This is a genomic window from Sphingomonas sp. (assembly GCF_013816785.1).
Lineage (GTDB): Bacteria > Pseudomonadota > Alphaproteobacteria > Sphingomonadales > Sphingomonadaceae > Sphingomicrobium.
Genome location: NZ_JACDDV010000004.1, coordinates 1 through 54,308 on the forward strand (window position 1 = coordinate 1; position 54,308 = coordinate 54,308).

Consider the following 54,308-nt stretch of genomic DNA (forward strand, 5'->3'; position numbering starts at 1 on the left):
GCTACATCACGCTCGACAAGCTGGGGACGATGATCCGCGAAGGCCGCGATTTCGAGGTCATCGATGCCAAGTCGGGCGAGGACATCACCCACCAGGTGCTGACCCAGATCATCGTCGACGAGGAAGGACGCGGATCGACCCTGCTGCCAGTCAATTTCCTGCGCCAGCTGATCGGGCTTTACGGCGGGCAGATGGAGGGCGCGGTGCCGCCCTATCTCGAAGCGGCGATGGAGGCTTTCAAGAAGAACCAGGCGGCCGTCGCCGGCGCGTTCGGGCCAAACATGTTCGCCGACCTTGCCAAGCGCAACATGGCCATGTTCGAGGGCGCGACCCAGGCGTTCGGCGGCAAGAAGGTTGCAGAAGGCGCAGCGGCGGACGAGATCGCCAAGCTCAAAGCCGAACTCGCCACGCTCCAGGCCAAGGTCGACAAGCTCGGCCAATGAGTCGGCTCGCATGTTTTTTCGCGTTGGCCGCGGCATCGGCTGGGGCGCCGATCCCGACCATGTCGTTCGATGGGTGGAAGTCGCTGCCCCTGTCGGCGGGATCATGGAGCTATGTGCCGACCGTGAGCGGGTCCGAGGCGCGATTTGGAACGGTGCTGACGATTCGCTGCGACCGAACGACGCGGATGGTGAGCATTGAGCGCCCAGGCGCCGCGCCGGCGCCGCTGACGATCGTCACCAGTTCGACGAGTCGGGCGATCGCAGCGGGCACGAAATTGGCCGCGACCAACCCGCTGCTCGACGCGATCGCCTTCAGCCGGGGGCGGTTCTTATTATCGGGGAGCGCGGGCAGCGTGCTGGCGGTGCCAAGTTGGCCGGAAGCGGCGCGAAGCATCGAAGATTGCCGAATTTGAACCACAATACAAGACTTGATCTTGTCGCCTTCCCACAACATGTTGCGGGTAGCTTCAACGCAGCGAAAGGAGGTGATCCGATGTCTCATGGTTCAGCAAAGGGGTCGGATAAGTTCGCTTGGGAGAGGGCGGCCTAACCAGCCCTGCCACGGTCTCCCGGGCTCGAACGCCCGATCGCTGACCATGTCGAAGGGAGCTGTCGTGTGGTGCGACAGCTCCCTTTAACTTGCCAATTCCGCCATTTTGAGGAACCGTTTCGGCGCTGGACCGTCTTGTTCGGGACAGTTTCAACGGGAGCGTCCAATGGCAAGAACTACAACGCGCAGCGGCGGAACCAAGAAAGCCGGAAGCAGCAAGTCTTCGGGCAAAAGCAATTTAGACAAAATCGCCAAGGCGGCGATGAGTCGCGAGATGCTCGCGGCCGGCCTGACTGCCGCAGCCGCGGCGATCGCCGCCAGCCCCAAGGCGCGCAAGGCGATTCGCGATGCCGGGCTCGATGCCGCCGACACCGCGAGCAGCGCGGCGACAGCGATGATGACCAATGCCTCCAAGCTTGGCTCGCTGATCGCCGAAGCGGTGGCCGAGGCTGCCCAACGAGTGATGTCGGGCAAATGGACCGACGATGTCGAGAGCGCCGCCAGTGACGCCGCGGCGAGCGTGAAAAAGGCGGTCGGCCTCAAGAGTCGCTCAGCGCCTAAGCGCAAGGCGTCGGCGACTCGCAAGACCTCGACCGCCAAGCCGGCGACGGCCAAGTCCGCGGGGCGCAAATCGACGACCACCAAGCGCCGCTCGAGCGCGACCGCGCGCAAGCGGGCGCCGGCCAAGCCCAAGACCACGCCGGCCAGCTGACCGGAGATCAGCGAACTGGGGCTTCGGAGCGCAGGTTCCGGAGCCTCTTTTGCGTTGGAAAAGGGCGAAGCGCCGTGCCATGGCGAGGTCATGAAGCAGGCAGGATTTTCAGTCGTCGTGCTGGCGGCCGGGCAGGGCACGCGGATGCGGTCGGACACTCACAAGGTGCTCCACCCGATCGCCGGGAAGCCGATGCTGCTGCACCTGCTCGACACGGTCGATGCCCTTGGCGCCAATCGACGCGTGGTGGTCGTCGGCAAAGGCCGCGAGCAGCTTGAAGCGGCGCTCGCCGGACACGGCGTGACGACCGCAGTGCAGGCCGAGCAAAAGGGCACCGCCCATGCCGTCCAACAGGCCAGCGAGGCGCTCACCGGAGCCGAGGGGCCGGTGCTAATCCTCTATGGGGACACGCCGTTCGTGACGGGCGAAACGCTACAGCGGATGATCCAGCGACTGGGCGGCAGCGACGACCCCGGAGTGGTGGTTTTGGCCAGTTCGCCCCCCGACGGAAAGACCTACGGCCGCGTAATCCTGGGTGAAGACGACCGCATTTCGAAGATGGTCGAATATAAGGATGCCAACGAGGCCGAGCGGGCGGTCAAGCTGTGCAACAGTGGTATGATGGCGGTAGCCTCGGCCGATCTGTTCCGCTGGCTGGCGCAGGTCGGTAACGACAACGCCGCGCATGAATATTATCTGCCCGACATCGTCATGATCGCGCGGGGCGAGGGGCGGCACCCGGTCGCGATCGAGGGCGAGGCGTTCGAGACCGCGGGTGTCAACAGCCGCGCCGAACTGGCCCACCTCGAACTCGACTGGCAACGGCGGCGGCGCGAGGAAGCGTTGGAGCAAGGGGCAACGCTGATCGATCCCGAAAGCGTGTGGTTTTCGGCCGATACCAAGCTTGGGCGTGACTGTACGATCGAGCCGCATGTTGTTTTCGGTTCAGGAGTCAGCATTGCCGACGGCGCCTTCATCCGCGCCTTCAGTCACATTGAAGGCGCGACTATTTCGAGCGGCTGCGAGGTCGGGCCGTTCGCTCGGCTGCGGCCCGGCGCGGTGCTCGAAGAAGGCGCCAAGGTCGGCAACTTCGTCGAAATGAAAAAGGCGCGGCTGGGTCGCGGCGCCAAAGCCAATCATCTGAGTTACATCGGCGACGCCGACGTCGGCACGAAGGCCAACATCGGCGCCGGCACGATTACTTGTAATTACGACGGCTTCACCAAACATCGGACGGTGATCGGCGCGGGCGCGTTCATTGGGTCAAACACCAGCCTGGTCGCCCCGGTCAGCATCGGCGACGGGGCGATCGTGGGCGCGGGATCGGTGGTGACCAAGAATGTCGCCGCCGACAGCCTGGCCGTCGCTCGCGGCGAGCAGCGCGGCTTCGTTGGCTGGGCCAAGCGGTTCCGCGAGAAGGCGCTCGCCAAGAAGGGCGTGAGCTGAATGTGCGGGATTGTCGGGATTGTCGGGCGGAGCGGGGTCGCGGGACGGCTGTTCGACGGGCTCAAGCGGCTTGAATATCGGGGCTATGACTCGGCCGGAATTTGTACTGTCGGCGCCGACGGGTTCGACCGGCGGCGGGCCGAGGGCAAGCTTGAGAATCTGAAGCGTGAACTCGATGCCGCGCCGCTGGGCGGCGACGTTGGCATCGCGCATACACGCTGGGCGACACATGGCGCGCCGACGGTCGACAATGCCCATCCGCACATCGTCGGGCCGGTGGCGCTGGTCCACAACGGGATCATCGAGAATTTCAAAATCTTGCGCGAGGAATTGCTCGCGCAAGGGCGCGAGTTTCACAGCGAGACCGACAGCGAAGTGGTCGCGCATCTGGTCGCGCGCGAAGTCGAACAAGGCGCGGCGCCGCAGGAGGCGGTCGCGACCGTTCTGCCGCGACTGCACGGCGCTTTCGCTATCGCCTTTCTGTTCGAGAATCACCCCGAGCTGGTGATCGGCGCGCGGATGGGAGCCCCACTGACGGTCGGCTACGGGGCAGGTGAAAATTACCTCGGGTCGGATGCACTCGCGCTGGCGCTGCTGACCCGGAGGATCGCCTATCTCGACGACGGCGATTGGGTCGTGGTCGAGCGCGAGAAGGTGCAAATCTTCGATCGGACCAACCAGACGGTGGAGCGCGAGATCGTCGACTCCGGCGCATCTTCGGCGACGACCGAGAAGGGCAATTACCGCCACTACATGCAGAAAGAAATCTTCGAGCAGCCGATCGTCGTGGCGCAAACCCTGCAAAGCTATGTTCGGCCCTTCGAAGGGCGGGTCGCGCTGCCCGACATCGAGTTCGACCTTGGCAGCGTCAACCGGGTGACGATCGTCGCCTGCGGGACCAGCTATTACGCCGGGATGGTCGCCAAATATTGGTTTGAGCAATTCGCCCGCGTGCCGGTCGACATCGATGTGGCAAGCGAATTCCGTTACCGCGAGCCGGTGCTCGAGCCGGGCGGGCTGGCGTTGTTCATTTCGCAGTCGGGCGAGACCGCCGACACGCTCGCCGCGCTGCGCCACGCGCGCGCCGAGGGACAGGTGATCGCGGTGGTGGTCAATGTCCCGACCAGCTCGATGGCGCGCGAGGCCGACCTGCTGCTGCCGACCCATGCCGGGCCGGAAATCGGAGTCGCCTCGACCAAGGCGTTCACGTGCCAGTTGGCGGTGCTCGCCGCGCTTGCCGCCAATTTGGCGCGGTCCAAGGGAAGGCTCAGCGAGGAAGCGGAACGCGAACTGGTCGCGCATCTGCGAGAAGCGCCCGAGGCGATGAATGACGCGCTAGGCCATGACGATGAAATCGCGGGCATGGCGCACCTCGTCGCCCCAGCGCGCGACGTGCTCTATATGGGTCGCGGCCCGGACTATCCGATGGCTATGGAAGGCGCGCTGAAACTCAAGGAGATCAGCTACATCCATGCCGAAGGTTACGCAGCCGGCGAGATGAAGCACGGCCCGATCGCGTTGATCGACGATCTTGTCCCAGTGATCGTCCTCGCGCCGTCAGGTCCGCTGTTCGAAAAGACCGTCAGCAACATGCAGGAAGTGCGTGCGCGCGGCGGAAGGATTATTCTCATCTCCGACGCCGCAGGGCTGGCGGCGGCGGGCGAGGGGTGCATGGCGACGATCGAAATGCCGAGCGTCCACCCGTTGATCGCGCCGCTGGTTTACGCTGTGCCGGTGCAGCTGCTCGCCTACCATGTTGCGGTGCTCAAGGGGACGGATGTCGATCAGCCGCGCAACCTGGCGAAGAGTGTCACCGTCGAATGATCAGGTTGCGAGGTTGAGGTCGCTGACGCGCTGTTTCAATCGCTCGTAGAGGAAGTCGATGGCCAGACGAACGCGCGGTGCGTGGCGTACGCGCTCGTGGGTCAGCAGCCACAATTTTCGACCATGATCCCGCCTCGGCGGAAGGCAACGGACGAGGTCGGGCTCGCCCTCCGCGACGAGACAGGGAAGCACGCCGATGCCGAGACCCGAGCGGACGCCGCTGAGTAACCCGGTCGAGCTGCCCTGGTGGATCACCACCTGCCCGGTGAGGCCAAGCTCTTCGAGGAACGCCTCATAGGCGCGGCCAAGATTGCCGCCGCCGCCGCCGACCAGGGCATGCGATTTCAGTTCGGACTTGGTCCGGGGCACGCCGTTTCGGTCGGCATAGTCGCGGCTGCAGTAGAGTGTCCAATCGTCGTCGCACAGGCGTCGCCCGACCACCCCCGCCGGCATGGCGTAAGACGTGCTACGAAGGGCAATGTCGGCCTCGCCGGCGCCGAGGTCGCGGATGCCCCGCGCGGTGTCGATCTCGATCCGGACCTTCGGATGGCGACCGTGAAGCTCGGCCAGCATTGGGGTCAGCAAGGCGTGGGCGAAGATCTCCTCGGTGGTCAGCCGGACGGTGCCGCTCACGTTGCGGGCTTCGGCGGCCGCAGCTTCGGCGAAGCCGTCGGCGGCCTTGGACATCGCTTTCGCGCGGTCGATCAGGGTTTCGCCCGCCGCAGTTGGCGCATAGCCGGCCTGGCGGCGATCGAAGAGGGGAAAGCCGACCGCCTGCTCCAGCGCGGCGATGCGGCGCGCAACCGTGGTCTGGCTCACACGCAGCGCGCGCCCGGCCGCCAGGGTGCTTCCGCCCTCGGCGACGGCGAGGAAATAGCGAAGGTCGTTCCAGTCGATCATATCCGCTCCCTGCGCCGCTCGGCAACGGAATGCATTCTGCAATAATGCAGAACCATTTTGCAACATCGTTGCTTATTAAAACTGAATCAGGGGGTTATTTAAGGCGTCACACCGGGTTTGTCCGGATAAAAAAAAGGGATAGCGACCATGACCCGCCTTCTTCCATTTCTGATGCTTTCCGTAATTTCCGTGCCGCTGTCGGCCCAGCCGATCGGCCCGACGACTCGCGTCGTTGTAGCGGGCGATCTCGACCTTTCGACCGCCACCGGCCTTCGCATTCTCGATCAGCGGCTGACCATCGCAATCGTCGACGCTTGCGGCGAGGCGTCCCCGTCCGATCTCGTTGGCCAGAATCAAGTCAGCGCCTGCAAGGTCAACGCTCGCACCCAGGTCCGCACCGAGCGCGACCGCATCGTCGCCCAGCGGACGCAACCAGCCCAAAGCCAGATCGCCGCTCGCTGAGAGCCACGTCAAAAATGCGCCGGCCCGACGAGAAGTTGGGCCGGCGCTCTTGCGCGGGCTTGCCTAGACGCCGACATGACGATCATCGAGTTCGCCGCCACACCGGCCAACAGGGAGTGATGATCATGGCAAAGGCGAAAGCGGCGGACGGTACGAAAAAGAAGAAAAAGCCCGCTTCAGCCAAAACGGCGACGAGAAAGGTCAAATCGGCCAAGCGCGGTAAGAAAGCCGGCGGGGACCACAAGGGATTCGAGAAGCTGGGCAAGCTCGCCGATCATCCGCTAATCGGCGATCTGCTCGCGGTGGGCGCGATGGCTGCGGTGGCGGCGATCGCCGAGAAGGGATTCTCCGGCAGCAGCAAGGGTAAGACCGGCGGATCGGCACAAGCGGTCAAGGCTGCGGGCAGAGCGGCGGCAGCGGCAATCGGCAAGCGCTTGCTGACCGAGGTCGGCGAAATCAGGAAGGCTGCGAAGCCGAGCTAGGCGCCCCGGTAAAGCAAGGTCAGTCGCGCGCGTCCCACGGTGCGCTCGGCATCGATCGACCAGACAGACGTCGGCGCAATCTGCTGATTGCTCGCCGTTTCGATTGCCATCCATGCGCCGGGCGCGGCCCATTGGGCAGCGTCGATAGCCCGCACCACCGCGTCGCCCGACCCTTCGGCGTAGGGCGGGTCGGCGAGAATCAGGTCGAACGGGTCCTCGCGCGGCAGGACAGCGGCCGACGCGGCCCGAACGGTGGCCCGTTCGCCGGCGCCCAGCGAGGCCAAATTAGCGTTAATCGCGTCCAGCGCGGCGCGGTCATTTTCAATCAACACGGCCTGCGCGGCTCCGCGCGACAGGGCCTCGATGCCGAGCGCGCCGCAGCCGGCATAAAGATCGGCGACGCGCAGCCCTTCGAAGCTGCCGAGACGGCTGACCAGCATCGAGAAGAGGGTTTCGCGCGTGCGGTCGGCCGTGGGGCGGGTCTGTTGTCCTTGGGGCGCGACGAGAGACCGCCCGCGCCAGGCGCCGGCGATCACCCTCACTTGAGCGTTCGCTTGAACTGAAACAGTTCCTCGCGCTGAATTTCGGCAACGTCGCCGCTGTCGAGGCCTTCGAGGGTGAACGGGCCATAGCTGGTCCGGATCAGGCGCGACACCTGCAGGCCGAGGTGGGCGAGGACGCGGCGAACCTCGCGGTTCTTGCCCTCGGTCAGCGCCATCTCGATCCAACAGTTGCGCCCCGTGCGCCGCTCGAGGTTGGCGTTGATCGAGCCGTAGCGCATGCCCTCGACGGTGACACCCTCGGCCAGCTCCTCTAGTTGCGCCTGTGTCACGGCGCCGAATGCGCGGGCGCGGTAGGTGCGGACAACGCCGGTGCTGGGCAGTTCGAGCTGGCGCTTCAGCTCTCCATCGTTGGTCAGGAGCAGCAGGCCTTCGGTCATAAAATCGAGCCGGCCGACCGGCATCAGTCGCGGCAGACCGGCGGGCAGCTTGTCGTAGATTGTCGGCCGACCGCCCGGATCGCGAGTCGCGGTCAGAGTGTTCTGCGGCTTATTGAAGCGAAACAGCCGGGCGGCGGTCGGCGGCTTGACCGGCTGACCGTCGACGGTGACGCCCTGGAGCGTTTCGAGCAGCGTAGCTGGGGTAGTCAATGTCCCGCCGTTGAGCGCGATGCGCCCTTCGCCGATCATTTTTTCGATGTCGCGCCGTGAGGCGATTCCGGCGCGCGCGAGTAGCTTGGCGATACGCTGCGGTCCTTCGTCGCGGGACGGGCCGGGTTTGGGGCCGCGGACGATTTGCGACGGGCCGCCGCCACGGTGGGGCCGTCGCGGCACCGGGGCACGCTTCGTTCGTTGCGGGGGCATCGCTTATTTCCTACGGGTTGGGAATGCTGTTCGGGAAGCGCAACCAGATCGTCAAGCGGATACTGATCGTCGAGGACGAGCCGCTGACCGCGTTCGACAATGAAACGATGGTCGGCGACGCCGGTTACGAAGTCGTGGCCACGGTCGATCGGTTCCGCGACGCGGTCGCGGTGCTCGATCGCGAACAGGTCGATCTGATCATGTCCGACGTCCGCCTGACCGGCGACCGCACCGGGGTCGACCTGGCCGAGGTCGCGAGGAAACGCGGCATTCCAGTGCTATTCTCGACCGGCAAGTTGCCGGACAACGCCTCCGACCTGGTCGTCGGCTGCCTGATGAAGCCGTATAACGAGCGGACTCTCAGGGCCGCCCTGAAGGCGGTCGACCAGCATCTGGCCGGCAAGAAGGCCAAGCCGCCGGCGGGGCTTACCCTCTACCAACGGATTACAACCTAAAGCGCCGCTTCCACCTTGCGATGAAAATCGGCGAGTCCGTGCTCGAGCGTGCCAAGGGTGACGCGGTCGATCTGTCCTGACGAAAGACCGCGCATGCACAGCGCCGCGGCTTGGAAATCCTCGTTGCCGAATGTGCCCTCGTCGAGCAGTTCCCAGCTGCGCTGCCAATGATCCTCCGCCTCGTTGTTGGTCGGCGGCTCGGGGATCAGCATGATATCCTCGACCAAAGTCCGCCCGACCGACTGCGGCATGGCGATCAACAAATTGATGTAGTCCGGGCTGACGATCACCACCGAGGCGGGAAACAGCTGATAGGTGTAGGTCACGGCCTTGCGCAATAGAGTCCAGTCGTCGCGATCGATCTCCGACAGGTAGGAAGTCCGGCCGACCGCCGCGCGCTGGTGCACGCCGATGGTGTCGGCGACGGTGATTCCATCGGCGAAGAAGCCGGCGATGGTCGAGGCATGGAGCCGCTGAACATGATAGCTTTCGAGAAAGGCATCGATGATCAGCTTCCAATTGGCAGCGACATCGTGCGTGCGGCGGCGGTAGAGATGAAGGCCGCCGACTCCGAACGCATCGAGGTCGGGTGCTAGGGCGAGCGCGTCGCCGAAATCGGCGCTCTCGTCCTTGGCCCACCAGATCAGGCCGCCAGCCTCGACACAAGAGAATTCGTGAAGGCCGTTCGCGGCCTTGTCGAGGCCCGGAAAGCAGTCGGCGCGTGGAATGCCGGCCAACTCGCCGTCGGGCTTGTAGGCCCAGGCGTGATAGGGGCAGACGATGCGCTTGGCGGGCACCACCTCGTCCGAATCGATCAAACGCGTTCCGCGATGACGGCAGACATTAGCGAAGACGTGCGCCCGCCCGTCGGCGTCGCGGGTCAGGATCAGCGGCGTACCATAGCCGTCGTGAGCGATCGCCTGGTTCGAACCGGGGAGCAGCGCCGAGGGTCCGAGCAAGTGAGGCAGCCGATCGAAGATCGCCCGGCGCTCGGCCGCATAGCGCTCAGGGTCGGTATAGACGGCAGCGGGAATCGTCTCGATCCCCTCGCCAAGTGCGGCATCGCCGCGGGCCAGCGCTTCGGCAAGGGCGCGCTGCCCCAAAGTCGGACGGTGAACTTTGACCATTTGATCCATGTTAAGAGTCTGCGCCAAGCACCGGTCCGTCGCAAGGACGAACTGAAACGCGTCGACGCGGGTACAGAAACGTCTCCCCTTTTATGCCCCGCGTTCGCTGCTAGGCTCGCAACAACGCAAGGCGGGAGATTCGAGTGAGCGACCAAGCGATGGCGGCCAGCCCGCGGACCAACTGGTGGGATGGGGTGCGTCCCTACTTCGAACGGGCGCCGCTCGCCGCGCTGTTCCTCGGCATTTCGTCGGGCTTTCCCTATGCGATGATCGGCGCAACGTTGACCACGCGGCTGGCGCAGGACGGACTCGACAAGAAAAGCATCACGGCGTTTACCCTCGCCTTCCTCGCGTACAACCTCAAATTTCTCTGGGCCTGGGTGGTCGATGGGGTGCGCATCCCATTTCTACACCGGCTAGGTCAGCGCGTTTCCTGGCTGCTGCTGGCGGGCGTGCTGGTTATCGCGGCGGTCGCCAACCTCGCGTTCGTCGATCCGTCGGCGAGTCTGCTGACCACGGCTTATGCGGCAGTGCTGGTCGGGGTCGCGGGCGCCACCTTCGATATCGTCATCGACGCTTACCGGATTGAAATTCTCGAGCCGCGCCAGCTCGGCGTAGGATCGGGCATGGTCCAATATGGCTGGCGCATCGGATCGGTCGCCGCGGGCGGGCTGGCGCTGGTCTTGGCGGCACGCATCGGCTGGGAATTTGCCTATCTCGCCTGCGCCGCCTTTGCATTTCCGGCGATGATCACCGGGTTGGTCTATGGCGAACCCAAGCGTCACCGTGAGCCCAAGGTGCGCCGCGGCATGGGGGAAGCGGTACGCGCGGTTTATGTCCCGTTCGTCGAGTTCTTCCAGCGGCAAGGGGCGTTCCTCGTTCTCCTGTTCATCCTCATTCACAAGATCGGCGATACGCTCGGGCAGCTGACGCTGCGCTTGCTGCTCGACGACATGGGATACAGCAACGACGAGATTGCGATCTACGATGTCGGCTTTGGCTTTTGGGCCTACCTCATCGGCATCTTCATCGGCGGCGTTCTATATTCGCGCCTCGGCATGAAGCGATCCGTGCTGATCAGCTTGATCCTGATGGCGGTCAGCAATTTCAGCTTCGCCGCGCTCGCGGCTGCCGGTCATTCCAATAGCGGCCTGGCCGGCGCGATCGCGTTCGAGAACATCGCCAGCGGGATCGGCGGGGTGACGGTGATCGCCTATTTCTCAGCGCTGTGTGACTTGCGCTTCACGGCGTCGCAATATGCGCTGATCTCGGCTGCGGCGAGCATCGTCGGTCGCTTCCTGACCGGTACCACGGCGGGAGCGCTGGTCGAAGCGATGGGCTATGTGAATTTCTATCTGCTGACGACGGTCGTCGCCTTCCCGGGCATCATCCTGTTCTGGATCATGATGCGAAGCGGGCTGGTCGACTCGTCGATCGGGACGGCGGGTGTCGAGGGCGAAGGCGATGCGCGGGCGAGCCCGGCGGCGGCGGCCTAGTCGGGCTGCCAGCCATTGAGCGAGAGCGCTTCGCCCGCAAGGTAGAGCGAACCGAAGATCAGGACTCGCGACGGCTCGGCGAGGCTGGCGAGGGCATCGGCGATTCCTTGGTGGACGGATGCGTCAAATCCCATTTCGGTTGCCACCGACGAGAGGCCGTACGGATCGCGGCAATCATGACCTTCAATCGGCAAAGTGCGGACGCGCTGGGCAATGTTGACGAACGGACGAAGCGTTCCGGCGGCGTCTTTACCGGCGAGGCTGGCGAATAGGACGGTGAGCGGCAAGCCGTCGCCCCAGGCGCGCTTTGCGTGAGCCGCGATGAGGCGCGCGGCGCTGGGGTTGTGGCCGCCGTCGATCCACAGCTCGCTGCCGCGCGGGAGTATCTCGAGCAGCGGGCCGTCGCGAAGCTGCTGCAGCCGAGCCGGCCATTGCGTCCAGCCCATTGCCGCGCCCAAGGCCGTGGGCGTGATGGCGAGCTGATCCTGATGACGAAGCATGGCCACGGCGAGCGCCGCATTCAAAGCCTGGTGCCTGCCGGGAAGGCGCGGGAGCGGCAGAGGCAACTCACCCCGCCGGTCGAGGTAGTGGAGATGGCCTTGGCGGATGATGGCGTTCCAGTGGAGTCCGCGCGGCTCCCAGATGGCGCCGACCTGATGTGCGATTTCTCCGATGCGGCCGGCGATGGCGGGCGGATAAAGCTGGGTGACGAGGGGCACGCCGCGCTTGGCGATGCCGGCCTTTTCGGACGCTACGTCGACCATCCGCTTGCCGAGAAACGCTTGATGATCGAGGCCGAGGCTGGCGATGCCGGTGACCAGCGGTTTCTCGATGACGTTGGTTGCGTCGAGGCGGCCGCCAAGGCCGACTTCGAGGATGCAGGCGTCGGCGGGCGTGTTGGCGAAGGCGAGCAGGGCTACCGCGGTGTTGACCTCGAACAGGCTCGCACCGAGATCGCCATTGGCGTCGAGCACGCGGCTCATCAGCTCGCCCAATTGCTCGTCGTCGATCAGCTTGCCGGCGATGCGGATGCGCTCGTTGTAGCGGACGAGGTGGGGGCTGGTGAAAGCGTGGACGGTGTGCCCGGCCGCTTCCAAGGCAGCGCGGAGGAAGGCGACAGTCGAGCCCTTGCCGTTAGTCCCGGCGACATGGAGCACGGGCGGCAGCCGATCCTGTGGACGGCCAAGCCGCTCCAGCAGGGCGATCGTTCTGTCGAGGCCAAGCTGATCGCCTCCGGCATATTGGGTTGCCTGCCGGGCGATCAGTGCCGCCACCCGCGGATCCGCCGAGCGGATCACTTCCTTCATCAAGCGGCCTTCTGCTTGTCCTTGTCGGGCGCCAGATAGCCAATCAGCCGTGCCAGCCGGTCCTTCAGCGCGTGGCGGTGGACGACCATGTCGATCATTCCATGCTCAAGCAGATATTCGGCGCGCTGGAAGCCCTCGGGCAGCTTCTCGCGGATGGTCTGCTCGATCACCCGTTGCCCGGCAAAGCCGATCAGCGCGCCGGGCTCCGCCAGCTGGACATCGCCGAGCATGGCATAGCTGGCGGTGACGCCGCCGGTGGTCGGGTCGGTCAGGACGACGATGTAGGGCAGTCCCGCCTCGCGCAGCCGCGCCAGCGCCACGGTGGTGCGCGGCATCTGCATCAGCGACAAGATGCCCTCCTGCATCCGGGCGCCGCCGGCGGCGGTGAACAGGACGTAAGGGCATTTGCGCGCGATTGCCTTATCGACCCCGGCGAGGAAGGCGGCACCTACGGCGACGCCCATCGATCCGCCCATGAAGGCGAAGTCCTGGACCCCGACGACCGCCGTCTTGCCTTCGATCCTGCCGATCGCATTGATCAACGCGTCTCGCTCGCCGGTCGAAGCGCGAGCTGCCTTGATCCGCTCCGAATAGCGTTTGGTGTCGCGGAACTTGAGCGGATCCTCGCGCACCTCGGGGCTCGGCAGGACCTCATATTTCTTGCGGTCGAACAGCGCATCGAACCGCGCCGCCGGCCCGATCCGGTCGTGATGGTCGCATCGCGGACAGACATAGCCATTGTCGGCCCATTCCTTGGTGAACACCATCGAGGCGCATTTGCGGCACTTGTGCCACAGATTGTCCTCGCTCTGTCGCTTGGTCAGTGATTGAATGCCATTGCGAACCCGGCTCAGCCAGTTCATCGAAACCTCGTCTGATTGTCGGCGCGGGGGTTAGGCCCGGCCTGGTTGCCTGTCTACTATAGCGTAGCCGCGATCGCCTTCAGCGCGGCGTCGGGATCGGCGGCTTGGGTCACGGGCCGGCCGATGACCAGGATCGACGCGCCCGAATCCATCGCCTCGCGCGGGGTCATGACGCGCTTTTGATCGGCCAGCTCACCGTTGGCCGGGCGAATGCCGGGGACGACGAAAAAGCCATCCTTCCAGCCATTGCGCGCCGCCGCGACCTCATTGCCGGAACAGACGATGCCGTCTAGCCCAGCCTCGCGCGACAATAGCGCAAGCCGCTCCACCTGATCGTGCGCCTTGCCGTTGATTCCGGTTGCATCGAGGTCGCGATCGTCGAGGCTGGTCAGCATCGTGACGGCGACGACCTTCGTCCCCGCCGGGGCGGCCGCTTTGGCATCCTCCAACATCGCCCGGCCACCCGACGCATGGACGGTCAGTACGGCGGGCGCAATCGGGGCCAGCGCCTGGATCGCCTTGGCAACCGTGTTGGGAATATCGTGGAGCTTCAAATCGAGGAAGATGGGCAGGCCAAGCTCGGCCATTTCGAGCACGCCCGAACGACCGTTGTGGCAGAAGAATTCGAGGCCCAGCTTAAGTCCGCCGGCATGACGGCGGACCGCGGCCGCAATGATTCTAGCACGCGCCAGGTCGGGAGTGTCGATAGCGACATAGATCGGGCTCGTCATGAGGCTGGATCCGGCTCGATATCGGGCGAAGGATTATTGATCGGCACCAAAGCGGGGCGCTCGGCGGTTAGCAAACGGCGCTTCAGCGCCCATAGGCGGCCGCGCAGGATAAGAAAGGTCGGCAGAAACCCAATCAGGAAGATCAGCGCGAGCAAAATCGGGATTTTAATCTCGGCCTGAAGATTGCCCCATAGGTTGACCGTCACATCGCTCCAGTTGCGGGTCGCGAAGATGGCCAGGAAGACCGCGACTACCACCCACAATAGCGTCTTCAGGAAATTCATCGTCACTCCCACCAAGAGCGACGCCTTTAAGCCAGCGGGGCGCGGCTGACCAGCCTTACGCCGTTCGGCGCTCGTTACCTTCGTTCCGTCGCAGCATGATTCCACGGGAGTTGAGCGCGCATCGTAGGCGCGGCAGAGCGGTGCGGGGAGGGGCATATTTCTGTTGGAACATCGCGTTAAGATCGGGCTGGGCGCCGCGGCGCTGGCCTTTACCGCGCTTGCCCTTGGCCGTCCGTCGGGACAGGCGGTCCAGCTTTCAAAGCAAGACCGGCAGGCCGAGGCCAATAGCCGGATGAGCGCGCGCCTCTCTCTGGTGGAGCCCGCCAGCCGGCGAAAGATCGACTATGCCAACCTTGACGCGCGGTTGCGGCGGATGGCGCAGAAGCCGACGATGGTCGGCATGGCGGTCGGCATCGTCGAAAATGGCCGTATCACCTTCTTGAACGGCTATGGCGAAACGGTTGCTGGGTCGGGCGAGGCGGTCACCCCGGAAACGGTGTTCCGCTGGGCGTCCTGCTCCAAGGGAGTGGCCGCGACAATGGTTGCCAAACTGGCCGAGCAGGGCCGGCTGAGTATCGATCAGCCGGTCAATACGCTGGCCCCGTCGCTACGCCTGCCGGGCGGCAATGAACAAATCGCCACTGTCGGCGATGTACTGTCCCACCGCCTTGGCCTCTATCGCAACGCATTCGACAACAAGCTGGAGGAGGGGCAGGACGTTACCCAGCTTCGCCGCTCGCTGGTCACCCTCAACAGCGTTTGCCGGCCAGGCACCTGCTGGGACTATCAGAATGTCGCCTATGACGCGTCGAGCGAGATCGTCGCGATGGCCAGCGGCGTTCGCTACCAGGACGAAGTTCAGCGCGAATTGTTCGGGCCGATCGGCATGACCTCCGCCAGCCTGACCCGCGCTGGACTCGTCAGCGCCCAAAGCTGGGCGCGGCCGCACAGCGTTGGACGGCGGCCGATGGAGGTCAACGATATTTACTATCGGGTGCCCGCAGCGGGCGGTGTCAACAGCAACATCAAGGACATGGCGCTGTGGATGCTGGCACAAATGGGGGAGATGCCGGGCGTGCTCGACTCCAAGCTGCTGGAGACGATTCACGCGCCGCGGGTGGCCACGCCCAACGAGCGCGGACGGCTGCGCAAGTTCGGGGAGCGTTTGAAAGATCCGCAATATGGCTATGGCTGGCGCAGTTATGACTATGCCGGCCACCGCATCGTCGGCCATCGTGGCGGCGTCAACGGCTATCGCTCGCTGATCCTGTTCGATCCGCGGATGAAGAGCGGCGTGGTCGCGCTGTGGAACAGCAATACCTTCCAGCCGGGAGGCCTAGAGTTCGAGGTGATGGATATGCTCTACGGGCTCGAGTTCCGCGACTGGATGGAAATCGACAAGAGTGGCTCGGTTCCCTCGCCGCAACCACAGGAAGTGGCTCAACGCCAGGATCACCGCCGAGCCGCTTGAGGTGCCAGCCTGCGAAATCACGACCAAACCGGCAAAATTGCTTTTCGCCAGCACTTGCCCTATCAGAGCGGCGCTACCAGTTGCACGACGTCGGTTAAAGAGCGGTTCTACCGTCCCTTCCTTCTTCTCCGCCGCTTCTAGCTTTGGCGGCTCGACAGGCGATCCGCCTTCCGGGAAGGACCCGATATGATACAAGGTACTGTGAAATTCTTCAACGAGATGAAGGGTTTCGGCTTCATCACCCCAGACGGCGGCGGCAACGACGCCTTCGTTCACATCAGCGCGGTGGAAGCCGCCGGGATGCGCAGCCTGGTCAGCGACCAGCGCGTTTCCTACGAACTGGCGCCCGATCGGCGCGGCCGCGAAAGCGCGACCAACCTCAAGGCGCTCTAAGCGCCTAACCCCTCCGTTTTAACGGAGGGTCGGCCAGGCCCCGTCCTTCGCGGACGGGGCCGGGTTGTTTCCCGTCCCTCCAGCCAAAGGCGCCCCCATGTCGCAGCAGTCCACCTTCTACCTGACGCGAGCTGCCGAGGAACGGGGCAAGGCCGCCGCTTCGACATTGGCCAACGTCCGCGAAGGTCACCTGCGCGCCGCCGCCGCCTGGGACGCTCTTGCCTCGCGCTCGGTCAAGGCCGATCGGATGCGTGAGGAAGAAGAGCGGCGGAAGGCCGAGGTCAAGGCGAGCGAGGAAACCCGGTCTGGTGAAGACATGGCCCACATGGCCTTCCCGCTTACCCAATAGATCCCGGCGTTCAGGCGCCGCCGCCCCCCAAAAAATAGCGTCCGCCCTTGCGAATAAATCGCAAGAGGAACAGCTGCGTCCGCCGCATGTTTCCCTGCTAAAGGAGAGGATCATGGCCCAAACCGATATGGACGCAGTCGCATTGCTGAAAGCCGACCACCGCGAGGTCGAGCAAATGTTCGAGAAATTTGAAAAGGCGAGCGGCGACGGCGCGAAGGAAAAGATCGCCCTCGGCATCTGCAAGGCACTCACCGTTCATGCCCAGATCGAAGAGGAAATCTTTTACCCGGCTTGCGAGGGCAAGGTCGAAGAGGCGGACCTGAAGGAAGCCTATGTCGAGCATGACGGCGCCAAGGTGCTGATCGCCGAAATCGAAAAGGGCGGCCCCGATGACGAATATTACGACGCCAAGGTCAAGGTGCTAAGCGAACAGATCGAGCATCACGTCAAGGAAGAAGAAGCACGGCTTGAGGGCATTTTCGCCCAAGCGAAAAAGGCCGGCGTCGATATGGACGCGCTCGGCGACCAGCTCTCAGCACGCAAGACGGAGCTGATGGGTGAGATTGATGCGAGCGGCCTGCCGACGCCAGAACTGACCACCCTGGAAACGACGCGGATCTGAAGCGAAAGCGTTTGAACGACGATGCGCTCGCCCTTTGCGGGGCGGGCGCTTTCGTGTCAGCCGGCCGCCAACTCGGCCAGCCTGGTGACGGTGTTGAGGTTGCGCGCGGTGCCGGCTTTTCCGGCGGGAATGATGAGGCGGCTGGTACCCTGGCCGCTGGGGTAGTGGACGTAGATTTCGCGGGCGCCGAGCGCGATCCGCTCGTCGATGAAGTGCCGGTGATCGGTAAGCGCCGATTTCGGCGGCTGGCCATCCAGAAAGATGGCGACGACGCGGTTGCCCGGTTGATCCGCAAACGGATTTTTGGCGGCGACGCGCGCCATTTCGGCGGCGGTTCGGACGAGGACGCCGAGCGGCTTGCCGGCATAGTCCGCCAGACGCTTTTCGACGCGTGCTTTGACCGCGGCCTCGGTCAAGTCGGTGTCAAACAATAAATTGCCGCTGGCGATGTAGGTTCGAGCGTTGGCGAAGCCAAGCTCCTCGGCCATCGCCTTCAATTCGGACATCGACAACTTGCCAGTGCCGCCGACATTGATCGCCCGCAGAAGGGCAATGGTCGCGGTCATGTGCGGCAGGACCGGCGTGCGCGGAAAGTCACAAAAGTTGTACTAACTCCGCGTAGAAGATCACCGAAAGCAAGGAGACGCCGGAACTGGTAAATTGCGCTGCTCATCGGCACATTCATGTGCAGATCAACTTCATGTAGGATAGTTTTTTTTCGAGAGGCACGAGGGCGCGCGCGAGAATAGTAGCAGCGATCACAGCGATGGTCGGCTGGGCCGGGCTGGTGCTGCAATATGTCGTGTTCGCGCGTGCGGTGGGCGTCGGGCTGGCGACTTGGCGGTTCGTCGGCTTCTTCACGATATTGTTGAACATCGCCGTGGCGGCGATAGCCACCGCGACCGCACTGGGTGGGAAAGGTCGGCTGACGAGCCCAAGGGCGCGGCTGATGGGCCTGACCGCGATCGTCACGGTCGGCTTCGTCTATTCGCTGTTGCTTCGCTCTTTGTGGAGCCCGACCGGCTGGCAGAAGGTCGCCGATGCCGCCCTGCACGATGTGACGCCCATCTTGTTCGCGATGCTTTGGGCGATGATGCCGCACGGCGCGCTTCGATGGCGCGATCTCAAATGGGCCCTGCTCCCGCCAGCGCTTTACCTTGCCTATGCGCTCGGGCGCGGGGCGATCGACGGCTAGTACCCCTATTTTTTCCTCGACCCGACGGCGCAAACGTTGGTGGAATTGGCGGGAAGCATCCTGGGGGTGCTGGTAGTGTTCGGGATCGTCGCGGGCGGTGCGATTTCGGTGGATAGGCGGATGGGGCGGCGATCGACAGAGGTTGCGCGATGTGGTTAACGGTGATTTAACCGCTGATCGGACGATCTTGTCACCCATGCACGCGTTTTCGTGACACGAATGTCCCGCCGCCAAATCCGCCAATCGCGGCGGGACCGTGGCGTTACAGGGGCCATTCCCATGGACAATGTAAAGAGCAAGATGCTCGTGGCTGCGCTGCTAGTTTCGGCTGCCGCCTGCAATAAGCAACCGGACGCACCCTCGGCGCCCGCAGCCGAAGCAGGTATCAGCGGAACCTGGAAAGCCGACCTCGGCTCGGTTCAAATCGACCAGAAACCCGATGCCTATCTGGTCAAGGACGGCCAATATTCTTGCGAATCCTGCACCCCGAAAGTGGCCGTCGCGGCGGATGGTGCTTTCCATCCCGTGAGCGGATCGCCCTATTATGACAGCACGGCGGTCAAGGTGGTCGACGATCACACCATCACCCGCACCAACAAGATGGCTGATAAGGTCATCGGCGAAACTACCTTGGCCGTGGCGGCCGACGGTCAGATGTTCACCGGCACCTTCAAGGACACGTCCACGCCCGACGCGCCGCCGGTGACCGGCAAATATACCGAAGCCCGGGTCGCGCCGGCACCGGCCGGTGCGCACGCGATTTCGGGATCATGGAAACCGGCGAAATATGAGAATGTGTCGGACGAGGGCCTGATCGTGACCTTCAACCAGCAGGGCGATACGTTCAGCATGAGCAGCCCGGCCGGCCAAAGCTACACCGCCAAGCTCGACGGCACCGATGCCCCGATCAAGGGGGACACGACCGGGGCAGTCGCGTCGGTCGAACGAGTCTCGGCCAATGTCTATCGCGAGACCGACAAGCGCGACGGCAAGGTGATCGGGGTCGCGACCATGACCGTCGGCGCCGACGGCAAGCTGAACGTCGTCTTCGACAACAAGGAGCGCGGATCGACGACCAAATATACCGCGATCAAACAGTAAGCGGGTGGTGCCGGCCTGCCTTTGAGCGGGCCGGCAGCCCTTTTCGCGAAAACGGCACGGTGGGCACCTCCGGCGGGGCCATCACGAACCTATCCTAAATAGCCTGTCATTCGACACCTTCGCCGGACGCCATAGGTCCACTGTGATTAAACTGCACAATAGCTCTGCGGTCAGGCGGCCGCGCGAGGCTGACGCGCATTTGAATTGCTACTTTCATCTCCCACACACTGACTCGTGATGCGCAGGCGGGAAAAATCTGGTATTGTTACCCCGCCGAATCGATCTAACCGTTGGAGTCGAACATGCGACACATCGGAGGCCGAACGGCAACCCAGTACCGCTTCATCTCGCAATTCCCCGGTGCAGCGAGGATGGCATGCCTGTGCAGCGCCTCGCTTGTCGTGCTTGCGACGTCCATACCGGCAAGCGCAGACGTAGTCTGGGCAACAAAGGACTGCACCGGTGGCACATGTATGGTCACCACGGGCGGCAATCCAACTCCTGCTTTAGCTGCCGGCAGGTTTCGGGTGATTGGTCCGGGAATTCAATGGCAGGCCCTGTACCAGGGCACACCCCAGAGATTCTGGGTCGCCCAAGGCGGAATGAACATGGCAGACGTTCAGCTGACCGCGTTCAACGGCGAACTCGGAGGCAATTTCAACCTTCCACTCGGCCTTTGGTACATCAGTGCGCGTACGGCCAATATGGGCCCGGGCAGTTACACCGTATCCGGCCCAAACGTGAAAGGGGACCCGCACATCACAACGATGAACGGAAGGCACTATGATTTTCAGGGTGCCGGTGAGTTCGTCCTGTTAAAGAACGACGACTCTGGTTTCGAGGTTCAATCGAGGATGACACCGGTATCGACGGTCGGGCCTTTGCCCCCGGATCCCCATACGGGCATTTCCGCTTGTCCAAGCATCAACACGGCCGCCGCCGTTAAAAGCCCAGGGCATCGATTTTCATATCAGCCGGCGAGCGTCGGCAATGCCAGATCGCCGCAGATGCAGTTGCGCATCGACGGCAAACGCGCCTCGGTCCGTCCCCAGGGCATGACTCTCAACGACGGCACGAGAATCAACCTGAGCCGGGTGAGCGGAGAACTTCGCATCACGCTTCGCGATGGATGGGGAGTGCGCATCATCCCGACCTGGTGGAGCGCAACCGGCCTCTGGTATCTGGATTTTGATTTCACGCCGGCGACCAGCGCCATGGGTATTGCAGGCCCTATCGCAAAGGATTCCTGGCTGCCCGCCCTTTCCGACGGGAGCAGTGTCGGGCCGATCCCCGGCGGGCTCCCGCAACGGCATAAGATCCTCTACGAAAAGTTTGCGGATTCCTGGAGGGTCAGCGGCGCGACCTCGCTGTTCCACTACCAAGCGGGAACGTCAGGCGTCAATTTCACCAACGCTGAGTGGCCCAGGCAAGGCGGCAACTGTCGCCTGCCAAATACCAATCCGCTAGCCCAGATGAGTGAAGCGCGGGCGACGAAAATTTGTGGAGGCGTGCACGTCCCCCAATTCAGGAAAGCATGTATCGCTGACGTCATGGCGACCGGCGACAAGGTCTTTGCAGCCGGATACGTCAAACTCCAGGGGCCGATCCGAATGAAGACGCAAATAAGAGATGCTAGAAAATATTAATCCAAGCTGGACCTGTGTGCACCGGGCGGCCCCCAATGCTTGTCCCATTGGCGGTCACCCGGAAAGGCCAGCTTCGTGCCTTTGGAGAGTTCGATACTCAAGATGGGCTGACGAAGCTGTCGAGCACCCGCTTCCGCCCCGCTTTTTCGAACTCGATTTCAAGTTTGTTGCCTTCGATCGCGGCGATTACGCCGTAGCCGAATTTGCCGTGGAACACGCGTTGGCCCAGGGTGAGGTCGTCGCGGCCTTTGTTGCCGAGGCTGACAGCAGAGGTGCGGGCTTCGATGGGGCCCCTCGACGTGCGCGTCTCGACTTCGCTCGACGCCGCTAAGGATGAGCGGAATTTCAGAACACCTCGCTGAAACCCCGGTCCGCGGCTGGCGCTGCGCATGGCCTGGGCAGGACCGAGATGCGCGAACGGGTCGGCGTGTTCGCTCCATTGGGCTCGCCATAGGGATTCGCCGCCGGACATGGTGGTTTCGCTGTCGATGTGAGCGTCGGGCAATTCGGCGACGAAGCGGCTGGGGATGCTGCTGGTCCATTGGCCGTAGATGCGGCGGTTGGCGGCATGGAGGATGGTCGCCCGGGTGCGGGCGCGGGTGATCGCGACGTAGGCCAGGCGGCGCTCCTCCTCGAGGCTAGCGAGGCCGCCTTCGTCGAGCGCCCGCTGCGACGGGAATACGCCTTCTTCCCAGCCGGCGAGGAAGACCAGCGGAAATTCGAGCCCCTTGGCGGCGTGGATGGTCATGATGGTGACCTTAGGCTCCCCGCGCGCCGCGTCATTGTCCATCACCAGGCTGACATGCTCAAGGAAGGCGCCGAGCGTTTCATACTCCTCCATCGCACGGGTCAGCTCGGCGAGGTTTTCGAGGCGGCCGGCGGCTTCGGCGCTGCGCTCCGCCTGGAGGACAGCGGTGTAGCCCGATTCGTCGAGCAGCAGGCGGGCGAGCTCGGGGTGGGAAAGGGTTGCCGCCATCGACCGCCAGCGGGCGATGTCGCCGACGAAACGGCCTAGGCTGCGCCGCGCCTGGGGCGTCAATTCGTCGCTGTCGAGCATCTGCGCGGCGGCGAGCAGCAGCGGCTGCTGCGTGGCGCGGGCGAACTGGTGGATGCCGGCAACCGCCTTGTCGCCGAGGCCGCGTTTGGGGACGTTGACGATGCGGTCGAAGGCGAGGTCGTCGGCCGGCTGAGCGACGAGGCGGAGGTAGGCGAGCGCATCTCGGATTTCCGCGCGTTCATAGAAGCGGAAGCCGCCGACGATCTGATAGGCGAGACCGATGGCGATGAACCGCTCCTCGAACTCGCGCGTCTGGAATTGGGCGCGGACCAGGATGGCGGTGTCGTCGAGGGTGCCCCCCTCTTGACCGTTAGCGCGGCGGACATGCGCCTCGATCTCCTCGCCGACGCGGCGCGCTTCCTCGGGCCCGTCCCACACGCCGATGACCTTGACCCGGTCGCCGTCGTTGCGCTCCGTCCACAGCGTCTTGCCGAGGCGGCCGGCGTTGTGGGCGATGAGCCCGGTGGCGGCGCCGAGGATGTGCGGGGTCGAGCGGTAGTTCTGCTCGAGCCGGATGATCGCAGCGCCGGGGAAATCGACCTCGAAGCGCAGGATGTTGGCGACCTCGGCCCCGCGCCAGGAGTAGATCGACTGGTCGTCGTCGCCGACGCAGCAGATGTTGCGGCGCGGCTCGGCCAGGAGCCGCAGCCACTCGTACTGGCTGGCGTTGGTGTCCTGATATTCGTCGACGAGGATGTAGCGGAAGCGGTCGCGGTAGCTTTCCAGCACGTCGGCATGGGCCTTGAAGATCGTCAGCATGTGCAGCAGCAGGTCGCCGAAGTCGCACGCGTTGAGGGTTATGAGGCGCTGTTGGTAGGCCGCATAGAGCTCCTGCCCGCGGCCGTTGGCGAAGGCCTCGCTCTCGCCAGCGTCGATGTGGGCGGGGCTCCAGCCGCGGTTTTTCCACCGGTCGATGACGCTGGCAAACTGGCGCGCGGGCCAGCGTTTCTCATCGAGGTTGGACGCAACGATCAATTGCTTGAGCAGACGCAGCTGGTCGTCGGTGTCGAGGATGGTGAAATTGGACTGCAAGCCGACTAGCTCGGCGTGGGCGCGGAGCATGCGCGCGGCGACGCTGTGAAAGGTGCCGAGCCACGGCATCGATTCGATCGCTCCGCCGGAGATGCGCGCGATGCGCTCCTTCATCTCGCGCGCGGCCTTGTTGGTGAAGGTGACGGCGAGGATCTGGCTCGGCCACGCCTTGCGCGTCGCAATGAGGTGGGCCAACCGGGCCGTCAGTGCCGCGGTTTTCCCGGTGCCCGCGCCGGCAAGCATCAGCACCGGCCCTTCGGTCGTCAGCACGGCTTCGCGCTGGGGCGGGTTCAGCCCCTGGAGGTACGCAGGTTCGGGGGCGAGGGCAGGGAGTTTAGGCACTTGGCCGAGGTAGGGAAGGGACGCGTTCCAGGCAACCGGAGGAAGTAGGCCGAACGGATGTTGCGCGGCGGACAATGCGATGCGAAACGACCAAAATGCGTGTCCTGCTGATCGCCTCGCTGCTCGTCCTCGCCGGATGCTCTATTAAGGCCGCGTCTGCGGCCGCAGATATGGCGAACAGCTAGAGGCTGAGCGCTCCGCGCTGCCCAAGGAGCCGCCGCTTCCTTCCAAGCGATGAAGATCGACGTCGCGGTTCAGCGCGTTCAAGCGTGCGGCTTCAGGAAGATGCGCGGAAGTCGTAATAAAAATGGTGGTACCGATGTTGCCGTCGATGACATCGCCGTAACGCCGGAGCAAATCGCTTGCGCTGCAAAAGTGGAGATGAACGATCTGCTTTTCTGGGGCAGCTTTAATTGATGGGCTTTGGCTCGCCCCCCTGATGTTTCCGGTCCTACTTGGCAAGCGTTCCGTCGGACCATTTCCGGACTCCCATATAAAAGACGGTGTCCGACCCTTTGTACCCCGGTAATGCCATCCCGATCGGCGATCCGGGAAGACCCGCTGCCCACGCCGAAGCCGGCACGTCCAGGTACACCATGACGTGCGGTCCGGCCGGCCCGATGTCGTCGGCAAGGTAGCCCTGTTTGGACATCATGATTGCGAACGCTCCGGGTTCCGGGGCAGGCACCCGGAGCGCTTTCGCGTTAGCGAGAATTACCGGTAGCGAACGTTTGGCGAGCACCCATTTCGTGCGTTCGAGATAGACCGGCAAAACGCTTCGGGAAGCGGCGGAGTTCAAACAGATCGGTACGCGGATTTTCGAATTCCAGAAATCGGGTTTGTCGAGAGCGTCGTTCCATGATCGCTGCACCATGCACGTCCAACCATTCTTGCCTGCAACGGCGCGATGGTGGCCGCGGGCGTCGAACACCAGAATCTCGGCATCGTCGGAGATGGACGGCGGAGCGGCTGAGCGCGCCAAGGCGATCTCGGCGGCTTCGCTCGGCGGCAAATAGGCGGCGAGAGGCGCCATCGTTTTGTAGGGATTAGGGGATACCGGGCGTGCAGGCGGTGAGTGGTCTTGCTTCTGTGCCAGCGCCGGCGCCGCGGCGAGGATGACCAGTGCGGCGGCGCACCCGCTGCGATATCGTGCGCGGCGATGATGGATAGCGGGTTTCATTTCTCTCCCCTGGAACCGCGAACTTCGATCGAAGGATTGCATAGGAACGGTGCGGGCGGTCGTCAAAGTGCGAGTGACGCCGCGCAGGTCACGGACGCGGTCCTGTGCGGCCGGCCAATGCCCGTGCATCCGGCCAATGCCCGTGTTAGCGGCGCGCAATGGATGGCATGAACCTGCACCTGGTCGATGTGTTCGCGCCGCGGCCGTTAACGGGCAACGGGTTGACGATCGTGCTGAGCGATCGGCCGATCGACGATCGCCTGATGCAACGATTGACGATTGAATTGCGTCAGTTTGAGACGATCTTCCTGCAGCCGGAAGCGCCGCCGACAACGTGGCGGGCGCGGGTGTTCACGATGGAGGAGGAGCTGGATTTCGCCGGTCACCCGGTGATCGGCGCGGCGGCACTGCTTCATCATCGTCATTACCCCGCGGAGCCGCGCGCGACACTCAAGCTGACGCTCAATCGGCAGCAGGTCATTGCCGACAGCGAACGGATCGAGGGCGGGTATCGAGTGACCATGCATCAGGCCGAGCCGCGCTGGATCACCACGGTTGCGGCCGAGGATGAGGCTCCGTTTCTGGACGCCCTCGACTTGTCCGCCGAGAGGCGCGACGCCACGCTACCGATGGAGGTTGTGACCACCGGCCTGCCGTACCTGATCGTGCCGGTCGACGCGGCGGGGCTGTCGGGCGCGCAGGTCCGCGTTGACGATCTTGAGCAGCGGCTGACGCGGATTGGGGCGAAGTTTGCTTACCTGGTCGACGCGCGCGGGCGCGAAGGGCGGACGTGGGACAACCTCGGCCGGGTCGAGGATGTCGCGACCGGTTCGGCGGCCGGACCGGTCGCGGCGTTCCTCGTCCGCCATGGCCGCGCCGCCTTGGGCGAGGAGTTCATGCTGAGCCAGGGGCGATTGGCCGGGCGCCCGAGCGAAATCGTAGTGCGAGTCGGCGGCAGTTCCGGAGCGATGACTGGCATCGCGGTGACAGGGGAAGTACGATTGATTGCGAGCGGGCGTTTCGACCCGTCGATCCTGCGCTAAAGGCGGGGACAGCGGGTTTATCCGCGATATCCCCGTTATCCACAGGCATGGCGCTGCAGATTCCGCTTTGCGCGACTCGGAGAGAGGGTCATAAAGGGAGGGTGATCGGGACGGAAGTCCCAGCCTCCCTCGGGAGGAAGGGGCGGAAAGTCCGATCTCCACCGGCAGGCGATGAGGAGGAACTTCGGTTCCAAGTCGGACCAGTCGGAAGAGGCGCCGGAAGAGCCATTCTTTCCTGCGCGAAACGCGGCACTCTTCGGAGGGCAGGCGACGCGAAGGAGGATGGTCCAAGAAGGGCCGCAGAAGGTCGAGAACGTGCCTTCGGGCACGACCACGATTGGAAGCGACGCCTGAGCTGGTGAGCCAGGATCGAGGAGCGGAAGACCTTCGGGTCGTCAAGCTAGCGAACACCGGCAGATCCTTCGCTCGGCGCAGATGGGGGCTGGCAGCAATGCCGGCCCCCATTTCTGTTGGGCGCACGATCCAGCTTTTCCGGTTCCTTCCAGGCGGGGTTCAGCAGTTAACACCGGAACCTGCCGCTGAGCATGCCAGCTTAGCCTTCTCGCCCATTGCTCAGCGTTTCGAGGCCGCGCCGGCTGGATCCTTCGAGACCGAATCCCCTTGCCGCAGCAATCGCCACCCACACCGCCAACATTCCCAACGCCCAGCCGCCGACCACATCGCTCGGCCAGTGGACGCCGAGAAAGGGGCGGCTGAGCCCGATCAGCAGCGCCATGACGAGAGCCAGCGTAACCGCGAGCCGCCGGTGCCGGCCGTCGACCGCAATCAGCGCGACTAGCAGGAACACTGCCATGCTGTTGGCGGCGTGACCGCTCGGGAAGCTCGAGCTGGACACCGTCACCGGGTGGAGATCGAAAGCCGGGCGGCTGCGGTCGAACAGCAGTTTGAGGCCGTCCGCCGCCAGCCGTTCCGATGCGACGGCCGCGGCCAGAAATGCGGCCTTTCGGCGATGGCCTTGGCGCCAGAGCCACAGGGCCGCCACCGCCGCAAGCCCGAGCGTCGCATAGGCGCTGCCGAGTTGCGTGAACGCGACTGCCGCGCTCGACAGCGGCGGCCAGGTGCCGCGCACGAAGGCAAGGGTGCGGACAGCCTCGTCATCATAGAGGTTGGCCGGTCCGCCGACCCATCCCGCGGTCACGAAGACGAAGATCAGGACGATCGCGATCCGGGGAGACGAAAATCTTGCCATGGCGGCGCCGCGTTAAGCCAAGTTTTACCGCTTTGCGCTACGAAAACCGCATGGACCTGAGCAACAGCCCCCAGAATCGCAAGACCCGGCGCTCGTACGTGCTGATGACGGCCAGCCTCGAATTGTCGGGAATCTCGCTGCCGGTCAAGCTGCGCAACCTCAGCGCCGAAGGGGCATTGGTCGAAGGCGACAAGCTGCCGATCGAGGGATCCGCCCTCCTGTTTCGCAAGGGCGAGCTCAGCGTCACCGGGCGAGTCGCCTGGGCCAAGACTCGCCACGCCGGGATCAGCTTCGATCGCCCGCTCGCCGCCCACCAGGTGATGCGCCACATCCCGGCGCCGCGCGCCCGGGTCAAACCCGATTTCCGCCGCCCGGGGTTCAAGACTAATGCGATGACCGAAGACGAGCGCCGATTCGGCGAACAGTGGCTGAGTACGCACATCATCTCGCCGTTGGGTTTGTAAAGCGCGGCGCGGCATTCAGCTGACCGTGCGCATTCCTTCCCGCTGGGCCTGAAGCCAGGCGACCAACTCGCCGAGCGGCAGGAGGCGGTTAAAGGTAATTCCGACATGGCCGTCGGCCGACCAGCACAGCACGCCGGGCTGCGGCGGCAGGTCGGTCAGCGTGACGACAACCTCAGCGCCGATCGGCAAGACCGTCGCGCACTCCAGCTTTACGCCGCCTTGGGAAATGTCGCACAGCTTGACCCGCAGGCTAGTTGCTCCTTCGCGCAGCGTGACGAAGCCGCCGGCTTCGATTCGCGGCATCCGCGGCCGCGGCCCGTCCATCGAGGCGGACAATATGTCGATCAGGTCGATCGGCTCGTCGAAACTGATGCCGACGGATTGATCGCGGATCCAGCTTACCCGGCCATGGATCGGCTGGCCGCTTTTCAGCTCGATGCTAAGGGGTATGTCGTCGGGCAAGGCGCAATAGGCGTGGATGAGCATTCCGCCGGCAGAGATATTCTTGATCAGGCAAAGTTCGCGACGGTCTCCAACCTTGATCGAGCCGACGCGATAAAGGCTCATGTGCCGCTCGCCGTCGCGCCGCTCGGGACTAGGTAGGGGCCTGGGCGGCGCTTCGGATAGGGAATAGAGCGTCGTTTCGACCAGTTGGCTGCTCACGCGGATCATGCTCCCACCGACTGCGGCCAGTCCGCATTCGCGCGGTCCGCGGTCAATCGCTACCGGTAAAATGATTACCGGCGAGTTGACGACCTGTCCGTTGAGGTGGCGACAAAAGTGCAACCCGACCTCGCTTGCCCGAATTGCGGATGAGGCGTAGCCTTTCGTGCCGGGCGGTTCGCGACGAACAGCCCGCGGAGCAAATCCAATGAAGATGTTTTCGCTGCTGGCGGCCACCATGCTTCTCACCGGCACGCCGTTGCTCGCCGCCCCCCAACAGCTGGAGAGCGAGATTCGGCCCACCCTGCCGACCGATACCAAGACCGCTGCAGACGAGGTCGCGATCGGCACCGACATCGGGGATCGCATGACCGTGTCGGTTCAGATCGCGGGGAGGGGACCCTACCGGTTTCTCGTCGATACGGGCTCCGAACGGACGGTGATTTCGCGCCAGCTCGCGCAGCGTCTGAAGCTTGAGAGCGGCAGGACGACCATGCTTCATAGCGTGATCGGCGCCAACGACGTAGCAACCGTATTCATCCCCAACCTCCAGGTCAGCTCGAACAATATTTCGGTGGTCGACGCGCCTGCGCTTGAGGCAAGCGACATCGGCGCCGACGGGATGCTGGGGATCGACAGCCTCCGTTCGCAGCGGGTGATGTTCAATTTCAAGGCTAAGACCATGTCGATCACCCCGGCGAACCGGCCCCCGGAAGTTACCGATGGCCAGACCATCGTGGTCCGGGCCAGGTCGCGCAATGGTCGCCTGATTTTCACCAACGCCACGGTCGACGGGCAGACCGTGACGGTGATCGTCGACACCGGATCGCAGGTGACGATCGGCAACATGGCTCTGCAGCATAACCTGCAGAAGCGTCGCACCTGGAACACGTCGAGGGAGGTGACGATCGAATCGGTGACGGGTGAAAAGATGACCGCACGCGTTTCCCAGCTGCAATCGCTGGAGATCGGCGGAATCCATCTCAACGAACTGGCGGTCGCCTTTGCCGATGCGCACATCTTCAGGCAACTCGACCTGAGACATCGGCCGGCGCTCCTCCTCGGCATGAACGCGATGCGCGCATTCGACCGCATCTCGATCGACTTCGCGGCGAAGAAGGTGCGGTTCGTGCTGCCCGGGACCAGCATGCGAGACACGTTGCGGCTGGCGGAGCTGAAGAAGCAGCCCGCTTTGCCAACCGTCCCAGAGTCTGCGAGCATTTCTGGCTGGTGAGCCGAGCACTTTTCCGCACTATGCCCCCGGCATGGTGGTGAGCCGTGCTGGATTCGAACCAGCGACCTACTGATTAAAAGTCAGTTGCTCTACCGACTGAGCTAACGGCCCGCAGCCTCGCGGATGGCTTGCCCGTTAGCGGCTGGGCCGGCGCTTGCCAAGGCGATAGCCGAGGTGGCGGGCGGTTAGTGTGCGATCGATCGGCCAGCGCGGGGCAATGCTGGTCAATGGGCCGAGTACGAAGTCGCGCTCTGTCAATCGCGGGTGGGGGATCGTCAGCGGGCGCGAGACGAGCCGGCCGCCATCCCAGGCGATGAGATCAAGGTCCAGCACCCGCTCGCCCCAGCGCCGTCCTGGACGCCGCCCGAACTCGCGCTCGATCGCCTTTAGCGCCGTCAGCATCGCGCCCGGCGCGAGCGGGCTGGCAACCAGCGCCACCGCATTGGCGAAGTCTCTGCCCGCGCCGCCGGTCGCCGGGTTGAGCAGGATTTGCGAGGCGTCGAACAGCTCGAACTCCGCGTCGAGCCACGCAATTGCCGCCGCGACCACACCCGGCGGACGACCGTGGCGACCGTGACGGCGATTCGAGCCGATCGCGATCGCGTAGAGATGCGTTGCCTCGCTCATCGGCGCTCGCCTAGGCTCGGGCAATGAATTGCGCCAGCCCAGCCGACCTGTCCCCGCTGCCGCGCGCCGAGCCGTCGCGGGATTGCCCGCTATGCCCGCGATTGGCTGCGTTCCGGCAGGAGTGCCGCGCCGAGCATGCCGGCTGGTGGAACGCGCCGGTGCCGGCGTTCGGCGACCCAGAGGCGTGGCTGGCGATCATCGGCCTGGCGCCGGGCAAGCACGGTGCCAACCGCACCGGTCGACCGTTCACCGGCGATTATGCGGGCGACCTGCTCTACGCGACGCTGGCCAAATTCGGATTGAGCGATGGCCAGTATCAAGCCGATCGCGATGACGGGCTCAAACTCAAGGGCGCGATCATCCTCAACGCGGTCAAATGCCTGCCGCCCGCCAATAAGCCCGAGCCTATCGAGATCGCCACTTGCCGACCGTTTCTCGAAGAAGCGCTGGCGCAGCTGCCACAGGTCCGCGTCCTCATTGCGCTAGGGCAGATCGCGCACACCAGCGCTGCCCGCGCATTAGGCCTCAAGCCGAGCGCCACCAAATTCGGCCACGGTGCCGAACACCGTGCCTCCGACGGCCGGACCCTGATCGATAGCTACCACTGCAGCCGCTACAACCAAAACACGCGGCGCCTCAACGCGGAGATGTTCGAGGCGGTTTTTGTTCGAGCGATCGAAACCCGTCGGGCGTGTTCGCTGGCAAACTCGGCGTTCTAACGAGGCGGCGTGCGTCTTTATGGCCGCGGCGGAGGATTCGGGTTTATCGTCTGCCGCAAAATTCTCTGAAATTAGATGGAAGTGCTTCTTCACCGATCCTCAACCAGTCGCCCATACAAATCCGGCCTCCGGTCCCTGAAGAACCCGAACGCCGCCCGATGCTTGCGCGCCACCGCGAGGTTGAGTTCTGCGACCAGGACCCCCGTTTCCTCCGCCCCAAACTCGGCCAGCATATCCCCTCGTTCGTCACAAATAAAACTGTGGCCGTAGAAGCGCTGGCCGCCCTCTGAGCCGATGCGGTTGGCGGCGACGACCGGGACGACATTGCTGACCGCATGCCCGATCATCGCTCGCCGCCACAGCCGCGAGGTGTCGAGGTCGGGATCGTGCGGCTCGGTGCCGATCGCGGTCGGGTAGAGCAGGATTTGCGCGCCCATCAGCATCATCGCCCGCGCGGCCTCGGGATACCATTGGTCCCAGCAAATGCCGACGCCGAGCGTGGTGGTGCCATCGTTTTTGGGCCCGGGCCACACCTTGAAGCCGGTATTGCCGGGGCGGAAATAGAATTTTTCCTCATAGCCCGGGCCGTCGGGGATGTGGCTCTTGCGATACACGCCGGCGACCTCGCCGTCGGGATTGATCATGGCAAGTGAGTTGTAGTGGTGCTGGCCATCGAGCTCGAAAAAGCTCGTCGGGATCCATATGTCGAGCTCGTCGGCGAGTTTCCGCATCGCCAAGACCGAGGGATGCTCAGCGGTCGCGCGCGCGTTTGCGAACAGACTTTCGTCTTCCGTCCGGCAGAAATAGGGACCTTCGAACAGTTCGGGCGGAAGGACGACCTTAGCGCCCTTGCCCGCCGCCTCGCACACCAGTTCGCCTACGGTAGCGATATTTTCGCCCGTATCCTCGCCAAAAGCGAGCTGGAGCGCGGCGACTTTAATCTTGCTGCTCGTCATCGGGGCACCTGCTGGCTGATGCAGTGAAAACTGCCGCCGCCCGTCAGTATGTGGCCGGCGGGCAGGCCGATGACGCGGCGGTCGGGAAAGATGTCCCGAAGCGCTTCGACCGCCGCCGTGTCGTTGGGTGCGCCATATAGCGGGACGACCACCGCGGCGTTGCCGATGTAGAAATTCATGTAGCTCGCCGGGATAATTTCATCGTCGCGCTCGACCAGCCCAGGCGAAGGGATGGCGACCACTTCGAGCTCGGCATCGAGCAATGCTTCGGCGGCGTCTGCATAGATGGCGGCATTGGGATCGTCTTCAACCGCCTCCGGAATCGCGACCCGCCCGGGCGCGACGAACCGCGCCAGATTGTCCACATGACCGTCGGTATGGTCGTTGAGCAGGCCGTCGCCAAGCCACACCAGGCGCGTCGCGCCGAGTTGACGCCTTAAGCACGCCTCGACTTCCACCTTGGTCAATCCGGGGTTGCGGTTGGAATTGAGAAGGCATTGCTCGGTGGTCAGAAACAGCCCACTTCCGTCGCCGTCGACCGCGCCGCCTTCGAGGATCCAGTCGGCCTTCGAATAGGGTAGGGCAGCGACGCCCGCGAGGCGCTCCCCGATGCTGTCGTCACCGGGCAGATCATATTTGCCGCCCCAGCCGTTGAAGCCGAATCCCTGGGCGCGCCGCTCTGCACCGGACCCGCACACGATCGCCCCGGTATCGCGCAGCCAGATGTCGCCGAAATGCTCGACGATCACCTTGGCGAATGGGGCAAGCTGCCGCGCCTCGCCCGCCGCCGCCTCGTCGGCCGCGACTAGCCACACCGCCTCACCTGCGCCGTCGGCATGGACCGCGGCGGCAAAGGCCGCGACCTCGACTTGGGCGGCGACAAGGTCGTCCTCCCATAGGTCGGCAGCGGACGGAAAGCCGATCCATACAGCCTCATGCTGTGCCCATTCAGGGAGGGGGAGTGACGTCATGCGTGGCCTCTAGCGCCGCCAATGAAAAAGGGCGACCCCGAAGGGCCGCCCCGTTGCGTTGGGACTGTTCCGATCGATCAGCGCGAATAGAATTCGACGACCAGGTTGGGCTCCATTTTCACCGGATAGGGAACTTCGTCGAGCGTTGGCACGCGCGTGAAGGTCGCCTTGGCGGTGCCGTCGATCGCAACATATTCGGGCACATCGCGCTCAGCTAGGCTCTGCGCTTCCATCACCAGCGCCATTTCCTGCGCCTTCGGCCCGAGCGTGATCTCGCTTCCGACGTCGCAGCGGCGCGACGCGATGTTGCATTTCACGCCGTTGACGCGGATGTGGCCGTGGCTGACCAGCTGCCGCGCGGCCCAGATCGTCGGCGCGAACTTGGCGCGATAGACGATCATGTCGAGCCGGCGCTCGAGCAAGCCGATGAGGTTCTGCGACGCATCGCCTTTCATCTTGGCGGCGTGCTGGAAGGTCTGTTTGAACTGCTTTTCGGTGACGTCGCCGTAATAGCCCTTGAGCTTCTGCTTGGCGCGCAGTTGGATGCCGAAGTCGGAAACTTTCGACTTGCGGCGCTGGCCGTGCTGGCCGGGGCCATATTCGCGGCGATTGACTGGGCTTTTGGGCCGTCCGAAGACGTTTTCGCCCATGCGGCGGTCGAGCTTATACTTGGCGCTTGAGCGCTTCGACATGATCTTCTCCAAATCGCGTAACTGTCATGCCCGGAACCGCACCGCCCTGCCATCGACAGGACGCGACCACCGCTTCACCGGACGTGCGGGGTCAATTGCGAAGAGGCGCGCCTAGCTGGAGAGGCAGGCAAGGTCAAGGTTGGCAAGGATGCCGCCTTGCTGGCATGGGCCATGGATGACCGACATCCCTGACCCCACCGACTGCTCCACCATGACCGAGGTCCGCACCGGGGTCGACGATGTCGACCGGCAGGTGGTCGCGCTCATCGCCCGGCGCTTCGGTTACATGGATGCCGCGGCGCGGATCAAGCTGGACCGGGCGGCGGTGCGTGACGAATGGCGCAAGGCAGACGTGCTGGCGAAGGTCGATGCACAGGCGGCCGCGATGAAGGTCGACCGGGCATTGCTGGCTCGCCTGTACGAAGACCTGATCGAAACCTCGATCGCCCACGAATTCGATCAATATGACCGAATACGCGGTTAACGCGCGCCAATCGTCTTCAAATCTCCCGCGCTCTTGCCGTTACCGCGCAGATCCCATTGATTCTGCGTGAGGCAGAGCCTTTTGCGCATCCGGGTGCCGGTATAGGCCGGGTCGGGGCGGCAAATCTTGCTTTCAGCCGTCGAGGCTTGGGCGGCGGTAGGAGCAGGCTGAGCCGGAGTAGCGACGGCGGCATCCGAGGCAAGCAGAAGGACGCTGAACAGGACAGAAATCATCGGGCATCCAGTAAATTAGTTGAGGAGATCAGAGGCTTAGCAGGAGAATTCTATTTTAAAAGGCCCAATATCAGTTTTTCGACGAACGGCGGCCCGTGAGGGCGCGCAACATTCCGCGGAGCGCCCTGATCTCGCGCGTCGACCAGCTCGCCTTGGTCAGGATGGTGCGGAGCGTGGCGCGCGTAACTGCGGTCCGTTCGGGCGGAAAATAATAGCCGGCGCCGTCGAGCGCGTGGTCAAACTGAGCGACCAGCCCTTCAAGATCCGCCATCGGCGCGGGCGGCTCGCCTTCCTTGACAGTCGGCTGGGCGAGAGCCGCGCCCTTGGACCATTCATAGGCTAGCAGGATCACCGCCTGAGCGAGGTTGAGGCTGCCGAACCTTGGGTTGATCGGAACGGTGACGATCTTGGTCGCAAGTGCGACGTCCTCGCTTTCCAGCCCCGACCGCTCGGGTCCGAACAGGATAGCGGTGCGGCCATGGGAGGACCGGATTTCGCCCGCCATTTCCTCCGGCCCGACGACCGGCATGACAAGGTCGCGGCGGCGGACGGTCGAGGCGTAAACGACCGAGCAATCGGCGATCGCGTCGGCGACGCTGTCGAATATCCGCGCCTGATCGAGCACTGCGTCCGCCCCGCTGGCCGAGGGTCCAGCGTCGGGATTCGGCCAGCCGTCGCGGGGACTGACGAGTCGCATCTCGGTCAGTCCGAAATTCATCATCGCCCGCGCGGCTTTGCCGATGTTCTGGCCTAGTTGGGGGCGGACGAGGATGATGAGTGGCGCAGGTGCGTCGTCAACCAATTTCATACTTCCCGCGCAAAGTGGAAGGCACTCCGCTCATATCAACTTGTCGAGCAGTCCCGGCCCGTCCGACGGCGGCGCGTCTCCTTCCACCGCTTCCGCGATCTCCGCGAAGTCGCCCGCTTCCTTGAAATCCTTGTAGACGCTGGCGAAGCGGATGTAGGCGACCGGGTCGAGCCCCTTCAAACCGAACATCACCAGCTGACCGATCTGTTGCGCGGTGACCTCGTCGCCGGTGGTCTCGAGGCGGCGCTGAATGCCGGTTGCAAGCCGTTCGATTTTCGATTGTTCGATGTCGCGCTTGCGGCATGCGTGACCTATTGCGCGCTCAAGCTTGGCGCGATCGAACGGCTCGCGCTTGCCGTCCTTCTTCACCACGGTGAGGTCGCGCAGCTGGACGCGTTCGAAGGTCGTGAAGCGCTGCCCGCACCCGCCACATTCCCGCCGCCGGCGGATCGACGAGCCGTCCTCGCTGGGTCGCGAGTCCTTAACTTGGCTATTGTCGATCGCGCAAAACGGACAGCGCAAGGCTCAGTCCTGGTAGATCGGGAAACGGGCGCAGAGGGCGCGGACGCGGACGTTGACGTCACGCTCGACGGCCGTGTCGCCTTTGGCGACCCCGGCCAGCACATCCGCCACCATATCGCCGATGTCGCCGAACTCGGCCTCCCCGAAGCCGCGGGTCGTCCCGGCGGGAGAGCCGACGCGGATGCCGCTGGTTTGCATCGGTGGCAGGGGGTCGAACGGCACGCCATTCTTGTTGCAGGTGATACCAGCGCGTTCGAGTGCCTCGTCGGCGTCCTTGCCGGTGATGCCGAGCGGGCGAAGATCGACCAGCGCGAGGTGCGTGTCGGTGCCCCCAGAAACGAGATCGGCGCCGCGTTCCTTGAGGCGGGTCGCCAGCGTCTGGGCGTTCCTGATCACCGCCTTGGCATAGCTTTTGAAGCCGGGTTCCAGCGCCTCTCCGAAAGCAACCGCCTTGGCTGCGATGACATGCATCAGCGGACCACCCTGAAGGCCCGGGAAGACCGCCGAGTTGATCTTCTTGGCGATCGCCTCGTCGTCGGTCAGCACCATGCCGCCGCGCGGGCCGCGCAACGTCTTGTGCGTGGTGGTGGTCACGACATGGGCATGGCCGAACGGGGTTGGGTGCTCGTCGGCGGCGACCAGGCCGGCGAAGTGCGCCATGTCGACGAACAGATAGGCGCCGACCTCGTCGCAAATCGCCCGGAAGCGGGCGAAGTCGAGATGGCGCGGATAGGCCGAGCCGCCGGCGATGATCAGCCTGGGCTTATGCTCTTTGGCAAGCCGTTCGACCTCATCGAAATCGACCAAGTGATCGTCGCGGCGAACGCCATATTGGATGGCATCGAACCATTTACCTGACTGGGCAGGGGGGGCACCGTGGGTAAGATGCCCGCCCGCCGCCAGGCTCATGCCCAGGATGGTGTCGCCCGGCTTCAACAGCGCCATCATCACCGCACCATTGGCCTGCGCGCCGCTGTGCGGCTGGACATTGGCGAAGCCGCACCCGAACAATTGCTTGGCGCGCTCAATAGCGAGGGTTTCGACTGCGTCCGACGGTTCGCAGCCCTGATAATAGCGGCGGCCCGGATAGCCCTCGGCATATTTGTTGGTGAGGACCGAGCCCTGCGCCTCGAGCACGGCACGACTGACGATGTTTTCCGACGCGATCAGCTCGATCTGAGTTTGCTCGCGGCGCAGCTCGGCGCGGATCGCGTCCGCAACCTTCGGGTCAGCTTTGGCCAGCGTTTCGGTGAAGAAGCCGGGCGGCTGGACGTCGGCCAAAGAAATCGGGTCACGTTCGGGGGCGGTGGCCATGGTCAGCAGTCCTGCTTCAATGCGGTGAGCTGGTCGACGCGGCGCTGATGGCGCCCGCCTTTGAATTCGGTGGTGAGGAAGGCGGTGACGCACGCCTTGGCCATATCGATGCCGATCAGGCGGGCGCCGAGCGCGATGGCATTGGCATCATTATGCTGGCGCGCGAGGCTGGCCGATAGCGGTTCGGCCACCTGCGCGCAACGGCATGCCGGGTTGCGGTTGGCGGCGATGGCGATGCCGATCCCAGACCCGCAGACGGCAATTCCACGGTCGGCGTCGCCTTCGGCCAGCGCCTCGGCGAGCATCGTACCGAAGCGCGGATAATCGACGCTATCATGCCCATGCGTCCCCAGGTCGATGATGTCGTGCCCGCCCTCCTTCAGCCATGCGGAAAGTATGTCCTTAAGGTCAACCCCGGCGTGGTCGGCGGAAACTGCGATGCGCATGGTCTAGTCCTAGGCCAAGCGCCTGGGTTTCGCCACCCTTCAGGCCTTCAGGCGGCTTTTCTAAGCTCCAGCCGGTCCCAGATTTCGACCAGGGCGGTGGTCAGCTCATCCATCATTGCTTCGCTGTGGCACGGGCCGGGGGTGAAGCGGAGGCGCTCGGTGCCGCGTGGAACGGTGGGAAAATTGATCGGCTGAACGTAGAGGCCGTATTCGGCGAGCAAAATGTCGCTGATGTGCTTGGCCTTGACTGGGCAACCGACCAGCAGCGGAACGATGTGAGTCACGCTATCCATCACCGGCAGACCGGCGTCGCGAAACCGGGCCTTGAGCGCGGCGGCGCCCGCCTGCTGCGTCGCGCGTTCCTCGGCCGACGCCTTCAAATGCCGCACGGACGCTAGCGCGCCCGCGACCAACACCGGCGACAAAGAGGTGGTGAAGATGAAGCCCGGAGCATAGCTGCGAATGCAATCGATGATGTTGCGGTCGGCCGCGATGTAACCGCCCATTACGCCGAACGCCTTGCCCAGCGTGCCTTCGATGATCGTCACCCGGTCGGCGACCGCTTCGCGCTCGGAAATGCCGCCGCCGCGCGCGCCATACATGCCGACGGCATGGACTTCGTCGAGGTAGGTCAGCGCGCCGTAGCGGTCGGCGAGGTCGCAGATTGCGGCGATCGGGGCGATGTCGCCGTCCATCGAATAGACGCTTTCGAACGCGATCAGCTTGGGTGTTTCGGGATCTTCGGCGGCGAGCAATTCCTCGAGATGGGCGAGGTCATTGTGTCGGAACACCCGCTTGTCGCAGCCCGACGAGCGGATGCCGGCGATCATCGAAGCGTGGTTAAGCTCGTCGGAGAAAATGATACAGCCAGGGAGCAGCTTGCCGAGCGTCGACAGCGCGGCCTCGTTCGAGACATAGCCAGATGTGAACAGCAAGGCGCCCTGCTTGCCGTGCAGGTCGGCTAGCTCGGCCTCCAGGTCGATATGATAATGGGTGTTGCCGCCGATGTTGCGAGTGCCCCCCGAGCCGGCGCCGACGTCGTGCAGCGCCTGCTCCATGGCCGCGACGACGGCGGGATGCTGGCCCATGCCGAGATAGTCGTTCGAGCACCACACGGTGATCGGCTTGGGCCCGTTGTGGCCGTGGAAGCAGCGCGCGTTGGGGAAACTGCCCTTGGTCCGCAAAATGTCGATGAAGACGCGGTAGCGCCCCTCGTCATGGAGGCGATCGATCGCCGCCCTGAAGATGCTGTCATAGTCCACGAGCCGCCAATATCGCCGAGTGAAGCCGAATGCCATTGCGAACGACTCGCAACTGTTCAAAGAAGTTTAACCTCGTTGATTCCGAATTGAGCGAGCGAGACGGCTAGCGTGGCTGGCGGTGGGGCGGTGAACACGGCAAGACCGGGCGGCGGCGCCAATGGCCAGGGCTGGCCTTGCGTCAAATAGGCGATGCGCCGCGCGATGCCGGCGCCGCCGTCGACCTGGACGACGCCCGGAAGCGCCGCCGCCAATTCTTCACAGAGCAGAGGGAAATGGGTGCAAGCGAGGACGACGACGTCGATCTCGCCGCCCCGTGGCGCGGCGAGCATGGGGGCAACCGCGGCGCGAACATCTTCGAGCGGAACATAGTCGCCCGCCAGCTTGGCCTCGGCCAGCGCGACCAGCTCTGGGCTGCCGTGGCAGATGACGGTGCAATCGGCGGCGAAGCGTGCGGCAAGATCGTCGACATAGGGCTGACGCACCGTCGCCTCCGTGCCGAGCACAGCGATCACTCGACTCTTCGATAGCTCGCCAGCGGGCTTAATCGCCGGCACCGTGCCGACCACCGGAATGTCGAGCGCGGCACGAACCTGGTCGAGCGCGATGGTCGAGGCGGTGTTGCAGGCGATGACCGCCAGCCGCGGCCGGTAGCGCTCGACTAACCGGCCCAGCAGCGCTGGAACGCGCGCCGCCAGCTCTGCCTCACTCTTCCCGCCGTAGGGAAAGCCGGCGCTGTCGGCGGCATAAACGATCGGCGCTTTGGGAAGCAGCGCCCGCGTCGGGGCCAGCACCGACAGCCCCCCGACCCCGGAATCGAAGAACAGGAGCGGGGCGGCGGGGTCCATGCGTCGGGCGCTAGTGCGCGCCGGGGTCTTTCGCAACACCAACGATCTGCTACGCAATGCCGATGTCCGGCCCCGCCATCCTGGCCTTTCTCATCTCCTATCTGCTTGGATCGATCCCGTTCGGGCTCATCCTGACCCGCCTGTCGGGCAAGGGCGATATTCGGGACATCGGGTCGGGCAGTATTGGGGCGACCAATGTGCTGCGGACAGGGTCGAAAGGGCTAGCGGCGGCGACGCTGTTGTTTGATGCGGCCAAGGGGGCCGTGGCGGTGCTGCTCGCACAGCGACTGTGGCCCGATGCGGTTCCAGTCGCCGCCGCGGGGGCACTGATTGGGCATCTTTATCCCGTCTGGCTCCGGTTTAAGGGCGGCAAGGGAGTGGCGACGTTGCTCGGCATCCTGGTGCCGCTGCTGCCGATGGCGGCGCTGGTCTATGCGGTCGTGTGGATCGGGTTGTTTCTGGTCGTGCGCATATCCTCGGTCGCCGGAATGACCGCCGCCGCGAGCGCGCCGGTCAGCGCGGTCGTCCTCAATCAACCAGCCTTGTTCCCCCTGTTGCTGGGATTTGCCGTGCTCGTCATCTGGAAGCATCGCGCGAATGTCGGGCGGCTGATCGCCGGCAGCGAGCCGCGTGTAGGTCGCGCCAAGGCGTGAGCGCCCTGCCGGATTTGATCGAACGGCTGCGGCTGATCCGCACGCCGGGCATCGGGCCGATCGCCTTTCGCCAGCTGTTGCTGCGCTTCGGCAGTGCCGCCGCGGCGCTCGACGCCATTCCAGACTTGGCGCGTCGCGGCGGCGGCAAGGCGCCGTCGCTGTTCCCCGTCGCCAACGCGGAGCGCGAGATCGCGGCGGTTGGCAAGGCCGGCGCCCGCTTCCTGGCATTGGGGCAGGGTCTCTATCCGCGCGCCTTGGCCGAACTCGAGAACGCACCGCCATTAGTCACGGCCAAGGGCCGCCTCGAACTGCTCGACCGTCCGATGGTGGCGATCGTCGGCGCGCGCAACGCCAGCGCCGCCGCCTGTCGCTTCGCTCGCGGCCTGGCGCACGAGCTAGGGCAGGAGGGGGTCAGCATCGTTTCGGGCCTTGCGCGCGGGATCGACAGCGCGGCGCATGACGGGTCGCTCGACAGCGGCACGATCGCGGTCATCGCCGGCGGGATCGATGTCGCCTATCCGCCCGAGAATGAAGCGCGGCAGCGCGACATCGCCGAACTCGGGCTGCTGATCGCTGAGATGCCGCCAGGAACCGAACCGCGCGCTCGCCATTTCCCGTATCGCAACCGGATCATCGCCGGGCTGGCGGCTGGGACGGTGGTGGTCGAAGCGGCGCCGCGATCGGGCTCGCTGATCACCGCGCGGCTGGCCGCCGAGGCGGGGCGTGAGGTGATGGCGGTGCCCGGTTCCCCGCTCGACCCGCGCGCCCAGGGCTGCAATCAGCTGATCCGCGACGGTGCCACGCTGATCCAGAATGGCGCGGACGTGATGGAGCAGCTTCGCCCGATCGCCGGCGTCGTAGCTAGCCCGGTCTGGCCGTTCGATCATGATGCGCCGGCGACCCCGGTCGATCCTGAACCCGACGTACGCGCGCGGGTCGAGGAATTGCTCGGCCCTTCTCCGGTGCCGGTCGACGAGATAGTCCGCTTGTCGGGCGCCGCGGCCGGCCAGGTCCAGCTGGTGCTACTCGAACTCGACCTCGCCGGCCGCCTCGATCGCCATGCGGGGGGCAAGGTCAGCGTCAGAAGCTGAGGCGGCGGGCGATGCCCCGCTTAGCAAATTCCTAACCGCTCCCGGCTACAGTTGATTCACCTTCAGCAACGGTCCGGTGCCGCCATGGGGCCTGGATCTTTTGAAGGAGGCGTATGAATATACAGGCTTGTGGCTCATCCTGACGATGATCGTCATGCCGTTGGTGGGCATGCGCGCGCAGGCGTGGAGGCTGTCGCTGCTGTGGACAGCCTCGTTGATCGCCACCGCGCTGATTGCTTTTTTAGCGCCGGCCTATGGCAGTTTCAGTCAAATCGACCCTGCCGCCGCCGTGCGTCTGCCGGGCAATGCGGGCCGGTTTGCTTTTGATGCGTTCAGGCATTTCCGCTTCGCCGATGACCCTATGTTGTCGATCCACTCGATTGCCGCTGTCATCTGCTTTCCGTCGTTCCATACGATTTGCGCGTTGCTACTGGTCCAGGCGTGGTGGTCGGTCCGGTGGTTACTGCCGGTTGCAGTCGCGCTCGCCGGAGCGACGATCGTATCGACGCTGCCGATTGGCGGGCATTATTTCATCGACCTGCCGGCCGGGCTGGTCGTGTGGTGGGGTTGTACGCGTCTGGCCGATTATATTCTGCGGGACAGGACCGGGGACGGGGTCACGCGAACGATGAGTGATCGCGGGCGTCGAAGATGGTTCCGACGACCCATACCAACTGCGCACGCGCTTAGTCGCGTCGAATCTCCGCCCTTGACGCCCTCCCCGACGGCTCGACAATCGCGCGTATACGTATGTGAGGAATCCACCGCTTGAAACTCGTCGTCGTCGAATCGCCCGCCAAGGCAAAGACTATCGAAAAATATCTCGGCCCCGGCCATCGCGTTCTCGCGAGCTATGGCCACGTTCGCGACCTGCCGCCCAAGGATGGATCGGTGAACCCCGACGACGGATTCGCGATGGATTGGGAAACCTATCCCGACAAGGCGAAACAGCTCAAAGCTATTACCGACGAGGCTAAGAAAGCCGACACGCTGATCCTGGCCACCGACCCCGACCGCGAAGGGGAAGCGATTAGCTGGCATGTGCAGGAAGTGCTCAGAAAGAAAAAGGCGCTACCCCAACATGTTGAGCGAGTTACTTTCAATGCGATCACCAAAACTTCGGTGCTCGCCGCGATGGCAAAGCCGCGCCAGCTCGACGAGGATTTGATCGACGCCTACCGGGCGCGCCGCGCGCTCGATTATCTGGTTGGCTTCACCTTGTCCCCGATCTTGTGGCGCAAGCTGCCCGGCGCCAAGTCGGCCGGGCGGGTGCAGTCGGTCGCGCTGCGGCTGATCGTCGATCGCGAGCGCGAGATCGAACTGTTCCGCGCGCAGGAATATTGGTCGGTTTCGGCAACGTTCGAGAGCGATGGCACGCCGTTCGCCGCGCGGCTGGTCGCCCTCGATGGCAGGAGGGTCGACCGGCTGTCGATAGGCGACAAGGGCAGCGCCGACGCGGCCAAGGCGGTGGTCGAGGCGGGGCGCTTCACCGTCACTTCGATCGAGACAAAGCCGTTAACCCGCAACCCGCCGCCGCCATTCACCACCTCCACCCTGCAGCAGGAAGCGGCGCGCAAACTGGGCTTTTCCGCCAGCCATACCATGCGGCTCGCCCAGTCGCTCTACGAAGACGGCCTCATCACCTATATGCGGACCGACGGGGTGCAGATGGCCGATGAGGCGATTTCGGCTGCGCGGCGCGTCATCGCCGATCGATACGACGCCGGCTATGTTCCAGACAAACCGCGTTTTTACAGCACGAAGGCCAAGAATGCTCAGGAGGCGCATGAAGCGATCAGGCCGACTGATTTTCACCTGGGAAGCGGCGGATCGGGCGATCATGCGCGGCTCTACGGCCTGATTTTCAACCGCGGGCTGGCGAGCCAGATGGCGTCGGCGCGGCTTGAGCGGACGACGGTCGAGCTGTCCGACGGACCGGGCCGCGCGACGCTGCGGGCGACCGGCCAAGTGACCCTCTTTCCGGGTTTTCTCGCGCTCTACGAAGAAGGCCGCGACGAAAAGGCCGACGACGAAGACGCCGCGCGGATGCCGGCGATGCGCTCGGGCGACGCGCCGGCCAAGACTGGAGTCGAGGCGGTGCAGAGCTTCACTCAGCCGCCGCCACGCTATTCCGAGGCGAGTCTGGTCAAGCGGCTGGAAGAGCTCGGCATCGGCCGTCCCTCGACTTATGCCGCGACCCTGCAGACGTTGAAGGACCGCGAATATGTAGTGCTGGAGAAGAATCGCTTTATTCCCGAGGAGAGCGGGCGGCTGGTGACGGCGTTCCTCGAACGGTTTTTCGAGAAATATGTCAGCTTCGACTATACCGCCGAGCTTGAGGAAGGGCTCGACGACGTGTCGGGCGGGCGGCTCGGGTGGCAGCAGTTGCTCGAGGCTTTCTGGAAGGATTTCAAGCCCCTCGCGGGCGAAGTGATGGAGCAGAAGCCATCCGAAGTTACCGCCGCGCTCGACGAGTTTCTCGCGCCCTACCTGTTCCCCGACAAAGACGACGGGACCGACCCGCGGCTCTGCCCGCTGTGCGGCACCGGTCAGCTAGGGCTTCGCGGCGGCAAATATGGCGCGTTCGTCGCCTGCTCCAATTACCCCGACTGCAAATATACCCGCCGCTTCGGCCAGGGCGAGGAGGCGGCGTCCGAAGGCCCGGCCGAGCTGGGCAATGGTATCAGCCTCAAGAGTGGCCGCTTCGGGCCGTATCTGGAGCGCGGCGAGGGCAAGGAAATCGAGCGCGCGTCGATCCCCAAGGACGTGCCGCAGGACGAGTTGACGCTGGAGGTGGCGGAGAAGCTGCTGTCGCTGCCGCGCGATATAGGGGCGCACCCGGAAACCGGGCAGATGATCTCGGCGTCGATCGGGCGTTACGGGCCTTATCTGGTCCACGAGGGCAAATATGCGCGGCTGTCGTCGACCGCCGAAGTGTTCGACACCGGCATGAACGCGGCGGTCGTCAAGCTGGCCGAAGCCGCGGGGGCCAAGGGCCAGCGCGGCGGCGGGCGCGAACCGCTGGCAGTTCTCGGCGCGCATCCGGTGTCGGGCAAGGAACTGAAGGTGATGGAAGGGCGCTATGGTCCGTACGTCAGCGACGGCGAGACTCACGCCACGCTTCCCAAGAGCGCCGACCCCAAGGCGGTGACGCTGGACGAAGGTGCGGGGCTGATCGACGCCAAGGCAGCCAAGGGGCCGGTCAAGAAGGGCGGGCGCAAACCTGCCCGCAAGTCCGGCACGACGGGTCGGAAGAAAGCCGGAGCTGGCGCCACGAAAAGCTGATGCCGTCGAACAGGTGGAGCTTACCCGCTGCGTCGTCACCGATGCTGACGATGACGCGGATCGCCATCAGCGCGGCGAAACTTCCGACCGTCCCGGTGAGCGCGCCGAGCACCCCTAGTTCGGCGCAAGTGTCGCAATCGTCGGAGTCGAACGCGTCGCCGACGAAGCAACGGTAACAGGGCCTACCGCGGAATAGGCCGACTTGTCCCTGAAACTGCTCGGCGGCTGCCGAAAGCAGCGGAATATCAAGGCGAACCGCCGCATCGCTGACGGTCAGTCGCGTAGCGAAATTGTCGGTGCCGTCGATGATCAGGTCATGGCCAGCGAGATGCATTTCGGCATTGGCCGCATCGATCCGCTGTCCGATCGCGCGAACGGTGACATGTGGATTGCGCTCGGCGATGAAGGCGGCTGCAAGATCCGCCTTCGAGTTGCCGATGTCGGCGGTTCGATAGAGCGGCTGCCGCTGGAGGTTGCTCAGTTCGACGATGTCGCCGTCAATGATTGTTAGATGGCCGACGCCAGCCCCTGCCAGCGCCGGGATCACTGCGGCGCCAATTCCGCCTGCGCCGACGATCGCGATACGCGCCGCCTTCAATCTTTTCTGCCCAGCGCCGCCGATCTGCGGGAGGACGATGTGCCGTGCGTAGCGATCGAGTTCGTCGTCGGTCATTGGCCGGTGCTGCCGAAACCTCCGTGGCCGCGGTCGGTGACGCACAGTTCCTCGACTTCGTCGAAGGCGGCCAGGGTGACCGCCGCCGGGACTAGTTGGGCGATGCGTTCGCCGCGGCGGATCGCGAACGGTTCGGCGCCGTGGTTGATCAGGAGCACCTTCAACTCTCCACGATAATCGCTGTCGATCGTGCCCGGCGTGTTGGGAACCGTGATGCCGTGCCTGAAGGCCAGGCCCGAGCGCGGCCGGACCTGGATTTCATAGCCCTGCGGAATCGCAACGCGAAAGCCCGTGGCGACCGCAAAGCGCTGCCCAGGCTGAAGGTCGAGATCCTCAGCCGCGACCACGTCGAGGCCTGCCGCGCCGGGCGTCGCGTAGCTTGGCAAAGGCAGTCCCTCGCCGTGGGGCAGGCGCGAAATGCGGATGCGGACGGTCATGCCAGTTCCTCGACGACGTGCTGGATGAGGTGATGGGCGATCTCGGCCTTCGACGCCTCGGGGTAGTCTTTGACTCCGGCGGCGGTGATGAAGTGGACGCGATTGCGCTCGCCACCCATGATGCTTTGTCCACTTGGTCCCGACACGTCGTTGGCGACGATCCAGTCGGCGTTCTTTGCGGTGCGCTTGGCGGACGCATTGGCGATGACGTCATTCGTCTCGGCGGCGAAGCCGATCAGCAGGCGAGGCCGATTCGGATGCGCGCCGAGTATGCCGAGAATATCGGGGTTCGGCGCAAACTCGAGGCGCGGTGGGCCATCGGCTTTCTTGAGCTTTTGCGCGGCGGCGACGACTTTCCAGTCGGCCACGGCCGCGACCAGGATGGCGACGTCTGCGGGCAGCGCCGCCTCGACCGCGTCGGCCATTTGATCGGCAGTCTCGACATCGATCCGGGCGACACCGCCGGGGGTGGCGAGCGCGACCGGGCCGGCGATCAGAGTAACCCGCGCGCCAGCCTCGGCAGCGGCGGCGGCGATGGCGAAACCTTGTTTGCCCGATGAACGGTTGGCGATCACCCGCACAGGGTCGATCGGCTCGTGGGTGGGCCCGGCGGTGACCAGCACATGCTTGCCTTCAAGCGGCCGCTTTGCCTTGAGGCTGGTGGCCTCTATTGAGCTCAGGTTTGGAGTGAGCAGTCGAAGGATAGCGCTCGGTTCCGGCAGTCTCCCCGGCCCATACTCTCCGCACGCCATGGGGCCTTCGTCGGGTTCGACGACGGTGATTCCGTCCGCCCGTAGCTGTGCCACATTGCGCTGGGTTGCCTCGTGCAGCCACATGCGGACGTTCATCGCCGGGGCGACGACCACCGGCTTGTCGGTCGCCAATAGCAAAGTCGTTGCCAGGTCGTCGGCGATCCCAGCCGCCATTTTGGCGATGAGGTCGGCGGTCGCCGGGCAGACCAGCACCAGGTCGGCGGCGCGGCTGAGTTGGATGTGACCCATCTCGGCCTCGTCCTTCAAGTCCCACAGCGAGGTGTAGACCGGGCTTTCGGCCAGCGCGGCGAGGCTCATCGGTGTGACGAAATGCGCACCGCCCGCGGTCAGTACCGGGGTGACTTCATGGCCCGCCTTGCGGATCAGGCGGATGAGCTCGGCGGCCTTGTAGGCGGCGATGCCCCCGCCGACGATCAGAAGGATGCGGCTCATGAAGCCGGCTGTGGCACGGCGCGCAGGGCTTTGCCAAGGTCGTCGAAGGCGGCGGGCAGGAAGGCAAGCCCGGCGAAAGCCAAGGGCGCGGCGATCAGCGACCAGTAGAAAGTGTCGGTGCGGGCGAACAGCGCCAGCATTGCCCCATAGCCGAGCAGGAGCAGGAAGACCCTGAGTGCCCAGCCAGAGCGGACCGAAGCCCAGCCGAACAGTGACAGGACGAGCAGCGCCGCCGCCAGCGGGTCGGGCAGGCGGATGCCGAACGTGACCTTGGCGATGCTCTTGAGCGCGAACTGTGCGCCGAGCAGACGCGACCAGCCTTGCGAAGGCTGGTCCATCGGAAGGACGACCTCCGCGACCCAATGGGCGTGGAGCGCCATATAGGCAGCGAATAAAGCGACGATCGCCGCCCATCCGGCCGCCTCGCGCCAGCGCTTGGCGATCACCGCCAGCCCGCCCATCGCCAGGATCATCGGCAGCGCCAGCTCGCGGATCATCAGCGCGGCGCCGCCGGCGAGGAAGGAGGGCCACAGCCGGTCAGGCCGGCGCACCGCGATCATCAGCGCCAGCAACAGGCCGGCCCAGCTTTCATGGAACAGGCCGGTCACCGGCTGAAGCATCCCACCGAGACCGCCGGCGATCAGAAACATCGCCATGCCGAGCATCGGAAACGGCAGCGCCGATCGCAATCGCCACCACCAGGCGAACATCAGCCCCCCGCACAGAGCCCAGACTGCGACGATCATCACCGGCTCGCCGAGCGCGGCGTAGATTGTCGCGTGGGTCGGCAGGCGGAACGTGAAGAAGGGCTTGAGGGGATAGCCGGCGGCACGTTGCTCACTCGCCGCGACTTGATAATAATCGCCACCGGACGCTACGCCCTTGATGATGTCGCGGTAGAGTTGGCGGTCGCTATGCTGGGCGGGCGAGGTGCGCAACTGCGGGCCAGGCGCCTCGGCCGGCGACCAGCTGGCGGCAGTAATCAGGGCGAGCAGAAAGGCGATCAAGGCTAGCGCCGGGACGCGCGACCAGCCTTCGAACCTTGTCCTGACCGCCCCCCGCTCCACCTCAGCGCACGGCTTCGCCGCCCAGCTCGGCCTTGATCAGCGCCGGTGGGATGATCCCCGCGCCGATGATCCGCGCGAAGGCATCTCCCATCACGAACGGACGATGCTCGACCTCCGCCTGATGCGAGGCGATGGCCAGGAGCTCATCAAGCTGAAGCTTGCCGATGATATAGCTCGGGCCGTAACCGGGTTGGCGCAGGTAGAGCAGCTGCTCGAAGCCAACCAGCCGACTCGACGCGTCGGAATATCCGCGCGGAGTCCAATGGGCGTGGAATTGCCCGGCCTGGTCGAGCGTCATCTGGTTGGCCTGGACGCGAAGTGAGGCGAGCCCGCGCGCGGCGCGATTGGCGAGCATGATCCACACCAATTCGCGGCCGTGCGGAATATCGTCATACAGCCCGGCCTGCATCACCAGCTCCTCCATCGCGGTGGCGAAGCCTTCCGAGCGATCGGCGAACAAGTTGAACAGCGGCGCGACGCGGCGGATCGGGCTGGCGTGCGGCTCGTGCTTCAGCCGCGCCAGCTCGATCCAGTGGGTTGAATGAGACGATAGCGGTAGCGGGTCGAGCGCGGTGATGTGGGTGAAGAAATTGCGCTTGTCGGGCGGCGTATAATTGCCTGCCTGCGCCGCAAGCGCGGCGCGAAAATAAGGCTGGTCGGGGACAAAGCCGGTGGCAACGAGGAAGTCGTTGAGCTTTTGCGTCCGCGCCTCGACCATGCGTCGATAAGCGGCGGGATCGCGGATTTCGGCGATCGGAGGGGCGGCGCGGTTGCGCAACTCCTCGAGGCGAAGCGAGGCGAGCGAGCGGTCGAGCTCGCGCTGCAACAGGACGACCTGTTCCTCCCAGCTGTCGGGGTTGAGCTCGACATGGGCAAGGTACCAGTCGTAATTGGATTTGCCGACGCCTGACGGACCGGTGCGACGCGGCGCCTCGGCCTTGATCCAACTTGCGAATTGTTCGGTGGCGAGGCGGGCGGCGCGGACCGCCGCGCGCAGTGCGGGGCTGGCACCATCAAGGCTCGCGCCGCGCTTGCCTTCAAGCGACTTTATCACCAGCGTACCCGACTCGAGCGCGGCGAGCATTTCGGCCTGCTCGTTGAAGGCCTGAGGGCCATAAGCCCATAGGTCATGCGCCTGGCTCGGGGCGAGATTGACCCGCGCCGAGGTGAGCATTGCGGGGACCGCGCCCACCAGGGTGGTCAGCCGCGCATCGTCGGCCGGCGACAGGGGGAAGGAGAATTTGAACAGGTCGATGTTGGGCTCGGCCGAGGGGCCTTCGTGCGCCGGGACATCGCTCTCCTCGGCGAAGATCGTCTGGTAGAAGCCGGGATCGCGCGACCAGGGTTTGAGGACGCGAAGGAAGAAGTCGAGGCCGTTCATTTCCGCCTCGACCAGGCGATAATCGTTGAGCGCCGCCGGGCTCCAGCCGCGGCGGTCGGTCCTGGCAAGCCGCGCGCGCCAGCTTGGCAGCGCGGCGGCCTTGCGCGCCATCGACGCCCGCGAATAATCGGGCACTCCGTCGTGGATCGTCGGGCTGACGAACCGCCGCCAGTCGGCGAACAATCTTACGAGCTCGGCATGATGCGCGGGCACCGCGGCGGCGGGCGCGGGCGGCTGCGCGGCGGTCGCGGGAGAGGAGGTAGCGGCGATCGCAGCGGCGATCAGCAAAATGCTCAAGCGGTGCATGTTATCTCCTTGTTCGATCACTCGTCGGGGCGAATCGCTAATTGATCAACACTAAGGCCGTTAGGGCCGCCGCGGCGAGGCCGGAAATCAGAGCGACCGCGACGTAGCCCCAGCCCCGGCGCGGCGCGATCATCGTGATCTCGGCCAAAGGCGGCGGCGGGGGCGCCGCACCGGCGGGAGGATAGGCGGCGTCAATGCGCCTGATGAGGTCGGGAATCAGCTTGAAAGCGCGCACCGTCTCCACAATCCGGTCGGCGTAATAGGCTTCGGGGCCAAGCTCGGTTCTGAGCCAATCCTTGAGGAACGGCTCGGCCGCCTCCCACATGTTGATGTCGGGATCGAGAGCAGTGGCGACTCCTTCCTCCATCACCATCGTCTTTTGCAGCAGAAGGAGGTGCGGCTGGGTCTGCATGTCGAAATCGCGGGTGATCGCGAATAGTCCGTCGAGCATACGCGCGACGCTGATTTGTTTGACCGGCAGGCCGCGGACCGGCTCTCCAACAGCGCGCAACGCCGTCGCGAACTCGTCAACATTATGGTGGGAGGGCACATATTGCGCTTCGAAATGGATCTCCGCGACACGCCGATAGTCGCCGGTGATCAGGCCGTATAGGATCTCCGCCAGCCACAGGCGCGCACGGCGGTCGATGCGCCCCATGATGCCGAAATCGACCGCCGCCAGCCGCCCGTCGGCAAGCGCGAATAAATTGCCTTGATGAAGGTCGGCGTGGAAATAGCCGTCGACCACCGCTTGGCGAAGGAAGGCCCGGACCAGCGTCGCGGCCAGCGCGGCGGGATCGTGACCGGCGGCAATGAGCTCGTCGCGCTTGCTGAGCTTGACCCCGTCCAGCCATTCGAGGGTGAGGACGCGCCGAGCCGTGCGGCTCCAGTCGATTTCAGGGACGTAGAAGCCGGGTTCGGCGACCATATTGTCCCTGAGCTCCGACGCCGAGGCGGCTTCGCGCTGAAGATCGAGCTCGCGCCGGGTCCATTGCTTGAAATGGGCGATGACGAGACGCGGGCGCAGCCGTTCGGCCTCGCCACCGAGCAGTTCGACGTGCGCCGCCGCCCATTCATAGGTCTCCACCGCGCGGGCGAATTCTTCCTCGATTTGGGGGCGCAGCACCTTGACCGCAACATCGCGGCCCTCGGTCGTGACGGCGCGGTGAACTTGGGCGATTGACGCGGCGCCGACCGGGATCTCATCGAAGCTCGAATAAAGGCTTTCGAGCGGCGCGCCGAGCGCTTGCTCAACCGCCTTGCGGACTGCTGGAAAGGGAGCAGGAGGAAGTGAGTCCTGGAGTTGGAGCAGGTTGGTGGCGGCAGCATCGCCGACCAGGTCGGGTCGGGTGGCCAGCGCCTGGCCGAACTTGATCGCGGCGGGGCCGATCGCTTGCAGCGCTAGGGCATAGTCGGGTGTGCTGGGCATGCGCAGCCCGAAGCGCGCGACGCGGACCAAGCGGCGGACATTCGGCGGGGTCAGGGGATCGCGCTCGATTCCCTGCAGCGCGCCGTGCCGCGCTAACGTCCTGCCCCATTTGAGCAGGCGCCACAAATGGGTCGCGGCGGTGGTCAAACCTTCCAGCCGCCGTGGATCGCGACCAAGCCGCCCAGGATCGGTTCGGCGCTGGTCGACCTGAACCCGGCTTGCTCGATCATCGCCTTGAACACCGCCATGTTCGGGAAGCGGCGGATCGATTCGACAAGGTAGCGATAGCTATCTTCGTCGCCCGCGACGGCCTTACCGATGCGCGGGATCAGATGCTCCGAATAACGGTCGTAGACCTCCCCGAAACCCGGCCATTCGCTGGTCGAGAATTCGAGGCAATAAAAGCGCCCGCCACGCTTCAGCACCCGGTGCGCCTCGCGCAGCGCGGCCGGGATATTGGTCACGTTGCGAATGCCGAAAGCGATGGTGTAGGCGTCGAAGCTGGCGTCGGCGAAGGTCAGCGTCTCGGCATTTTCTTGCCGCCAGACCAAGCCGTCGATGCCGCGCTTTTCTGCCCGCTTCATGCCGACGCCGAGCATATCGGGGTTGATGTCGCCGACCGTCACAGAGGCGCCCCTGGCGGCCATGCGGAAGGCGATGTCGCCGGTACCGCCAGCCATGTCGAGGATGTGCTCGCCAGCACGCGGCTTGACCCTGGCGACGAAGCGGTTCTTCCACCGCCGGTGCATGCCGCCCGACATGAGATCGTTCATCAGATCATATTTGCGCGCTACCGACGAAAAAACCCCGCCGACGCGGCGCGTCTTTTCCTGAGGGGTGACGAGCTGCTCACCGAAATTGACCTTGTCCATCTCAGCGCATCTAGCCGCCTTGCCGGCGGTCCGCCATATGCTGCCGCCATGCCCGAACTTCCCGAAGTCGAAACCACCGTCCGCGGCCTGGAGATCGTGCTGAAAGGGCGACGGCTCGTTCAGGTCGAGGCGCGACGGGCGGACTTGCGCCGTCCTTTCCCGCCCGATCTGGGCCAGCGGTTGGTCGGGGCGCGTGTGACTGGGCTTGGCCGCCGCGCCAAATATGGTCTGATCGAGACCGACCGTGGCGACACGCTGCTGTTCCACCTCGGCATGTCGGGCCATTGGCGGATCGACCCCGCCGAGATCGGCAAGCACGACCATTTGTTGATCGAAACCGACGAAGGTCGGCGCCTCAGCCTGCGCGACCCGCGACGGTTCGGCTCGATCGATTTGGTGCCGACCGCCGAGGTGGCCGATTGGCCGGCAATCCGGACGCTTGGCCCCGAACCGCTAGGTGGCGCGATCGATGGCGGCTGGCTGCGGCGCACCTTCGCCGGTCGGAGCGCGGCGGTGAAGCTGCTGCTGCTCGATCAGCGCGTGGTTGCGGGGCTGGGCAATATTTATGCCTGCGAAGCGCTGTTCCGGGCGCGCATCGACCCGCGCAAGGAGGCGGGACGGATCGGGCGGGCACGACTCGACAGGCTGGCGGTAGCGATACCGGCGGTGCTCGACGATGCGATCAGGGCCGGCGGCTCCTCGCTGCGCGACTTCGCCGCGCCCGACGGAGAGCTCGGCTATTTCTCCAAGCAGTTTGACGTCTATGGCCGCGAGGGGCAGCCGTGCGGTGGTGGGTGCGGCGGAAAAGTGCGGCGAATCGTCCAGGGCGGGCGCTCGACCTTCTTCTGCTCGACCTGCCAGCGGTGAGGGGAGCGGTTGACGCGAATCGCTCGCGAGGGTAGGGGAGCGCCAAGCCGGTGCGACCCGCGTGGGACGCGCCGCTTTTTCATTGAGCCCAAGCTAGTTTAGAGGTTGATCGATGGCGAATACGCCGCAAGCAAAGAAGCGCATCCGCCGCAACGAAAATCGAGCGGCCATCAACGGCGCGCGCGTGAGCCGCATCCGCACCTTCATCAAAGCCGTCGAGTCGGCAATCGAGTCAGGCAAGAAGGACGATGCAGCCGCGGCTCTCAAGCAAGCGCAGCCGGAAATTGCACGGGGCGTGGCGCGCGGCGTCATGCATAAGAACACGGCATCGCGCAAATTCTCACGGTTGACCCGCCGGGTTGCCTCGCTCGGTTAAATTCGTATTTACGTGCTAATTCGAGACGGGCTGCCGGGCGACCGGCGGCCCGTTTCATTTCGACGACTGAAAAAAGTCTAGGATTTCCCGCGATTCGCAATTTCCCTTCTAAGGGGGGATTAGAAAAAATCCCTTAAAACTGTCATTCTCTAGCGGTTTTCGCGGCTTTGCTATGTCAAGTCGATTTATTTCATTTGGATGAAATTCGGCACTTGAATAGCGCGTCAGACGCTTCCAGAACGGAACTTCCGGCGGCGAATCTGCTCCCGGGGAGCCAGAGACCGAGGATCATTCGGAGCTAGCGATTCGGGTCGCGCGCAACGGAACTTCGTGTCCTGGCAAGTGACGAGACGGGGAGGCGCGCGCCAGTGCAGGGCAGTCGGGAAATTTTGTCTGCCTCCGACCGCGGCACAACTGAGCGTAGCGTTCCGACGCCACTCGACGCCGCCTGGGAAACCATCCGCGCGGGGCTTCGCCGCGATTGCGGGGCGCGCACCTTCGACGGCTGGTTGAAGCCGGCCGAACTGGGCGCGTTCGACCTCGAATCCGGCGAGCTTGATCTCGTCATGCCGAGCCAGTTCATGGCCGATTGGGTGCAAAGTCATTTCGGCGATCGGCTCGCGCTGGCCTGGCGGACGGTCCTGCCGATCGTGCGCGGGGTAAAGATCGTCGCCACCGCCGATGGACCCAAGCCCTCGCCGTTGCTGATTCTGGAGGAAATTCCGGCGCCCGTCGCGACCAGTCAGGCGCGCGACCCGGCCGCCCCCAATTTTGACTCGCGCTATCGATTCGACAGCTTCATCATCGGCAAGGCCAACGAGGTTGCGGCGAGCGCCGCCCGGACCCTGGCGACCGCCGACAGCGTCGCCTTCAACCCGCTTTTCATCCACGGCGGCACCGGGCGCGGCAAGACCCATTTGCTGCACGCCATCGGTCAGGCTTTCCTCAACCGCAGTCCGGGCGGTCGCGTGGTATCGATGTCGGCCGAAAAGTTCATGGTCGAGTTCATCCGGGCGATCAAAGACAATGACACGATTGGTTTCAAGGGACGGCTGCGCTCGGCCGACCTGTTGCTGATCGACGACGTCCAGTTCATCGCCGGGAAGGATTCCACCCAGGAAGAATTCTTCCACACGATGAACGAGATCATCACCGCCGGCCGGCGCCTGGTGATCACCTCGGACCGCGCCCCGCAGGACCTCGACGGGATCGCGCCGCGCATCCTGTCGCGCCTGTCGTGGGGCCTGGTCGCCGACATTAACCCGGCCGACTATGAGCTTCGGCTCAACATCATCGATGCCAAGCTGGCCGCGCTTCCGGGCGTCGAGATGCCCCGCCCG

60 protein-coding genes and 1 tRNA gene (1 of these 61 running past the window's edge) are annotated in these 54,308 nt (G+C 64.6%); 28 read left to right on the plus strand and 33 right to left on the minus strand.

Going from position 1 to position 54,308, the window contains the following annotated elements:
* The coding region (locus H0W65_RS01715; protein ID WP_294003163.1) for a polyhydroxyalkanoate synthesis regulator DNA-binding domain-containing protein at positions 1–443 on the plus strand (443 nt) is incomplete at its 5' end.
* 109 nt (positions 444–552) lie between these two features.
* Here the strand turns inward: H0W65_RS01715 and H0W65_RS01720 are convergent.
* Entirely contained in the window at positions 553–945 is a 393-nt protein-coding gene (locus H0W65_RS01720; protein ID WP_294003165.1) for a hypothetical protein, read from the minus strand.
* A 214-nt stretch (positions 946–1,159) separates the two neighbouring features.
* Between H0W65_RS01720 and H0W65_RS01725 the strand changes: the two genes are divergently transcribed.
* The 3 genes from H0W65_RS01725 (at position 1,160) to glmS (ending at position 4,975) form a co-directional block, all read left to right on the plus strand.
* On the plus strand, positions 1,160–1,705 hold the full coding sequence (locus tag H0W65_RS01725) for a hypothetical protein (RefSeq protein ID WP_294003167.1): 546 nt from the start codon (positions 1,160–1,162) through the stop codon (positions 1,703–1,705).
* Positions 1,706–1,795: 90 nt separating this feature from the next.
* Positions 1,796–3,151, plus strand: a complete 1,356-nt coding sequence (glmU, locus tag H0W65_RS01730) for a bifunctional UDP-N-acetylglucosamine diphosphorylase/glucosamine-1-phosphate N-acetyltransferase GlmU (RefSeq protein WP_294003168.1) — start codon at positions 1,796–1,798, stop codon at positions 3,149–3,151.
* A complete protein-coding gene (gene glmS, locus H0W65_RS01735; protein ID WP_294003169.1) occupies positions 3,152–4,975 on the plus strand; it encodes a glutamine--fructose-6-phosphate transaminase (isomerizing) in 1,824 nt (607 codons plus the stop codon).
* Here glmS and H0W65_RS01740 read toward each other — a convergent pair whose 3' ends face one another.
* On the minus strand, positions 4,976–5,875 hold the full coding sequence (locus H0W65_RS01740) for a LysR family transcriptional regulator (protein ID WP_294003171.1): 900 nt from the start codon (positions 5,873–5,875) through the stop codon (positions 4,976–4,978). It abuts the gene before it with no gap.
* Between the two features lie 147 nt (positions 5,876–6,022).
* Between H0W65_RS01740 and H0W65_RS01745 the strand changes: the two genes are divergently transcribed.
* Together H0W65_RS01745 and H0W65_RS01750 are read left to right on the plus strand one after the other, a co-directional pair.
* A complete protein-coding gene (locus tag H0W65_RS01745) occupies positions 6,023–6,337 on the plus strand; it encodes a UrcA family protein (RefSeq protein WP_294003173.1) in 315 nt (104 codons plus the stop codon).
* Positions 6,338–6,462: 125 nt separating this feature from the next.
* Positions 6,463–6,819: a hypothetical protein gene (locus H0W65_RS01750; RefSeq protein WP_294003175.1), complete on the plus strand. Its 357-nt coding sequence runs from the start codon at positions 6,463–6,465 to the stop codon at positions 6,817–6,819.
* On the opposite strand, the gene rsmD is transcribed toward H0W65_RS01750, so the two are convergent.
* Together rsmD and H0W65_RS01760 are read right to left on the minus strand one after the other, a co-directional pair.
* The gene (rsmD, locus tag H0W65_RS01755; protein WP_294003177.1) at positions 6,816–7,361 is read right to left on the minus strand and encodes a 16S rRNA (guanine(966)-N(2))-methyltransferase RsmD; all 546 of its coding nucleotides are present in this window, start codon (positions 7,359–7,361) and stop codon (positions 6,816–6,818) included. The genes H0W65_RS01750 and rsmD overlap by 4 nt on opposite strands.
* Entirely contained in the window at positions 7,358–8,182 is an 825-nt protein-coding gene (locus H0W65_RS01760) for a pseudouridine synthase (RefSeq protein ID WP_294003179.1), read from the minus strand. Before H0W65_RS01760 ends, rsmD begins: the two co-directional genes overlap by 4 nt.
* Before the next feature lie 23 nt (positions 8,183–8,205).
* Between H0W65_RS01760 and H0W65_RS01765 the strand changes: the two genes are divergently transcribed.
* Positions 8,206–8,637, plus strand: coding sequence for a response regulator (locus H0W65_RS01765; protein WP_294003181.1), 432 nt, complete (start codon positions 8,206–8,208; stop codon positions 8,635–8,637).
* Here H0W65_RS01765 and H0W65_RS01770 read toward each other — a convergent pair.
* Positions 8,634–9,773 carry an aromatic ring-hydroxylating dioxygenase subunit alpha gene (locus H0W65_RS01770; protein ID WP_294003183.1) on the minus strand — a complete coding sequence of 380 codons (1,140 nt, stop codon included), beginning with the start codon at positions 9,771–9,773 and terminating at the stop codon, positions 8,634–8,636. The two genes, H0W65_RS01765 and H0W65_RS01770, sit on opposite strands and share 4 nt — an antisense overlap.
* Before the next feature lie 149 nt (positions 9,774–9,922).
* On the opposite strand from H0W65_RS01770, the gene H0W65_RS01775 reads away from it, so the two are divergent.
* Positions 9,923–11,260 carry an MFS transporter gene (locus tag H0W65_RS01775; RefSeq protein WP_294003355.1) on the plus strand — a complete coding sequence of 446 codons (1,338 nt, stop codon included), beginning with the start codon at positions 9,923–9,925 and terminating at the stop codon, positions 11,258–11,260.
* Here H0W65_RS01775 and H0W65_RS01780 read toward each other — a convergent pair.
* Genes H0W65_RS01780 through H0W65_RS01795 form a run of 4 tightly spaced genes read right to left on the minus strand, consistent with a single transcriptional unit; the run spans position 11,257 to position 14,445 of the window.
* On the minus strand, positions 11,257–12,567 hold the full coding sequence (locus tag H0W65_RS01780; protein WP_294003185.1) for a folylpolyglutamate synthase/dihydrofolate synthase family protein: 1,311 nt from the start codon (positions 12,565–12,567) through the stop codon (positions 11,257–11,259). The two genes, H0W65_RS01775 and H0W65_RS01780, sit on opposite strands and share 4 nt — an antisense overlap.
* Complete coding sequence (gene accD, locus H0W65_RS01785; RefSeq protein ID WP_294003187.1) at positions 12,567–13,430, minus strand: acetyl-CoA carboxylase, carboxyltransferase subunit beta; 864 nt, start codon at positions 13,428–13,430, stop codon at positions 12,567–12,569. The genes H0W65_RS01780 and accD overlap by 1 nt, the downstream gene beginning before the upstream one ends.
* 56 nt (positions 13,431–13,486) lie before the next feature.
* On the minus strand, positions 13,487–14,161 hold the full coding sequence (gene pyrF / locus H0W65_RS01790; protein WP_294003189.1) for an orotidine-5'-phosphate decarboxylase: 675 nt from the start codon (positions 14,159–14,161) through the stop codon (positions 13,487–13,489).
* On the minus strand, positions 14,158–14,445 hold the full coding sequence (locus tag H0W65_RS01795; protein ID WP_294003191.1) for a hypothetical protein: 288 nt from the start codon (positions 14,443–14,445) through the stop codon (positions 14,158–14,160). The genes pyrF and H0W65_RS01795 overlap by 4 nt, the downstream gene beginning before the upstream one ends.
* 163 nt (positions 14,446–14,608) lie before the next feature.
* Here H0W65_RS01795 and H0W65_RS01800 point away from each other — a divergent pair, with 163 nt between their 5' ends.
* The 4 genes from H0W65_RS01800 (at position 14,609) to H0W65_RS01815 (ending at position 17,280) form a co-directional block, all read left to right on the plus strand.
* Positions 14,609–15,916 (plus strand): serine hydrolase, encoded by a 1,308-nt coding sequence (locus H0W65_RS01800; protein WP_294003193.1) that lies wholly within the window; start codon positions 14,609–14,611, stop codon positions 15,914–15,916.
* 186 nt (positions 15,917–16,102) lie between these two features.
* Positions 16,103–16,309, plus strand: coding sequence for a cold-shock protein (locus H0W65_RS01805; protein ID WP_294003195.1), 207 nt, complete (start codon positions 16,103–16,105; stop codon positions 16,307–16,309).
* A gap of 97 nt (positions 16,310–16,406) precedes the next feature.
* Positions 16,407–16,658 carry a hypothetical protein gene (locus H0W65_RS01810; RefSeq protein ID WP_294003197.1) on the plus strand — a complete coding sequence of 84 codons (252 nt, stop codon included), beginning with the start codon at positions 16,407–16,409 and terminating at the stop codon, positions 16,656–16,658.
* 112 nt (positions 16,659–16,770) lie between these two features.
* The gene (locus H0W65_RS01815) at positions 16,771–17,280 is read left to right on the plus strand and encodes a hemerythrin domain-containing protein (protein ID WP_294003199.1); all 510 of its coding nucleotides are present in this window, start codon (positions 16,771–16,773) and stop codon (positions 17,278–17,280) included.
* Between the two features lie 56 nt (positions 17,281–17,336).
* Here the strand turns inward: H0W65_RS01815 and H0W65_RS01820 are convergent, their stop codons facing one another.
* Positions 17,337–17,846, minus strand: a complete 510-nt coding sequence (locus tag H0W65_RS01820) for a DUF1697 domain-containing protein (RefSeq protein WP_294003201.1) — start codon at positions 17,844–17,846, stop codon at positions 17,337–17,339.
* 200 nt (positions 17,847–18,046) lie between these two features.
* On the opposite strand from H0W65_RS01820, the gene H0W65_RS01825 reads away from it, so the two are divergent.
* The 3 genes from H0W65_RS01825 (at position 18,047) to H0W65_RS01835 (ending at position 21,222) form a co-directional block, all read left to right on the plus strand.
* On the plus strand, positions 18,047–18,475 hold the full coding sequence (locus tag H0W65_RS01825; RefSeq protein ID WP_294003203.1) for a Pr6Pr family membrane protein: 429 nt from the start codon (positions 18,047–18,049) through the stop codon (positions 18,473–18,475).
* A gap of 279 nt (positions 18,476–18,754) precedes the next feature.
* Positions 18,755–19,576, plus strand: a complete 822-nt coding sequence (locus H0W65_RS01830; RefSeq protein WP_294003205.1) for a hypothetical protein — start codon at positions 18,755–18,757, stop codon at positions 19,574–19,576.
* A gap of 608 nt (positions 19,577–20,184) precedes the next feature.
* A complete protein-coding gene (locus H0W65_RS01835; RefSeq protein WP_294003207.1) occupies positions 20,185–21,222 on the plus strand; it encodes a hypothetical protein in 1,038 nt (345 codons plus the stop codon).
* A gap of 97 nt (positions 21,223–21,319) precedes the next feature.
* Here the strand turns inward: H0W65_RS01835 and H0W65_RS01840 are convergent, their stop codons facing one another.
* Positions 21,320–23,653, minus strand: coding sequence for an ATP-dependent helicase (locus H0W65_RS01840; RefSeq protein WP_294003209.1), 2,334 nt, complete (start codon positions 23,651–23,653; stop codon positions 21,320–21,322).
* 234 nt (positions 23,654–23,887) lie between these two features.
* Between H0W65_RS01840 and H0W65_RS01845 the strand changes: the two genes are divergently transcribed.
* Positions 23,888–24,070, plus strand: coding sequence for a hypothetical protein (locus H0W65_RS01845; RefSeq protein ID WP_294003211.1), 183 nt, complete (start codon positions 23,888–23,890; stop codon positions 24,068–24,070).
* Positions 24,071–24,104: 34 nt separating this feature from the next.
* Here H0W65_RS01845 and H0W65_RS01850 read toward each other — a convergent pair whose 3' ends face one another.
* Positions 24,105–24,833, minus strand: a complete 729-nt coding sequence (locus H0W65_RS01850) for a hypothetical protein (RefSeq protein ID WP_294003213.1) — start codon at positions 24,831–24,833, stop codon at positions 24,105–24,107.
* 167 nt (positions 24,834–25,000) lie between these two features.
* Between H0W65_RS01850 and H0W65_RS01855 the strand changes: the two genes are divergently transcribed.
* Positions 25,001–25,876, plus strand: coding sequence for a PhzF family phenazine biosynthesis protein (locus H0W65_RS01855; RefSeq protein ID WP_294003215.1), 876 nt, complete (start codon positions 25,001–25,003; stop codon positions 25,874–25,876).
* Between the two features lie 553 nt (positions 25,877–26,429).
* On the opposite strand, the gene H0W65_RS01860 is transcribed toward H0W65_RS01855, so the two are convergent.
* Positions 26,430–27,086: a phosphatase PAP2 family protein gene (locus H0W65_RS01860; protein ID WP_294003217.1), complete on the minus strand. Its 657-nt coding sequence runs from the start codon at positions 27,084–27,086 to the stop codon at positions 26,430–26,432.
* Positions 27,087–27,136: 50 nt separating this feature from the next.
* Between H0W65_RS01860 and H0W65_RS01865 the strand changes: the two genes are divergently transcribed.
* The gene (locus H0W65_RS01865) at positions 27,137–27,550 is read left to right on the plus strand and encodes a PilZ domain-containing protein (RefSeq protein WP_294003219.1); all 414 of its coding nucleotides are present in this window, start codon (positions 27,137–27,139) and stop codon (positions 27,548–27,550) included.
* 15 nt (positions 27,551–27,565) lie between these two features.
* Here H0W65_RS01865 and H0W65_RS01870 read toward each other — a convergent pair whose 3' ends face one another.
* The gene (locus tag H0W65_RS01870; protein WP_294003245.1) at positions 27,566–28,213 is read right to left on the minus strand and encodes a PilZ domain-containing protein; all 648 of its coding nucleotides are present in this window, start codon (positions 28,211–28,213) and stop codon (positions 27,566–27,568) included.
* Between the two features lie 208 nt (positions 28,214–28,421).
* On the opposite strand from H0W65_RS01870, the gene H0W65_RS01875 reads away from it, so the two are divergent.
* Complete coding sequence (locus H0W65_RS01875) at positions 28,422–29,447, plus strand: retroviral-like aspartic protease family protein (protein WP_294003247.1); 1,026 nt, start codon at positions 28,422–28,424, stop codon at positions 29,445–29,447.
* A gap of 35 nt (positions 29,448–29,482) precedes the next feature.
* On the opposite strand, the gene H0W65_RS01880 is transcribed toward H0W65_RS01875, so the two are convergent.
* Positions 29,483–29,558: transfer RNA gene (locus H0W65_RS01880), tRNA-Lys, on the minus strand.
* 24 nt (positions 29,559–29,582) lie between these two features.
* The gene (gene folK / locus H0W65_RS01885; RefSeq protein ID WP_294003249.1) at positions 29,583–30,074 is read right to left on the minus strand and encodes a 2-amino-4-hydroxy-6-hydroxymethyldihydropteridine diphosphokinase; all 492 of its coding nucleotides are present in this window, start codon (positions 30,072–30,074) and stop codon (positions 29,583–29,585) included.
* A gap of 23 nt (positions 30,075–30,097) precedes the next feature.
* On the opposite strand from folK, the gene H0W65_RS01890 reads away from it, so the two are divergent.
* Positions 30,098–30,793 carry a uracil-DNA glycosylase gene (locus H0W65_RS01890; RefSeq protein WP_294003250.1) on the plus strand — a complete coding sequence of 232 codons (696 nt, stop codon included), beginning with the start codon at positions 30,098–30,100 and terminating at the stop codon, positions 30,791–30,793.
* A gap of 89 nt (positions 30,794–30,882) precedes the next feature.
* Here H0W65_RS01890 and aguB read toward each other — a convergent pair whose 3' ends face one another.
* The 3 genes from aguB to rpsD all read right to left on the minus strand — a co-directional run bounded on the left by aguB (position 30,883) and on the right by rpsD (position 33,412).
* Positions 30,883–31,749, minus strand: coding sequence for an N-carbamoylputrescine amidase (aguB, locus tag H0W65_RS01895; protein ID WP_294003252.1), 867 nt, complete (start codon positions 31,747–31,749; stop codon positions 30,883–30,885).
* Positions 31,746–32,720 (minus strand): agmatine deiminase family protein, encoded by a 975-nt coding sequence (locus H0W65_RS01900; protein ID WP_294003255.1) that lies wholly within the window; start codon positions 32,718–32,720, stop codon positions 31,746–31,748. The genes aguB and H0W65_RS01900 overlap by 4 nt, the downstream gene beginning before the upstream one ends.
* A 77-nt stretch (positions 32,721–32,797) precedes the next feature.
* Positions 32,798–33,412: a 30S ribosomal protein S4 gene (gene rpsD, locus H0W65_RS01905; RefSeq protein WP_294003257.1), complete on the minus strand. Its 615-nt coding sequence runs from the start codon at positions 33,410–33,412 to the stop codon at positions 32,798–32,800.
* Positions 33,413–33,587: 175 nt separating this feature from the next.
* Between rpsD and H0W65_RS01910 the strand changes: the two genes are divergently transcribed.
* A complete protein-coding gene (locus H0W65_RS01910) occupies positions 33,588–33,896 on the plus strand; it encodes a chorismate mutase (RefSeq protein ID WP_294003259.1) in 309 nt (102 codons plus the stop codon).
* Here H0W65_RS01910 and H0W65_RS01915 read toward each other — a convergent pair.
* The 7 genes from H0W65_RS01915 to murI form a co-directional block, all read right to left on the minus strand.
* Positions 33,893–34,129, minus strand: a complete 237-nt coding sequence (locus H0W65_RS01915) for a hypothetical protein (RefSeq protein ID WP_294003261.1) — start codon at positions 34,127–34,129, stop codon at positions 33,893–33,895. The genes H0W65_RS01910 and H0W65_RS01915 overlap by 4 nt on opposite strands.
* 70 nt (positions 34,130–34,199) lie before the next feature.
* Positions 34,200–34,937, minus strand: a complete 738-nt coding sequence (locus H0W65_RS01920) for an RNA methyltransferase (RefSeq protein WP_294003263.1) — start codon at positions 34,935–34,937, stop codon at positions 34,200–34,202.
* A 30-nt stretch (positions 34,938–34,967) separates the two neighbouring features.
* Entirely contained in the window at positions 34,968–35,459 is a 492-nt protein-coding gene (gene nrdR / locus H0W65_RS01925; protein WP_294003266.1) for a transcriptional regulator NrdR, read from the minus strand.
* Positions 35,460–35,462: 3 nt separating this feature from the next.
* Positions 35,463–36,773 carry a serine hydroxymethyltransferase gene (glyA, locus tag H0W65_RS01930; protein ID WP_294003268.1) on the minus strand — a complete coding sequence of 437 codons (1,311 nt, stop codon included), beginning with the start codon at positions 36,771–36,773 and terminating at the stop codon, positions 35,463–35,465.
* A gap of 2 nt (positions 36,774–36,775) precedes the next feature.
* On the minus strand, positions 36,776–37,219 hold the full coding sequence (rpiB, locus tag H0W65_RS01935; protein ID WP_294003270.1) for a ribose 5-phosphate isomerase B: 444 nt from the start codon (positions 37,217–37,219) through the stop codon (positions 36,776–36,778).
* Positions 37,220–37,266: 47 nt separating this feature from the next.
* Positions 37,267–38,481 carry a 5-aminolevulinate synthase gene (hemA, locus tag H0W65_RS01940; RefSeq protein ID WP_294003272.1) on the minus strand — a complete coding sequence of 405 codons (1,215 nt, stop codon included), beginning with the start codon at positions 38,479–38,481 and terminating at the stop codon, positions 37,267–37,269.
* A 56-nt stretch (positions 38,482–38,537) separates the two neighbouring features.
* Positions 38,538–39,326, minus strand: a complete 789-nt coding sequence (gene murI, locus H0W65_RS01945; protein ID WP_294003274.1) for a glutamate racemase — start codon at positions 39,324–39,326, stop codon at positions 38,538–38,540.
* A 62-nt stretch (positions 39,327–39,388) separates the two neighbouring features.
* Here murI and plsY point away from each other — a divergent pair, with 62 nt between their 5' ends.
* From plsY to topA, 4 genes are all read left to right on the plus strand, one after another.
* Positions 39,389–39,979 carry a glycerol-3-phosphate 1-O-acyltransferase PlsY gene (gene plsY / locus H0W65_RS01950; RefSeq protein ID WP_294003276.1) on the plus strand — a complete coding sequence of 197 codons (591 nt, stop codon included), beginning with the start codon at positions 39,389–39,391 and terminating at the stop codon, positions 39,977–39,979.
* Positions 39,976–41,070: a DNA-processing protein DprA gene (gene dprA / locus H0W65_RS01955; protein WP_294003278.1), complete on the plus strand. Its 1,095-nt coding sequence runs from the start codon at positions 39,976–39,978 to the stop codon at positions 41,068–41,070. Before plsY ends, dprA begins: the two co-directional genes overlap by 4 nt.
* Before the next feature lie 76 nt (positions 41,071–41,146).
* Positions 41,147–41,842 (plus strand): phosphatase PAP2 family protein, encoded by a 696-nt coding sequence (locus H0W65_RS01960; protein ID WP_294003280.1) that lies wholly within the window; start codon positions 41,147–41,149, stop codon positions 41,840–41,842.
* The gene (topA, locus tag H0W65_RS01965) at positions 41,839–44,355 is read left to right on the plus strand and encodes a type I DNA topoisomerase (RefSeq protein ID WP_294003282.1); all 2,517 of its coding nucleotides are present in this window, start codon (positions 41,839–41,841) and stop codon (positions 44,353–44,355) included. The genes H0W65_RS01960 and topA overlap by 4 nt, the downstream gene beginning before the upstream one ends.
* Here topA and H0W65_RS01970 read toward each other — a convergent pair.
* The 7 genes from H0W65_RS01970 to H0W65_RS02000 all read right to left on the minus strand — a co-directional run bounded on the left by H0W65_RS01970 (position 44,273) and on the right by H0W65_RS02000 (position 51,725).
* Positions 44,273–45,028 carry a HesA/MoeB/ThiF family protein gene (locus H0W65_RS01970; RefSeq protein ID WP_294003284.1) on the minus strand — a complete coding sequence of 252 codons (756 nt, stop codon included), beginning with the start codon at positions 45,026–45,028 and terminating at the stop codon, positions 44,273–44,275. The genes topA and H0W65_RS01970 overlap by 83 nt on opposite strands.
* Positions 45,025–45,465, minus strand: coding sequence for a dUTP diphosphatase (gene dut / locus H0W65_RS01975; RefSeq protein WP_294003286.1), 441 nt, complete (start codon positions 45,463–45,465; stop codon positions 45,025–45,027). The genes H0W65_RS01970 and dut overlap by 4 nt, the downstream gene beginning before the upstream one ends.
* Positions 45,462–46,670 (minus strand): bifunctional phosphopantothenoylcysteine decarboxylase/phosphopantothenate--cysteine ligase CoaBC, encoded by a 1,209-nt coding sequence (coaBC, locus tag H0W65_RS01980; protein WP_294003287.1) that lies wholly within the window; start codon positions 46,668–46,670, stop codon positions 45,462–45,464. Before coaBC ends, dut begins: the two co-directional genes overlap by 4 nt.
* Complete coding sequence (locus H0W65_RS01985) at positions 46,667–47,677, minus strand: hypothetical protein (RefSeq protein WP_294003289.1); 1,011 nt, start codon at positions 47,675–47,677, stop codon at positions 46,667–46,669. The genes coaBC and H0W65_RS01985 overlap by 4 nt, the downstream gene beginning before the upstream one ends.
* A 61-nt stretch (positions 47,678–47,738) precedes the next feature.
* Positions 47,739–49,424, minus strand: coding sequence for a DUF885 family protein (locus H0W65_RS01990; protein WP_294003291.1), 1,686 nt, complete (start codon positions 49,422–49,424; stop codon positions 47,739–47,741).
* Between the two features lie 37 nt (positions 49,425–49,461).
* Entirely contained in the window at positions 49,462–51,000 is a 1,539-nt protein-coding gene (gene ubiB, locus H0W65_RS01995; protein ID WP_294003293.1) for a 2-polyprenylphenol 6-hydroxylase, read from the minus strand.
* Positions 50,997–51,725: a class I SAM-dependent methyltransferase gene (locus H0W65_RS02000; protein WP_294003295.1), complete on the minus strand. Its 729-nt coding sequence runs from the start codon at positions 51,723–51,725 to the stop codon at positions 50,997–50,999. The genes ubiB and H0W65_RS02000 overlap by 4 nt, the downstream gene beginning before the upstream one ends.
* Positions 51,726–51,773: 48 nt before the next feature.
* Here H0W65_RS02000 and mutM point away from each other — a divergent pair, with 48 nt between their 5' ends.
* From mutM to dnaA, 3 genes are all read left to right on the plus strand, one after another.
* A complete protein-coding gene (gene mutM / locus H0W65_RS02005) occupies positions 51,774–52,592 on the plus strand; it encodes a bifunctional DNA-formamidopyrimidine glycosylase/DNA-(apurinic or apyrimidinic site) lyase (protein WP_294003297.1) in 819 nt (272 codons plus the stop codon).
* A gap of 112 nt (positions 52,593–52,704) precedes the next feature.
* Positions 52,705–52,968: a 30S ribosomal protein S20 gene (gene rpsT / locus H0W65_RS02010; protein ID WP_294003299.1), complete on the plus strand. Its 264-nt coding sequence runs from the start codon at positions 52,705–52,707 to the stop codon at positions 52,966–52,968.
* 389 nt (positions 52,969–53,357) lie between these two features.
* Positions 53,358–54,308 carry the 5' portion of a chromosomal replication initiator protein DnaA gene (gene dnaA / locus H0W65_RS02015; RefSeq protein ID WP_294003301.1) on the plus strand. It continues 444 nt past the right edge of the window, so the window shows 951 of its 1,395 coding nt (coding positions 1–951); its start codon is at positions 53,358–53,360; the stop codon falls past the right edge of the window.

Coding starts and splice junctions, on each gene's coding strand:
- H0W65_RS01910 (WP_294003259.1), top strand. CDS start 33,588: ATGACCGACATCCCTGACCCCACCGACTGCTCCACCATGACCGAGGTC.
- H0W65_RS01820 (WP_294003201.1), bottom strand. CDS start 17,846: ATGACCGCGACCATTGCCCTTCTGCGGGCGATCAATGTCGGCGGCACT.
- H0W65_RS01890 (WP_294003250.1), top strand. CDS start 30,098: ATGAATTGCGCCAGCCCAGCCGACCTGTCCCCGCTGCCGCGCGCCGAG.
- folK (WP_294003249.1), bottom strand. CDS start 30,074: ATGAGCGAGGCAACGCATCTCTACGCGATCGCGATCGGCTCGAATCGC.
- H0W65_RS01805 (WP_294003195.1), top strand. CDS start 16,103: ATGATACAAGGTACTGTGAAATTCTTCAACGAGATGAAGGGTTTCGGC.
- rpsT (WP_294003299.1), top strand. CDS start 52,705: ATGGCGAATACGCCGCAAGCAAAGAAGCGCATCCGCCGCAACGAAAAT.
- H0W65_RS01720 (WP_294003165.1), bottom strand. CDS start 945: ATGAGACATCGGATCACCTCCTTTCGCTGCGTTGAAGCTACCCGCAAC.
- H0W65_RS01775 (WP_294003355.1), top strand. CDS start 9,923: ATGGCGGCCAGCCCGCGGACCAACTGGTGGGATGGGGTGCGTCCCTAC.
- H0W65_RS01770 (WP_294003183.1), bottom strand. CDS start 9,773: ATGGATCAAATGGTCAAAGTTCACCGTCCGACTTTGGGGCAGCGCGCC.
- H0W65_RS01810 (WP_294003197.1), top strand. CDS start 16,407: ATGTCGCAGCAGTCCACCTTCTACCTGACGCGAGCTGCCGAGGAACGG.
- H0W65_RS01830 (WP_294003205.1), top strand. CDS start 18,755: ATGGACAATGTAAAGAGCAAGATGCTCGTGGCTGCGCTGCTAGTTTCG.
- H0W65_RS01780 (WP_294003185.1), bottom strand. CDS start 12,567: ATGAAGGAAGTGATCCGCTCGGCGGATCCGCGGGTGGCGGCACTGATC.
- aguB (WP_294003252.1), bottom strand. CDS start 31,749: ATGACGAGCAGCAAGATTAAAGTCGCCGCGCTCCAGCTCGCTTTTGGC.
- murI (WP_294003274.1), bottom strand. CDS start 39,326: ATGGACCCCGCCGCCCCGCTCCTGTTCTTCGATTCCGGGGTCGGGGGG.
- H0W65_RS01835 (WP_294003207.1), top strand. CDS start 20,185: ATGGCAGACGTTCAGCTGACCGCGTTCAACGGCGAACTCGGAGGCAAT.
- pyrF (WP_294003189.1), bottom strand. CDS start 14,161: ATGACGAGCCCGATCTATGTCGCTATCGACACTCCCGACCTGGCGCGT.
- H0W65_RS01745 (WP_294003173.1), top strand. CDS start 6,023: ATGACCCGCCTTCTTCCATTTCTGATGCTTTCCGTAATTTCCGTGCCG.
- H0W65_RS02000 (WP_294003295.1), bottom strand. CDS start 51,725: ATGGACAAGGTCAATTTCGGTGAGCAGCTCGTCACCCCTCAGGAAAAG.
- accD (WP_294003187.1), bottom strand. CDS start 13,430: ATGAACTGGCTGAGCCGGGTTCGCAATGGCATTCAATCACTGACCAAG.
- H0W65_RS01750 (WP_294003175.1), top strand. CDS start 6,463: ATGGCAAAGGCGAAAGCGGCGGACGGTACGAAAAAGAAGAAAAAGCCC.
- H0W65_RS01920 (WP_294003263.1), bottom strand. CDS start 34,937: ATGAAATTGGTTGACGACGCACCTGCGCCACTCATCATCCTCGTCCGC.
- H0W65_RS01865 (WP_294003219.1), top strand. CDS start 27,137: ATGGACCTGAGCAACAGCCCCCAGAATCGCAAGACCCGGCGCTCGTAC.
- H0W65_RS01855 (WP_294003215.1), top strand. CDS start 25,001: ATGAACCTGCACCTGGTCGATGTGTTCGCGCCGCGGCCGTTAACGGGC.
- H0W65_RS01815 (WP_294003199.1), top strand. CDS start 16,771: ATGGCCCAAACCGATATGGACGCAGTCGCATTGCTGAAAGCCGACCAC.
- mutM (WP_294003297.1), top strand. CDS start 51,774: ATGCCCGAACTTCCCGAAGTCGAAACCACCGTCCGCGGCCTGGAGATC.
- glmS (WP_294003169.1), top strand. CDS start 3,152: ATGTGCGGGATTGTCGGGATTGTCGGGCGGAGCGGGGTCGCGGGACGG.
- H0W65_RS01725 (WP_294003167.1), top strand. CDS start 1,160: ATGGCAAGAACTACAACGCGCAGCGGCGGAACCAAGAAAGCCGGAAGC.
- H0W65_RS01875 (WP_294003247.1), top strand. CDS start 28,422: ATGAAGATGTTTTCGCTGCTGGCGGCCACCATGCTTCTCACCGGCACG.
- H0W65_RS01915 (WP_294003261.1), bottom strand. CDS start 34,129: ATGATTTCTGTCCTGTTCAGCGTCCTTCTGCTTGCCTCGGATGCCGCC.
- plsY (WP_294003276.1), top strand. CDS start 39,389: ATGTCCGGCCCCGCCATCCTGGCCTTTCTCATCTCCTATCTGCTTGGA.
- H0W65_RS01845 (WP_294003211.1), top strand. CDS start 23,888: ATGAAGATCGACGTCGCGGTTCAGCGCGTTCAAGCGTGCGGCTTCAGG.
- H0W65_RS01825 (WP_294003203.1), top strand. CDS start 18,047: ATGGTCGGCTGGGCCGGGCTGGTGCTGCAATATGTCGTGTTCGCGCGT.
- H0W65_RS01990 (WP_294003291.1), bottom strand. CDS start 49,424: ATGCACCGCTTGAGCATTTTGCTGATCGCCGCTGCGATCGCCGCTACC.
- H0W65_RS01860 (WP_294003217.1), bottom strand. CDS start 27,086: ATGGCAAGATTTTCGTCTCCCCGGATCGCGATCGTCCTGATCTTCGTC.
- glmU (WP_294003168.1), top strand. CDS start 1,796: ATGAAGCAGGCAGGATTTTCAGTCGTCGTGCTGGCGGCCGGGCAGGGC.
- dut (WP_294003286.1), bottom strand. CDS start 45,465: ATGACCGTCCGCATCCGCATTTCGCGCCTGCCCCACGGCGAGGGACTG.
- H0W65_RS01900 (WP_294003255.1), bottom strand. CDS start 32,720: ATGACGTCACTCCCCCTCCCTGAATGGGCACAGCATGAGGCTGTATGG.
- H0W65_RS01850 (WP_294003213.1), bottom strand. CDS start 24,833: ATGAAACCCGCTATCCATCATCGCCGCGCACGATATCGCAGCGGGTGC.
- H0W65_RS01760 (WP_294003179.1), bottom strand. CDS start 8,182: ATGCCCCCGCAACGAACGAAGCGTGCCCCGGTGCCGCGACGGCCCCAC.
- H0W65_RS01765 (WP_294003181.1), top strand. CDS start 8,206: ATGCTGTTCGGGAAGCGCAACCAGATCGTCAAGCGGATACTGATCGTC.
- glyA (WP_294003268.1), bottom strand. CDS start 36,773: ATGGCCACCGCCCCCGAACGTGACCCGATTTCTTTGGCCGACGTCCAG.
- H0W65_RS01970 (WP_294003284.1), bottom strand. CDS start 45,028: ATGACCGACGACGAACTCGATCGCTACGCACGGCACATCGTCCTCCCG.
- H0W65_RS01740 (WP_294003171.1), bottom strand. CDS start 5,875: ATGATCGACTGGAACGACCTTCGCTATTTCCTCGCCGTCGCCGAGGGC.
- coaBC (WP_294003287.1), bottom strand. CDS start 46,670: ATGAGCCGCATCCTTCTGATCGTCGGCGGGGGCATCGCCGCCTACAAG.
- rpsD (WP_294003257.1), bottom strand. CDS start 33,412: ATGTCGAAGCGCTCAAGCGCCAAGTATAAGCTCGACCGCCGCATGGGC.
- rpiB (WP_294003270.1), bottom strand. CDS start 37,219: ATGCGCATCGCAGTTTCCGCCGACCACGCCGGGGTTGACCTTAAGGAC.
- H0W65_RS01795 (WP_294003191.1), bottom strand. CDS start 14,445: ATGAATTTCCTGAAGACGCTATTGTGGGTGGTAGTCGCGGTCTTCCTG.